General features: G+C 69.5%; 54 protein-coding genes, 1 tRNA gene and 1 pseudogene (2 of these 56 running past the window's edge). 25 read left to right on the top strand and 31 right to left on the bottom strand.

The genetic code is table 11. The features are described 5' to 3' along the window. Positions 1–878, top strand: the 3' portion of a protein-coding gene (locus RF650_RS09215; protein WP_368814735.1) for a protein kinase. 1,051 nt of this gene lie to the left of the window's left edge; the window shows 878 of its 1,929 coding nt (coding positions 1,052–1,929); its start codon lies beyond the left edge, outside the window; it ends in the stop codon at positions 876–878. Positions 879–1,029: 151 nt separating this feature from the next. On the opposite strand, the gene RF650_RS09220 is transcribed toward RF650_RS09215, so the two are convergent. Both RF650_RS09220 and RF650_RS09225 read right to left on the bottom strand, forming a co-directional pair. Further along, complete coding sequence (locus RF650_RS09220) at positions 1,030–2,424, bottom strand: class II 3-deoxy-7-phosphoheptulonate synthase (protein WP_098055245.1); 1,395 nt, start codon at positions 2,422–2,424, stop codon at positions 1,030–1,032. Positions 2,425–2,433: 9 nt separating this feature from the next. Continuing rightward, the gene (locus RF650_RS09225) at positions 2,434–3,279 is read right to left on the bottom strand and encodes a lysophospholipid acyltransferase family protein (protein WP_368814736.1); all 846 of its coding nucleotides are present in this window, start codon (positions 3,277–3,279) and stop codon (positions 2,434–2,436) included. A gap of 150 nt (positions 3,280–3,429) precedes the next feature. Between RF650_RS09225 and RF650_RS09230 the strand changes: the two genes are divergently transcribed. The 3 genes from RF650_RS09230 (at position 3,430) to RF650_RS09240 (ending at position 6,607) form a co-directional block, all read left to right on the top strand. After that, complete coding sequence (locus RF650_RS09230) at positions 3,430–4,221, top strand: carboxylesterase (RefSeq protein ID WP_131333107.1); 792 nt, start codon at positions 3,430–3,432, stop codon at positions 4,219–4,221. Then, positions 4,218–4,631 carry a hypothetical protein gene (locus RF650_RS09235; protein ID WP_368814737.1) on the top strand — a complete coding sequence of 138 codons (414 nt, stop codon included), beginning with the start codon at positions 4,218–4,220 and terminating at the stop codon, positions 4,629–4,631. The genes RF650_RS09230 and RF650_RS09235 overlap by 4 nt, the downstream gene beginning before the upstream one ends. A gap of 167 nt (positions 4,632–4,798) precedes the next feature. After that, on the top strand, positions 4,799–6,607 hold the full coding sequence (locus RF650_RS09240; protein WP_368814738.1) for a long-chain fatty acid--CoA ligase: 1,809 nt from the start codon (positions 4,799–4,801) through the stop codon (positions 6,605–6,607). A 70-nt stretch (positions 6,608–6,677) separates the two neighbouring features. On the opposite strand, the gene RF650_RS09245 is transcribed toward RF650_RS09240, so the two are convergent. Both RF650_RS09245 and RF650_RS09250 read right to left on the bottom strand, forming a co-directional pair. Continuing rightward, complete coding sequence (locus RF650_RS09245; protein WP_368814739.1) at positions 6,678–8,105, bottom strand: mycothione reductase; 1,428 nt, start codon at positions 8,103–8,105, stop codon at positions 6,678–6,680. Between the two features lie 59 nt (positions 8,106–8,164). Further along, a complete protein-coding gene (locus tag RF650_RS09250; RefSeq protein ID WP_368814740.1) occupies positions 8,165–11,614 on the bottom strand; it encodes a pyruvate carboxylase in 3,450 nt (1,149 codons plus the stop codon). Positions 11,615–11,893: 279 nt separating this feature from the next. Between RF650_RS09250 and RF650_RS09255 the strand changes: the two genes are divergently transcribed. Continuing rightward, a complete protein-coding gene (locus RF650_RS09255; protein ID WP_368814741.1) occupies positions 11,894–12,733 on the top strand; it encodes a ParA family protein in 840 nt (279 codons plus the stop codon). A 35-nt stretch (positions 12,734–12,768) separates the two neighbouring features. On the opposite strand, the gene RF650_RS09260 is transcribed toward RF650_RS09255, so the two are convergent. From RF650_RS09260 to gcvH, 5 genes are all read right to left on the bottom strand, one after another. Further along, positions 12,769–13,311 (bottom strand): MerR family transcriptional regulator, encoded by a 543-nt coding sequence (locus RF650_RS09260; protein WP_064845778.1) that lies wholly within the window; start codon positions 13,309–13,311, stop codon positions 12,769–12,771. 236 nt (positions 13,312–13,547) lie between these two features. Beyond that, a complete protein-coding gene (locus RF650_RS09265) occupies positions 13,548–14,060 on the bottom strand; it encodes a bifunctional nuclease family protein (protein WP_193519388.1) in 513 nt (170 codons plus the stop codon). Beyond that, positions 14,057–14,812, bottom strand: a complete 756-nt coding sequence (locus tag RF650_RS09270; protein ID WP_239321144.1) for a MerR family transcriptional regulator — start codon at positions 14,810–14,812, stop codon at positions 14,057–14,059. Before RF650_RS09270 ends, RF650_RS09265 begins: the two co-directional genes overlap by 4 nt. Positions 14,813–14,820: 8 nt before the next feature. After that, entirely contained in the window at positions 14,821–15,264 is a 444-nt protein-coding gene (locus RF650_RS09275) for an FHA domain-containing protein (protein ID WP_064845760.1), read from the bottom strand. A gap of 34 nt (positions 15,265–15,298) precedes the next feature. After that, a complete protein-coding gene (gcvH, locus tag RF650_RS09280; RefSeq protein ID WP_239321147.1) occupies positions 15,299–15,685 on the bottom strand; it encodes a glycine cleavage system protein GcvH in 387 nt (128 codons plus the stop codon). Between the two features lie 149 nt (positions 15,686–15,834). Here gcvH and RF650_RS09285 point away from each other — a divergent pair, with 149 nt between their 5' ends. Together RF650_RS09285 and RF650_RS09290 are read left to right on the top strand one after the other, a co-directional pair. After that, entirely contained in the window at positions 15,835–17,274 is a 1,440-nt protein-coding gene (locus tag RF650_RS09285; protein ID WP_368814742.1) for a TrkH family potassium uptake protein, read from the top strand. Positions 17,275–17,340: 66 nt separating this feature from the next. Next, positions 17,341–18,030, top strand: coding sequence for a TrkA family potassium uptake protein (locus RF650_RS09290; RefSeq protein WP_368814743.1), 690 nt, complete (start codon positions 17,341–17,343; stop codon positions 18,028–18,030). 8 nt (positions 18,031–18,038) lie between these two features. Here RF650_RS09290 and RF650_RS09295 read toward each other — a convergent pair whose 3' ends face one another. Together RF650_RS09295 and RF650_RS09300 are read right to left on the bottom strand one after the other, a co-directional pair. Then, on the bottom strand, positions 18,039–19,043 hold the full coding sequence (locus RF650_RS09295) for a GTP-binding protein (RefSeq protein ID WP_368814744.1): 1,005 nt from the start codon (positions 19,041–19,043) through the stop codon (positions 18,039–18,041). 13 nt (positions 19,044–19,056) lie between these two features. After that, complete coding sequence (locus tag RF650_RS09300; RefSeq protein ID WP_098055229.1) at positions 19,057–20,085, bottom strand: LLM class flavin-dependent oxidoreductase; 1,029 nt, start codon at positions 20,083–20,085, stop codon at positions 19,057–19,059. Between the two features lie 101 nt (positions 20,086–20,186). Here RF650_RS09300 and RF650_RS09305 point away from each other — a divergent pair, with 101 nt between their 5' ends. The 7 genes from RF650_RS09305 (at position 20,187) to RF650_RS09335 (ending at position 26,319) form a co-directional block, all read left to right on the top strand. After that, positions 20,187–20,345, top strand: coding sequence for a hypothetical protein (locus RF650_RS09305; RefSeq protein ID WP_156523370.1), 159 nt, complete (start codon positions 20,187–20,189; stop codon positions 20,343–20,345). A gap of 87 nt (positions 20,346–20,432) precedes the next feature. Next, positions 20,433–23,384, top strand: a complete 2,952-nt coding sequence (locus RF650_RS09310) for a DUF4040 family protein (protein WP_368814745.1) — start codon at positions 20,433–20,435, stop codon at positions 23,382–23,384. Next, on the top strand, positions 23,381–23,710 hold the full coding sequence (locus tag RF650_RS09315) for a cation:proton antiporter subunit C (RefSeq protein ID WP_368814746.1): 330 nt from the start codon (positions 23,381–23,383) through the stop codon (positions 23,708–23,710). Before RF650_RS09310 ends, RF650_RS09315 begins: the two co-directional genes overlap by 4 nt. Continuing rightward, the gene (locus RF650_RS09320) at positions 23,707–25,308 is read left to right on the top strand and encodes a monovalent cation/H+ antiporter subunit D family protein (protein ID WP_368814747.1); all 1,602 of its coding nucleotides are present in this window, start codon (positions 23,707–23,709) and stop codon (positions 25,306–25,308) included. The genes RF650_RS09315 and RF650_RS09320 overlap by 4 nt, the downstream gene beginning before the upstream one ends. Further along, positions 25,305–25,691 (top strand): Na+/H+ antiporter subunit E, encoded by a 387-nt coding sequence (locus tag RF650_RS09325; RefSeq protein WP_064845768.1) that lies wholly within the window; start codon positions 25,305–25,307, stop codon positions 25,689–25,691. Before RF650_RS09320 ends, RF650_RS09325 begins: the two co-directional genes overlap by 4 nt. Beyond that, positions 25,688–25,945, top strand: coding sequence for a monovalent cation/H+ antiporter complex subunit F (locus tag RF650_RS09330; RefSeq protein ID WP_035961140.1), 258 nt, complete (start codon positions 25,688–25,690; stop codon positions 25,943–25,945). The genes RF650_RS09325 and RF650_RS09330 overlap by 4 nt, the downstream gene beginning before the upstream one ends. Then, on the top strand, positions 25,942–26,319 hold the full coding sequence (locus RF650_RS09335; protein ID WP_098055217.1) for a monovalent cation/H(+) antiporter subunit G: 378 nt from the start codon (positions 25,942–25,944) through the stop codon (positions 26,317–26,319). The genes RF650_RS09330 and RF650_RS09335 overlap by 4 nt, the downstream gene beginning before the upstream one ends. A 93-nt stretch (positions 26,320–26,412) precedes the next feature. Here RF650_RS09335 and RF650_RS09340 read toward each other — a convergent pair whose 3' ends face one another. Then, positions 26,413–27,558 (bottom strand): MalY/PatB family protein, encoded by a 1,146-nt coding sequence (locus tag RF650_RS09340; protein ID WP_368814748.1) that lies wholly within the window; start codon positions 27,556–27,558, stop codon positions 26,413–26,415. A 28-nt stretch (positions 27,559–27,586) separates the two neighbouring features. Next, positions 27,587–28,060 (bottom strand): hypothetical protein, encoded by a 474-nt coding sequence (locus RF650_RS09345; RefSeq protein WP_368814749.1) that lies wholly within the window; start codon positions 28,058–28,060, stop codon positions 27,587–27,589. A gap of 281 nt (positions 28,061–28,341) precedes the next feature. Here RF650_RS09345 and RF650_RS09350 point away from each other — a divergent pair, with 281 nt between their 5' ends. After that, the gene (locus RF650_RS09350; RefSeq protein WP_064845772.1) at positions 28,342–29,109 is read left to right on the top strand and encodes a hypothetical protein; all 768 of its coding nucleotides are present in this window, start codon (positions 28,342–28,344) and stop codon (positions 29,107–29,109) included. Between the two features lie 482 nt (positions 29,110–29,591). Here the strand turns inward: RF650_RS09350 and RF650_RS09355 are convergent, their stop codons facing one another. After that, a complete protein-coding gene (locus RF650_RS09355) occupies positions 29,592–29,720 on the bottom strand; it encodes a hypothetical protein (protein ID WP_274606010.1) in 129 nt (42 codons plus the stop codon). Here RF650_RS09355 and RF650_RS09360 point away from each other — a divergent pair. The 3 genes from RF650_RS09360 (at position 29,719) to RF650_RS09370 (ending at position 31,826) form a co-directional block, all read left to right on the top strand. Then, positions 29,719–30,255: a type 1 glutamine amidotransferase domain-containing protein gene (locus tag RF650_RS09360; RefSeq protein WP_368814773.1), complete on the top strand. Its 537-nt coding sequence runs from the start codon at positions 29,719–29,721 to the stop codon at positions 30,253–30,255. The two genes, RF650_RS09355 and RF650_RS09360, sit on opposite strands and share 2 nt — an antisense overlap. Beyond that, a complete protein-coding gene (locus tag RF650_RS09365; protein WP_206478443.1) occupies positions 30,252–30,554 on the top strand; it encodes an antibiotic biosynthesis monooxygenase in 303 nt (100 codons plus the stop codon). The genes RF650_RS09360 and RF650_RS09365 overlap by 4 nt, the downstream gene beginning before the upstream one ends. A 141-nt stretch (positions 30,555–30,695) precedes the next feature. Further along, positions 30,696–31,826, top strand: a complete 1,131-nt coding sequence (locus RF650_RS09370; RefSeq protein ID WP_368814750.1) for an NAD(P)/FAD-dependent oxidoreductase — start codon at positions 30,696–30,698, stop codon at positions 31,824–31,826. A gap of 192 nt (positions 31,827–32,018) precedes the next feature. Here the strand turns inward: RF650_RS09370 and RF650_RS09375 are convergent. The 10 genes and pseudogenes from RF650_RS09375 to RF650_RS09420 form a co-directional block, all read right to left on the bottom strand. After that, positions 32,019–32,510, bottom strand: a pseudogene (locus RF650_RS09375) (transposase); the annotation flags it as partial. A 186-nt stretch (positions 32,511–32,696) separates the two neighbouring features. Beyond that, positions 32,697–32,770 (bottom strand) — tRNA-Pro (locus RF650_RS09380). Positions 32,771–32,905: 135 nt separating this feature from the next. Next, positions 32,906–34,450: a ribosome biogenesis GTPase Der gene (gene der, locus RF650_RS09385; protein WP_098055213.1), complete on the bottom strand. Its 1,545-nt coding sequence runs from the start codon at positions 34,448–34,450 to the stop codon at positions 32,906–32,908. Positions 34,451–34,452: 2 nt separating this feature from the next. Next, on the bottom strand, positions 34,453–35,193 hold the full coding sequence (gene cmk, locus RF650_RS09390) for a (d)CMP kinase (RefSeq protein WP_368814751.1): 741 nt from the start codon (positions 35,191–35,193) through the stop codon (positions 34,453–34,455). Beyond that, on the bottom strand, positions 35,193–36,302 hold the full coding sequence (locus tag RF650_RS09395) for a prephenate dehydrogenase (protein ID WP_368814752.1): 1,110 nt from the start codon (positions 36,300–36,302) through the stop codon (positions 35,193–35,195). Before RF650_RS09395 ends, cmk begins: the two co-directional genes overlap by 1 nt. Then, positions 36,299–37,381 carry a pseudouridine synthase gene (locus RF650_RS09400; protein ID WP_368814753.1) on the bottom strand — a complete coding sequence of 361 codons (1,083 nt, stop codon included), beginning with the start codon at positions 37,379–37,381 and terminating at the stop codon, positions 36,299–36,301. The genes RF650_RS09395 and RF650_RS09400 overlap by 4 nt, the downstream gene beginning before the upstream one ends. 7 nt (positions 37,382–37,388) lie before the next feature. Beyond that, entirely contained in the window at positions 37,389–37,985 is a 597-nt protein-coding gene (locus RF650_RS09405) for an SMC-Scp complex subunit ScpB (protein WP_242670698.1), read from the bottom strand. A 165-nt stretch (positions 37,986–38,150) separates the two neighbouring features. Beyond that, entirely contained in the window at positions 38,151–39,068 is a 918-nt protein-coding gene (locus tag RF650_RS09410; protein WP_368814754.1) for a ScpA family protein, read from the bottom strand. A gap of 13 nt (positions 39,069–39,081) precedes the next feature. Beyond that, complete coding sequence (locus tag RF650_RS09415; RefSeq protein ID WP_064847382.1) at positions 39,082–39,969, bottom strand: ParA family protein; 888 nt, start codon at positions 39,967–39,969, stop codon at positions 39,082–39,084. A gap of 176 nt (positions 39,970–40,145) precedes the next feature. Further along, positions 40,146–41,576, bottom strand: a complete 1,431-nt coding sequence (locus tag RF650_RS09420) for a cation:dicarboxylase symporter family transporter (RefSeq protein WP_144996936.1) — start codon at positions 41,574–41,576, stop codon at positions 40,146–40,148. 172 nt (positions 41,577–41,748) lie between these two features. Between RF650_RS09420 and RF650_RS09425 the strand changes: the two genes are divergently transcribed. Beyond that, entirely contained in the window at positions 41,749–43,467 is a 1,719-nt protein-coding gene (locus tag RF650_RS09425; RefSeq protein WP_368814755.1) for an ATP-binding protein, read from the top strand. Continuing rightward, a complete protein-coding gene (locus RF650_RS09430) occupies positions 43,464–44,162 on the top strand; it encodes a response regulator (protein ID WP_368814756.1) in 699 nt (232 codons plus the stop codon). Before RF650_RS09425 ends, RF650_RS09430 begins: the two co-directional genes overlap by 4 nt. Before the next feature lie 18 nt (positions 44,163–44,180). Here the strand turns inward: RF650_RS09430 and RF650_RS09435 are convergent, their stop codons facing one another. Further along, the gene (locus RF650_RS09435) at positions 44,181–44,588 is read right to left on the bottom strand and encodes a hypothetical protein (RefSeq protein ID WP_368814757.1); all 408 of its coding nucleotides are present in this window, start codon (positions 44,586–44,588) and stop codon (positions 44,181–44,183) included. Positions 44,589–44,813: 225 nt separating this feature from the next. Here RF650_RS09435 and RF650_RS09440 point away from each other — a divergent pair, with 225 nt between their 5' ends. After that, entirely contained in the window at positions 44,814–44,990 is a 177-nt protein-coding gene (locus RF650_RS09440) for a hypothetical protein (protein ID WP_368814758.1), read from the top strand. Here RF650_RS09440 and RF650_RS09445 read toward each other — a convergent pair. Beyond that, positions 44,987–45,187 carry a hypothetical protein gene (locus tag RF650_RS09445; protein WP_368814759.1) on the bottom strand — a complete coding sequence of 67 codons (201 nt, stop codon included), beginning with the start codon at positions 45,185–45,187 and terminating at the stop codon, positions 44,987–44,989. The genes RF650_RS09440 and RF650_RS09445 overlap by 4 nt on opposite strands. 126 nt (positions 45,188–45,313) lie before the next feature. Next, positions 45,314–47,236, bottom strand: a complete 1,923-nt coding sequence (locus RF650_RS09450; protein ID WP_368814760.1) for an AMP-binding protein — start codon at positions 47,234–47,236, stop codon at positions 45,314–45,316. A 178-nt stretch (positions 47,237–47,414) separates the two neighbouring features. On the opposite strand from RF650_RS09450, the gene RF650_RS09455 reads away from it, so the two are divergent. The 4 genes from RF650_RS09455 to RF650_RS09470 all read left to right on the top strand — a co-directional run bounded on the left by RF650_RS09455 (position 47,415) and on the right by RF650_RS09470 (position 51,821). After that, positions 47,415–48,074 (top strand): GntR family transcriptional regulator, encoded by a 660-nt coding sequence (locus RF650_RS09455; protein ID WP_368814761.1) that lies wholly within the window; start codon positions 47,415–47,417, stop codon positions 48,072–48,074. A gap of 77 nt (positions 48,075–48,151) precedes the next feature. Beyond that, positions 48,152–49,684 carry an MmgE/PrpD family protein gene (locus RF650_RS09460; RefSeq protein ID WP_239321723.1) on the top strand — a complete coding sequence of 511 codons (1,533 nt, stop codon included), beginning with the start codon at positions 48,152–48,154 and terminating at the stop codon, positions 49,682–49,684. Between the two features lie 2 nt (positions 49,685–49,686). Next, the gene (gene prpB / locus RF650_RS09465; RefSeq protein ID WP_368814762.1) at positions 49,687–50,598 is read left to right on the top strand and encodes a methylisocitrate lyase; all 912 of its coding nucleotides are present in this window, start codon (positions 49,687–49,689) and stop codon (positions 50,596–50,598) included. An 83-nt stretch (positions 50,599–50,681) separates the two neighbouring features. Next, entirely contained in the window at positions 50,682–51,821 is a 1,140-nt protein-coding gene (locus tag RF650_RS09470) for a bifunctional 2-methylcitrate synthase/citrate synthase (protein ID WP_064845377.1), read from the top strand. Positions 51,822–51,879: 58 nt separating this feature from the next. Here the strand turns inward: RF650_RS09470 and RF650_RS09475 are convergent, their stop codons facing one another. The 4 genes from RF650_RS09475 to RF650_RS09490 all read right to left on the bottom strand — a co-directional run. Continuing rightward, positions 51,880–52,860: a D-alanyl-D-alanine carboxypeptidase family protein gene (locus RF650_RS09475; protein ID WP_368814763.1), complete on the bottom strand. Its 981-nt coding sequence runs from the start codon at positions 52,858–52,860 to the stop codon at positions 51,880–51,882. A gap of 228 nt (positions 52,861–53,088) precedes the next feature. Then, a complete protein-coding gene (locus tag RF650_RS09480; protein WP_368814764.1) occupies positions 53,089–54,162 on the bottom strand; it encodes a site-specific tyrosine recombinase XerD in 1,074 nt (357 codons plus the stop codon). Continuing rightward, entirely contained in the window at positions 54,132–54,788 is a 657-nt protein-coding gene (locus tag RF650_RS09485; protein ID WP_131333146.1) for an NUDIX hydrolase, read from the bottom strand. The genes RF650_RS09480 and RF650_RS09485 overlap by 31 nt, the downstream gene beginning before the upstream one ends. Positions 54,789–54,791: 3 nt before the next feature. Next, positions 54,792–56,457, bottom strand: the 3' portion of a protein-coding gene (locus RF650_RS09490) for a CTP synthase (protein WP_064845380.1). 50 nt of this gene lie beyond the right edge of the window; only the last 1,666 of its 1,716 coding nucleotides appear in the window; the start codon falls outside the window, past its right edge; its stop codon occupies positions 54,792–54,794.

Genomic DNA, 56,457 nt, shown 5'->3' on the forward strand with positions numbered 1-56,457 from the left:
CGGGAGCGGATCCCACCGGGGAGAACGCCACCACCCCGCTCGGTAGTCAGCACACGCATGGAATGGGCCGTCCCGGCGAGCGCGGGGCCGGTGCGCCGATCCTGCCCGCCTTCGAGCCCGATGCGACCGGGACCATCGCCATGACCCAGGTGGGCTCCACCGCCCACCGCTCCCGCGACACACCCCGGGTCCGGCTGAACCCCCAGCCCCTTGCCCTGCACCTGGCCGTGGGCGCCGTGGTCTTCGCGCTGCTGCTCTCGGTGGCCGGATTCCTGGGCTGGTGGCTCGGCTCGGCCCCCGGGACGGCGTCCGCGACCGTCCCTGCCGTCGCAGGTCAGGACACCGCAACCGCGGAACGCGCCCTCAACAGCGCGGGCATCTCCAACGTGGGCGTGCGCTCGACCACGAGCCCCGAGGTCCCGCAGGGCATCGTGATCGCCACGGATCCCGGGGCCTCCACCACCGTGCGCGGTATCGAGCAGGTCAACCTGGTGGTCTCCGAGGGTCCTGCCCGCGTGAGCGTTCCCACCGTGGTCGGTTCAGCGGGCGACGACGCCCGGGCCGCGATCACCGGCGCCGGGCTGCGCGTGGGCGAGATCTCGCGGGAGTACTCCGCGCAGGCCGTGGACACCGTGCTCGGGCAGTCCCCCGCTGCGGGGACGAGCGTGGACGAGGGCACGACCGTGGCCCTGACCCTCGCCGCGGACACCCCGCAGGGTGCACCGCCCAACGTGGTGGGCCAGGACGCGGACTCCGCCCGGCAGAGCCTCGAGGAGCAGGGGTACACGGTGGAGATCAACTCACCCATTGGTTCCCACCTCAACCGGGTCGTGCGCCAGCGTGAGGACGGGAACACGGTGATCCTCACCGTGTTGTGACGGTCGTGCGGACACGACCGCATGAGTGGCGACCGTGCTGTCACGACCACGCCGTGACACCCGCGCCCCGAAGGCGATGACGGCACGGACGCCTTACACACGAAAGATGACCCCGGCACCACCCGTGCCGGGGTCATCGCATGTCACCGGATCAGTTCTGCTGGGAGAGGTACTCCGCGACCAGGAACGCGATCTCCAGGGACTGCATGTGGTTCAACCGGGGGTCGCACAGCGTCTCGTAACGTTCGGCGAACGAGGACTCGTTGACCGGGTCGGACCCGCCCAGGCACTCCGCGACGTCGTCACCGGTCATCTCCACGTGGATGCCGCCCGGGAACGTACCCAGCGCGCGGTGCACCTCGAAGAAGCCGCGGACCTCATCCACGATGTCGTCGAAGTTGCGGGTCTTGTACCCCGAGGGCAGCGAGACCGTGTTGCCGTGCATGGGGTCCGTGACCCACACGGGCTTGGCACCCGACGCCTCCACGGCCTGGATCACCGGGGGCAGCTTCTCGCGGATGTTCTTGGCACCCATGCGGGTGATGAACGTCAGGCGACCCGGCTCGCGCTCGGGGTCCAGGGCATCGATGAGCCGCAGGGCGTCGTCGCCCGTGGTGGACGGGCCGAGCTTGACGCCGATGGGATTGCGCAACCGGGAGAGCAGGTCCACGTGCGCGCCGTCGAGTTCGCGCGTGCGCTCCCCGATCCACAGGAAGTGCGCGGATGTGCCGTACGGCAGGTTCGTGCGGGAGTCGATGCGGGTCAGTGCACGCTCGTAGTCAAGCAGCAGCGCCTCGTGACCCGCGAAGAACTCGGTGGTCTTGAGAGCGTCGAAGTCGGAGCCGCACGCGGCCATGAACTTCACCGCGTGGTCGATCTCGCGCGCCATGGACTCGTAGCGGGCGTATGCCGGGTTGGCCGCAAAGCCCATGTTCCACGCGTGCACGCGGCGCAGGTCCGCGAACCCGCCCTGGGTGAAGGCGCGAATCAGGTTCAGCGTGGACGCGGACGTGTGGTAACCGCGCACCATCCGCTTGGGATCGTGAACGCGGGACTCCTCGGTGAAGTCGAAACCGTTGACCATCTCCCCACGGAACGAGGGCAGGGTCACGCCGTCGCGGGTCTCGTCGTTGGACGAACGCGGCTTGGAGAACTGCCCCGCCATGCGCCCCATCTTGACCACGGGCAGCGACGCGCCGTACGTGAGCACCACGGCCATCTGCAGCAGCGTGCGCACCCGGGCCGAGATCTTGTCCGCGGTGGCACCGGCAAACGTCTCGGCGCAGTCGCCGCCCTGCAGGAAGAACGCCTCACCGTTGGCCACCTGGGCCAGGCGCGCGCGCAGCCGGTCTACCTCCCCCGCGAACACGAGGGGCGGGACGGCGTTGAGCTCCTGCATGCTGCTCGCGAAGTCGGGGTGCTGCGCCCACTGGGGGTGCTGACCGATCGTCTTGTCCCGCCACTCGTCCAGGCCGGGATAGTTCGCCGCGCTCGGGGAGGGGGACGACACGGTTCGGATCTGTTCAGGCAGCGTTATGGAACTCATTCGGACAGTCTAGGCGGATTCCTTGGGACCGCGCTCGTCCGTTCCGTCATGTGAACGTCCCTGCAGCTTGGCGCCCAGGTTGCTCGCCTGCTGGGACACGGCGTCCGTGACCGCGCGTCCCTTGTCCCGGGTGGCCTCGACGACGTCGCGGGCCTGGTCCTTGAGCGCTGCAGTCTTCTCCTCGGCGAGCGCGCGCTTGTGATCAGCAGCGTAGACGTCCGCCATCTCCTGGCCAGAGATCTTCTGGATCGCGGCCATGATCTCGTCCGTCACGCGGCGCATGGTCGCGTGGTCCCCGTGCCGGGACATCAGGTCCGAGAAGTCCATGGGCTCACCGAAGACCGTGGTGACCTTGGCACGACGCGGATCCGGGAACCGTGAGCCCAGGGGCTGCATCTTGTCCGTGCCGAACATCGCCACGGGGATTACGGGGGCCCCGGTCTCCAGCGCGAGGCGGGCCACACCGATCTTCCCCTTGTAGAGCCGACCGTCCGGGGAGCGCGTGCCCTCCGGGTAGATCCCGATCAGCTTGCCCTCGGCGAGTGCCTGACCGCCGGCACTGAGCGATTTGGCGCTGGCCTTGCCACCCCTGCGGTCCATGGGGATCTGGTTGATGGCTTTGAAGAACGCGCCGATCACGCGCCCCTTGAGCCCGGGGGTCGTGAAGTACTCGGACTTGGCCAGGAAATACACCTGGCGCGGCACGGCCACGGGCATAAAGATGGCGTCCGGGACGGACAGGTGGTTGCTCGCGAGGATCGCGGGGCCGTGCTCGGGGACGTTCTCCAGACCCACCACGGTGGGTCGGCACACCAGGTTGACCACGGGGCCCACCACGTAGGTCTTCAAGAACATGTACACCATGAGCGGGAGCCCTTTCGTCATCGCGGGAGTCACCGGATGCCCGCGGTGACCCGGCCGTGCACCAGTGCGCACGCGCGGCACCGTGCCTTTGTTCCGCCACATTCTCTCACGAGTTCTCGCGGCGGCTGGCACAATGGCGCCATGTTCTCCGATCAGCAGCTCCACGGCCCCCTGCACCTTCCCGGCTCCTCCTCCGTGGGGGTCCTCCTACTGCACGGCTTCACGGCCACCACGGCCTCCGTGCGGGATTGGGCGCACGCCGTCCACGAGGCCACCGACGACGCCGGAGCCCACCCGGGCGTGCGCGTCCCCCTGCTGCCCGGGCACGGGACGCAGTGGGAGGAACTGGCCGAACAACCATGGCAGGCCTGGCGGGACGCCGTGGACGAACAGTACTGGGCGTTGCGCCGCGAGCACGACCGCGTGGTCGTGGGCGGGCTGTCCATGGGCGGCGCGCTGGCCCTGCACACCGCAGCCCGGCGGGAGGTCGCCGGGGTGCTGCTCGTGAACCCCGCGCTGTCCCTCGTGAACCGGATGGCGCGGTTCAGTCACCTGCTGAGTCCCGTGGTCGCGTCCCTGCCCGGGATCGGTGGCGACGTCAAGAAGGAGGACGTCCTGGAGTCCACCTACGACCGCACGCCCCTCGCCGCCGTCGCGCAGCTGAACGTGCTGATGCACCGGACCGTGCGCATGCTCCCGGCGATCACCGCGCCCACCGTGGTGTTCCGTTCCGAGGTGGACCACATCGTCTCCGGGGACTCCGCGGACCTGGTGGCCGAGCACAGTTCCGGGGACGTCCGCGTGGTCGATCTGCAGAACAGCTACCACGTGGCCACCCTGGATCACGATGCCCCGCTGCTCGAACGGATCTCCCGGGACGCGGTCCAGCGGTTGTCCCGGGGCGAGCAGTTCCTCCCCGAGGACCCGTCGTGAGTTCACGCCAATCACCGGAGGACCCGTTCGAGCGGATCATCCGCGACAACTCGTGGGACGACGTCCCCCGCGACGACGAGGACCTCGAACCGTGGGCCGAGGACTTCCCGTGGGAGCCCCGCGAGCAACCGGCCGAGGAGATCCCCGTCGAACTGCGGGACACCCGGGAGGACGAACGCTACGAGCCTGATCCCGGGCCCGTTACGAGCGGAATCTCCCCCGCCATGCTGCGCGCCCTCAGCACCGTGCTCGCGGTCATCGTGATCATGGTCGGACTCGCCCTGTTGCCCGGTCCCCTGCCCCCGGTTATGTGGCTGCTGGGCCTCGTGGGTCTGGTCACGGGTCTGTACCTGGTCTTCCGCGCGCTGCCGCAGGACTCCCCCGAGGACGACGACGGCGCCGTCGTCTGACGCGTCCGCGCGGCGCGTTCCAGCGGGTCCGGCTCCCCGGACGCGGGCGCCTCCGCCACAATCCTGCCGGGGTCGCCGTCATGTGGTGGACACGTCCAGTATGTGCCGGGAGTGAGGCGCGACACACAGTAGGCTGAGAGCCGTTCCCATCAGGAAGGTGCCCCTCAATGCGACGCGTCAGCGCCCCGGCCATCGTCGATCCCCTGCCGTACCCCGGCATCGCCCACATCCTTGCCGAACGCGCCGAGCAGAAGCCCGACACGGTGCTGTACACCGTGCTCGCAGAAGGGCGCGAGCGGGACGTCACGGCGCGACAGTTCCGTGACGAGGTCGTGGCCCTGGCCCGCGGGATCGCCGCGAAGGGCATCCGCCCCGGCGAGCGCGTGGGCCTGCTGAGCCGCACGCGCTACGAGTGGACGCTCGTGGACTTCGCCCTGTGGTGGGCCGGCGCAGTGCCGGTGCCCGTCTACGACACGTCCTCCCCCGATCAGATCGCCCACATCATGTCCGATTCGCAGGCCGTGGCGATCTTCGTGGAGACCGACGAACTGGCCGAACGCGTGCAGCGGGCCACCGGGATCACGGAGTTCGCGGCCGCACGGCGGATCTGCGTCTTCGACACCGCCTCCAGCGAAAACTCCCTGGAGGCCATGATCGCGGGCGGCGCGGACCGCACGGATCTGCAGACGCCCTACGACGGCGTGACCCTGGACGACGTCGCGACCCTCATCTACACCTCGGGGACCACGGGTGCGCCCAAGGGCTGCGAACTGACCCACCGCAATTTCGTGTCGTGCTCGCAGAACACCATCCCGGTGGCCGGTGCCGTCATGGCCGGGGGGTCCCGCACCCTCATGTTCCTGCCGCTCGCGCACGTGTTCGCCCGGTTCGTGGAGGTCACGTCCCTGGACGCCGGGATCACCCTGGCCCACACGCCGGATGTCTCCCACCTCATGGAGGACCTCGCCCGGTTCAAGCCCACGTTCATCCTGGCCGTGCCCCGCGTGTTCGAGAAGATTCTGGTGGGCGCGCGGTTCAAGGCCCAGGCCGGTTCGCCGGTGAAGAAGCTGATCTTCGAACGGGCCGTTGCGACCGCCGTCGCGTGGTCACGCGCCGCCGTGAAGGGCCCCGTGCCGCCGCTGCTCGAAGCCCGCCACCGCCTCTACGACAAGCTCGTGTACTCCACGCTGCGCCAGGCCATGGGCGGGGACGTGCGCTACGCCGTCTCCGGGGGTGCGAGTCTGGGCGACTACCTCGCGCACTTCTTCAACGGGATCGGTGTGTACGTGGTCGAGGGCTACGGGCTCACCGAGACGACCGCCCCCATCGCGGCGAACTTCCCGAGCCTCAACCGGCTCGGCACGGTGGGCCACCCGATCCCCGGCAACGAAGTCGCGATCGCCGCGGACGGGGAAATCCTCGTGCGCGGCGCCAACGTGTTCGAGGGCTACCACGGGCTGCCCGATAAGACCGCCGAGGCGTTCTTCGACGGTTGGTTCGCCACCGGGGACCTGGGCCACCTGGACGACGAGGGTCTGCTCACGGTCACGGGGCGCAAGAAGGAGATCATCGTCACCGCGGGCGGCAAGAACGTGACCCCCAACCAACTCGAGGATCCCATCCGCGCCTCCGCGACCGTGGGGCAGATCATGGTCGTCGGGGACGACCGCCCCTTCGTGGCCGCCCTGATCACCCTGGACCCCGAGACGCTGCCCAAGGTGCTGCCCGGACTCGGGCTGGATCCGACCATGAGCGTCGACCGGGCCGCACGCGAGGAGGCCGTCATCGACCACGTCCAGAAGATCGTGGACCACGCCAACGCCAAGGTCTCCCGCGCGGAGGGCATCAAGGCCTTCCGCATCCTGGACCGTGACCTCACGATCGAGGACGGTCACCTCACTCCGTCCATGAAGCTCAAGCGGGCCAAGGTCGCCCAGGACTTCGCGCGCGAGATCGAGGACATCTACGCGCGCTGACAGCCCGCCGACGCCGCGGGGTGCCCGGGCCAGGAACTGCGCTTCGCATACCGGGGTCCGGGGGCTCGGTTCAGTTCTTCGTGCGCTGCCCGGGGACGTCCAGACCCAGCAGCGCGTTCTCCACGACCTCCGCGAGCGCGGGGTGGATCCAATACTGGCCGCGTGCCATTTCGTGGGCCCGCAGCCCGAAGGACATGCCCTGGACGAGCGGCTGGATCAGGTTGGAGGAATCGCGGCCGATGAGGTGTGCCCCCAGCAGCTCGCCGGTGCGGGCGTTCGCGATGAGTTTGCAGATCCCAGCGTGGTCCTCCATGGCCCATCCGTAGGCCACGTCCCCGAAGTCCTGTTCCTTGACCGTGATCCGCTCGTCGTTCCGGGCGGCCCAGTCGCGGGCCTGGACCTCGGTCATGCCCACGGACGCGATCTGCGGTTCGGTGAACACCGCGGACGGCACGTAGCGGTGATCGGTCGCGCGCAGATCCTGCGGGTGCACCACGTTGTGGGAGACCGTGCGGGCCTCGGCGTTGGCCACGTGCTTGAGCTGGTACGGGGAGCACACGTCCCCGAGGGCCCACACACCGGTCACGGGTTCCCCGTCCGAGAGCACACGCTGGTACTCATCCACGGCGAGCAGACCGCCGCCGGTGACGTCCAGGTGGGCGGCTTCCGGGCGCAGCGTGTCCGCATTGGGGACGCGCCCCGTGGCCAGCAGGACGACGTCGGCGGTGCCGTCCCAGTGCTGCCCGGAACCATCGGAGGCCTGCGCCGACACCGTCAGGCGGCCGTCCTCGGCACGCTCGATCCCGGACAGCGTCCACCCGAGTTGCAGGTCCCACTGTTCGGCGGCCTCGCGCGTGAAGCGTTCGACGATCGTGTCGTCGTGTTCGCGCAACAAGCGCTGCGAACGGTTGAGCTGGGTCACGGAGGCGCCCAGTCCGCGGAAAACGTGGCAGAACTCGGCGGCCACGTACCCGCCGCCCACCACGATGACGTCTCGGGGGAACTCGTCCAGGCGCATCACGGTGTCCGAGGTGTGTACCCCGGGCAGGTCGGTACCCAGCACGTCCGGGATGCTGACCCGCGAACCGTTGGCCAGCACGATCTCATCGGCGGTGATCCGCTGCCCGGACTCGGTCTCGAGGACCTTGGGTTCCACGAAGTGCACGTACTCCTGGATCACCGTGACGTTGTCGAGCGACTCGCGGTACTGCAGCCCGTTCTTGGAGATCGCGTCGATCCGGGCGAAGATGCGATCCCGCATGCCGGGCCAGTCCACACCCTCGATCACGGCATCCAGGCCCAGCCGTATGGCGTCCCGCGCTTGGTCCCCCACGGTGGCCGGGTAGGCGTACATCTTGGTGGGGATGCACCCCACGTTGAGGCACGTGCCGCCGAACCGGCCGGGTTCCACGATGGCGACGTCGAGGTCCGCGTGCTCGTCTGTGAGGATGGAGTTGCCGGAGCCGGAGCCCACGATGATCAGGTCGAAAGAACGCATGCGCCCCATCCTAGGCCGCCGCCCCGCGCGTCCGAGGACAGGCGGGGCGGCGGGATCCGTCACTCGGGGTCGATCACCAGCACCAGGTCCCCGCCGCTGACGTGCGCGGTGTCCGCCAGTGCCACGCGGGAAACCGTGCCCGAGACCGGCGCGGTGATGGACGCCTCCATCTTCATGGCCTCGATCGTGGCCACTGAGTCCCCCGCGGCGACCTTTGCCCCCTCGGAGACCGTGACCGTGACCGCACCTGCGAAGGGTGCCGCCACGTGCCCGGGCTTGGAGGTGTCCGCCTTCTCGGTCTCCACGGCCTGGGACTTCACCGACTCGTCGCGGATCTCGAGCAGGCGCAGCTGACCGTTGAGGGTCACCATGACCGTGCGCATCCCCTTCTCGTCCGGTTCGGAGATCGCCTGCAGGGTGACCAGCAGCCGCACCCCCTTGCCGAGCGAGATGACGTGCTCGTGGTCCTGTTTCAGCCCGTACAGGAAGTCGCGGGTGTGCAGGAGGGAGATGTCCCCGTACTTGGTGCGCGAGTTCTGGTAGTCGCGCGTGGGGCCGGGGAAAAGCAGCCGGTTCAGGGCCGCGCGGCGCACCTCGCCCGGCTGGGCGAGCTCCTCGACATCCTGCTCCGAGAGCTCCTCGTCCGCCAGGTGCACGGTGCGTCCCTCCAGCGCCTTGCTGCGGAACGGTTCCGGCCAGCCCGCGGGCGGGGTGCCGAGCTCGCCGGCGAGGAAGTTGATCACGGAGTCCGGGATGTCGAACTTGCGGGGATCGGCCTCGAACTCGGCGGGGTCCACGTCCATGCCCACGAGCTGCAGGGCGAGGTCGCCCACCACCTTGGACGACGGCGTGACCTTGACCAGGTGCCCCAGCATCCGGTCCGCGGCGTGGTACATGTCCTCAATCGCCTCGAACTTCTCCCCGAGCCCCAGCGCGATGGCCTGCTGGCGCAGGTTTGAGAGCTGCCCGCCCGGGATCTCGTGGCGGTACACGCGCCCGGTGGGCCCGGTCAGCCCGGACTCGAAGGGCTTGTAGATGGAGCGCACCACTTCCCAGTAGGGCTCCATGTCGCTCACGGCGTCCAGGTCAAGTCCGGTGTCCCGGTCCGTGTTCTCGAGCGCGGCCACGAGCGCGGAGCCCGAGACCTGGGACGTGGTGCCGGCCATGGACGCGGATGCGGCGTCGACGGCGTCGACCCCGGCCTCCGCAGCGGCGAGCAGCGTGGCGAGCTGCCCGCCCGCGGTGTCGTGGGTGTGCAGGTGCACCGGCAGGTCGAAGCGCTCGCGCAGGGCCGCCACGAGACGCCGCGCGGCCTCCGGGCGCAGCAACCCCGCCATGTCCTTGATCGCCAGGATGTGCGCGCCGGCGTCCACGCACTGCTGAGCGAGGTCCAGGTAGTAGTCGAGCGTGTAGACGTTCTCCTGCGGGTCGAGCAGGTTGCCCGTGTAACACAGGGCCACCTCGGCCACCGCGGTGCCCGTAGCCCGCACCGCCTCGATGGCCGGGCGCATCTGCTCGACGTCGTTGAGCGCGTCGAAGATCCGGAAGATGTCGACGCCGGTCTCGGCCGCCTCCGAGACGAACGCGTTGGTCACCTCCACCGGGTACGGCGTGTACCCCACGGTGTTGCGCCCGCGCAGCAGCATCTGGATGGGGATGTTCGGCATCGCCTCGCGCAGCAGCCGCAGCCGCTCCCACGGGTCCTCCCCCAGGAAGCGCAGCGCGACGTCGTACGTGGCACCGCCCCAGGCCTCGACCGAGAGCAGCCCCGGCAGCAGGTGCGCGTACGCGGGTGCCGCCGCGAGCAGGTCGCGGGTGCGCACACGGGTAGCCAGTAGGGACTGGTGGGCGTCACGGAACGTGGTGGACGTCACTGCGAGCGGTTCGTAGTTCCGCAGGGTACGCGCGAAGCCCTCGGGCCCCTGCTCCTGGAGCACCTCGCGCCAGCCGGAGGGCACCTCGTGGGAGGACGGGCCGTCGAACGGGCTGCGGAAGGGTTCGTCCCGCTTGTCCCCGGGGTAGTGCGGGAGCTTGTCGCGCGGGTCCATGCCGTCGATGCGCTCGCCGTGGGGCTTGTTGACCGTCACCTCCGCGAGATAGTTCAGCGCGCGGGTGCCGCGGTCCGCCGAGCCCTTGCCCTTGAGCAGGTCCGGGTGGTTCTCGATGAAGTCCGTGGCCACGTCCCCGGCCAGGAAGTCCGGATTGTGCAGCACGGCCTGGAGGAACTGGATGTTGGTGGCGATCCCGCGGATGCGAAACTCGGCGAGCGCGCGGCGGGCGCGGTGCACCGCGGTGGTGTAGTCGCGTCCGCGGCACGTGAGCTTCACGAGCATCGAGTCGAAGTGCGGGGAGATCTCCGCGCCCGCGTAGAGCGTGCCGCCGTCCAGGCGCACGCCGGCGCCACCGGCGGAACGGTAGGCCGAGACCTTCCCCACGTCCGGGCGGAAGTCGTTGGCGGGATCCTCCGTGGTGATGCGGCACTGCAGGGCGGCCCCGCGCACGCGCAGCGCGTCCTGCGAGATGCCCAGGTCGTCCAGGCTCTCACCGGCGGCGATGCGCAACTGGGACTGGACCAGGTCCACGTCCGTGATCTCCTCGGTCACGGTGTGCTCCACCTGGATCCGGGGGTTCATCTCGATGAACACGTGCTGCCCCGCGCGTTCCCCCGCGGTGTCCACGAGGAACTCCACGGTGCCCGCGTTGACGTAGCCGAGCTCTTTGGCGAACTTCACCGCGTCCCGGTGCAGGGCGTCACGGATCTCCTCGTCCAGGTGCGGTGCCGGGGCGATCTCGATGACCTTCTGGTGCCGGCGCTGCAATGAGCAGTCCCGTTCGAACAGGTGCACGATGTTGCCCTCATTGTCCGCGAGGATCTGCACCTCGATGTGCCGCGGACGCAACACGGCCTGCTCGATGAACACGGTGGGGTCACCGAACGCGGTGTCCGCCTCGCGCATCGCGGCGTCGAGCGCTTCCGCCAACTGTTCGGGCTTCTCCACGCGCCGCATCCCGCGGCCACCGCCACCGGCGACCGCCTTGACGAACACCGGGAAGCCGATCTTCTCCGCGGCCTTGATCAACGTCTCCTTGTCCGAGGAGGGGTCCGAGGACTCGAGCGTGGGGATGCCCGCGCGCCGCGCGGCCCGCAACGCCTCGACCTTGTTCCCGGCGAGTTCCAGGATCTCGGCGCGCGGACCCACGAACGTGATGCCCTCCGCCTCGGCGGCGCGCGCCAGGTCCGGGTTCTCGGACAGGAAACCGTAGCCCGGGTAGATGGCGTCCGCCCCGGACTCCTTGGCCACGCGCACAATCTCGGCCACGTCCAGGTACGCGCGGACCGGGTGGCCCTCCTCCCCGATGTGGTAGGCCTCGTCCGACTTCTGGCGGTGGATCGAATTGCGGTCCTCGTACGGGAAGACGGCAACGGTCTTGGCGCCGAGTTCGTACGCCGCTCGGAACGCGCGAATGGCAATCTCGCCGCGGTTGGCCACCAGGATCTTGGAGAACATGACTACCGTTTCCGCACGCGGCGCCCTGTGGGGCCCGCGCACTGGGTGAGGAGACGACTACCGGAACAGCTTACGTGAGCCACGCCTCGGCAGGGTAGCCCGGATTTCGTGTCCCCTGTGCCGGTCCAGGCAACATCCGCCGCTCGTGGTGACACCTGCCGCTCATGACGACGACGCCGCGCGGCACCGCCCGGCCCGGCTCGCGACGTGCGGTGATCCACCCACTAGCATGGAACAGGCTGGTGGACAGCCCCATTTCAGGTGACAGAAGGGTGATCCGTGCAGATCGTCAGCATCAGCAGCCTCAAGGGCGGGGTGGGCAAGTCCTCCGTGGTCCTGGGGTTGGCCTCCGCCGCTCTCGAAGCACACGTCCCCACGCTCGTGGTGGACCTGGACCCCCACGGCGACGCCTCCACGGCGCTCGGCGTCCACGCCCGCCCGGGGCACGAGGTGGGCACCGTGCTGCGCCGCCCCCGCAAGGGTGCACTGGCCTCCGTGGCCACGGCGTCCTCGTGGACCAAGCATCCCATCACCCCGCACACCGTGCCCGCGGGCCCGGGCGCGCCTGCCGACAGGTCATCGACCGGGGACGGCGCACGAGCCGTGCTGGACGTGGCACCCGGCTCCGCGGCGTCGTCGCACCTGGACCACGCCGCGTTCCGGACCAAGGACCTCAAGCGTCTCGAGACCGCGCTGCGGGGACTGGCCCGCTACGAGCTCGTGCTGATCGACTGCCCGCCCACCCTGAGCGCGCTGACCCGCATGGCGTGGGCCGCGTCCCACAAGGTGCTCTCCGTGGCCGAGCCGTCCCTGTTCTCCGTGGCGGGTACCAAGCGCACCATGACGGCGCTCGCGCAGTTCGAGACCTCGCGGATCTGGGCCGTCCCGGAGGCCGGGGTGGTGATCAACCGCGTGCGCGACGACTCGGTCGAACAGCGTCACCGCATGCGGGAACTGCAGGAGTTGTTCGGACCGCTCGTGGTGGATCCCGTGCTGCCGGACCTGTCCGTGATGCAGCAGATCCAGGGGGCCGCGTGGCCCGTCCACCGCTGGCCGGGTGCCCCGGCTCAGGATCTCGCGCAGCGCTTCGGCACCATTCTGGCGGGCCTCACGCGCTGATCCCGCAACCCGCGGCGGCGGGGTGCGGTGGCGGGTCAGCCCGCGTTCTTCTTGCGACGGCGTGCGCGCCGGGCGGACAGCTCGTCCTCCGGGAACGGATCCGCGGCGGGGGCCCCGTCCAGGCTCGTGTGTTCGCCCGGCATGGAGGCCAGCGTGCCCTCGACCTCGCGCCACACCCGACCCACAGCGATCCCGAACACGCCCTGACCGCCCTGGACCAGGTCGATGACCTCGTGGGGGGACGTGCATTCGTAGACGCTCGCGCCATCAGACATGAGCGTCAACCGCGTGAGGTCCTCGATGTTGCGCAGCCGCAGCGCGCCCACCGCCGAGCGGATCTGCTGCAGGGAGACACCGGTGTCGAGCAGGCGCTTGACCACCTTGAGCACCAGGATGTCCCGGAAGCTGTAGAGCCGCTGCGACCCGGAGCCCTTGGCGCCGCGCACGGTGGGTTCCACGAGATCGGTCCGGGCCCAGTAGTCGAGCTGGCGGTACGTGATCCCCGCGGCCTTGCACGCGGTGGGACCGCGGAAGCCCACGGTCTCGTCGTAGCCGCCCAGGTTGTCAGTGAACAACATCTCCTGGGTGCCGCCGGCGAGGGAAGATGCGCGCAGCCGTGCCGCGTCCAGCGGCAGCTCCGGATTGCTCAAGCGTCCTCCTCGTGCGTGGGTAGGGGTGTCCGACCCCCGGACACGGGCACCAGCTCGCTGACGCCTCCTCGACGGTAAACCCACGGGTGGAGCGGGTCAAAGACATTGCCCACGGGCGGGCCCGTGTCGTCAGCCTACCCGCACGGGGCCCGGACGGGGTGGAATCAGGACTGGAAATCGTCCGGATCCACGTGGTCCAGGAAATCCCGGAATTCCCGGACCTGGGCCTCGGCCTCCTGCGGCTGGTCCCCCGCCTGTTCCCGCAGCTCCCCGTCCGGGCTGAGCACCAGACCGGCCTCGTCCAGCACGGCCGCGGCGCACAGGATGGGGCACGACGTGCGCGCGGCGATCGCGAGGGCGTCCGAAGCGCGGGCGTCCACCACGGTGCCGTCGTCGAAGGAGATGGCCGCGTGGAACACCGTGTTCTCCACCGTGTGCACCACGACGTCCCGCACGCTGCGCCCGAGCTGGTCCACCACGGAAACCAGGAGGTCGTGCGTAAGGGGGCGCGGGGGCTCGATGCCCTGCAGCGCGAACACGATGGACGTGGCTTCGTTGGTCCCCATCCAGATGGGTAGACGCCGGGCGCCCTGAAGTTCGCGCAGCACGACCACGGGCTGGCCCGTGGGCACGTCCATGCGCACCCCGGCGATCTCCATGCGCACGTTCGGGCTCATTGCGCGCTCCCGTCCGTGTCCGGCGAGGCGAACGGTTGCACCGTCTCCTCCACCTGCGAGGTCACAAGCGCGGTCATCACGGTGAGGCACAGCGAGGCGATCTCTCGAGCCCGCTGCACGGCCCTCCGCCGCGTCTCGGGGTCCCTGCGGTTGCGCAACGGTGAGATGCTGCCCTCGACCAGGGCGATCACGCGCTCCGAGGCGCCCCGCAGCACCCGCAGGTGCCGCGGTTCGATCCCGTACCCGTTGAGCTTGCCCGCAGCCACGGCCACGGTAAGTGCGTGGCCGTCGAACGCGCCGACCCGTTCCACGAGCAGGCCGTGGTTAAGCAGTTCCCGCAGCAGCGGCACGTCCGTGCCCGACCGCGCCGCGAGCTCGCGCAGGGTGTACCGCCGACCGCCGTCCGGAACCGGTGAAGTGGGTTCGGGGTCGATGCCGTCCCCGGAGCGTCCGGTCCCCGGTTCCTGCCGCTCGGTGTCCTGCGCGGGATCCTCGCCCCGGTCCAAGCGGTCACGGATGACCCGCAACGGGAGGTAGCGCTCACGCTGCAGCGTCAACACGGTCTCCAACCGGGCGACGTCCTCGTGCGAGTACTTGCGGTACCCCGAGGCGCTCCGCAACGGGTGCACGAGTCCCTGGTCCTCAAGGAAGCGCACCTTGGACGCGGTCAGTTCAGGGAACTGCGGCTGCAATCGGCGCAGTAACGCCCCGATACCCACCCGCGGGATCTGCGGTCGTTCGGAATCAGGCATGGAGCGCGTCAGGAACCGTTCTGCACGGAGTGGTAGTACGTAAACCGGAACTTGCCGATCTGGACCTGGTCGCCGTTCTCCAGCACCTTGGTGGCGACGCGGTCACCGTTGACGTAGGTGCCGTTGAGGGAGGACTGGTCCACTGCCTCGAACGTACCGCTGCGTCGGATGAACTCCACATGACGGCGGGACACCGTAACGTCGTCCAGGAACACCGAGCACGCCGGATGACGACCCGCGACGATCTCGTCCCGGTCCAGCAGGAACCGGGCACCGGTCAACCCGCCGTTCGTCTCCAGCAGCAGCGCGGAGCCCGGGGGCAGGGAGGCCACCGCGTTCTGCTCACTCTCGGAGAGTTTGTGGTGAGCGGCATGGGCCAGCACATCCCCCACGATCTGGATGGATGTGGTCTCCGGACCCGCCTGGGTACCGGATTTCTCATGGTTCGACATCAGGGTTCCCTCACCTCACGTGAAGTTGGCGTATTCAGTCCAGCAACTGCTGGTAAGCATCGGCATCCAATAGCTGCCCGGCGGCATCCGAGGAGTCCACACGCACGGTGAACAGCCAGCCGGATCCGTACGGGGACTCGTTGAGCGCGCCGGGGTTGTCCACGAGGTCGTCGTTGACGCTCACGATCTCGCCGCTGACGGGCGCGAAGAGGTCGCTCACGGACTTGGTGGACTCGACCTCCCCCACCACGTCCCCGGCGGAGACGGTGTCCCCGACCTCTGGTAGTTGGACGAACACGACCTCGCCCAGTTCGTTCTGTGCGTGGTCCGTGATGCCCACGCGGAAAGTGTTGTCCTCGTGGAGGTCCTCGACCCACTCGTGTTCTTCGGTGTACGCGAGTTCCGCGGGAATGTTGGTCATGTCGGTCAGTTTAGGGCACGACTCACGCAGTCGGGTTCATCACACGTGCGCGTGTGCAGCGCGCCGGTGTCAGCTGAACGGCCTACGAGGTTCAGGCGCGCTCACGCGGCGCTTAGCCGGTACTGCCCCGGCGGGTGTACTTTGACCCCGTGCCCATCACCGAGGCCCTCCGCCAGGCCGCGATCCGCGCGCGCACGCACGGGTCCAGGATCCCCCGCGCCGTCCCCCTGAGCCGACGACGCCGCGATCCGCTGCACCTGCACGAGCTCACCCCCGCCCGGTCCGCACGGATCATCGTCACGGCCTTCCTGGTGGCGGTGCTCACGGGCACCGGGCTACTCATGCTGCCCCCAGCCACCACGGCTCCCGGGGGCACGGACGTGCTCACGGCGGCGTTCACCGCGACCTCCGCGTTGTGCGTGACCGGCCTGGTCACGGTGGACACCGCGACCTATTGGACGCCATTCGGTCAGGTGGTCATCATCTGTCTGATCCAGGTGGGTGGCCTGGGTGTCATGACGTTCACGACCATGCTGGGGATCCTGCTGGCCCGTAAATTCGGCCTGTCCTCCCGGTTGCTCGCCAACGTGGAGACGAAATCCCGCGGCGGAGCGCGCAAGGTGGTCGCACGCATCGTGGCGACCACCGCCGTGATCGAGAGCATCGCGGCGCTCATCCTGTTCCTGCGGTTCTGGGGCCACTACCACTACCCGCCGGGCACCGCCCTGGCCCACGCGGGGTTCCACGCCGCGTCCGCGTTCAACAACGCGGGATTCGCGCTGTACACGCTCAACGTCATGGACTTCGCGGGCGACGCCTGGATCCTGCTCACGCTCGCGGCGTGCGTGATCCTGGGCGGGCTAGGCTTCCCGGTGCTCTACGAACTGCGCCGCCACATCCGGGTGCCCCGGCGCTGGAGCATGAACACCCGGCTCGTGCTGCTCGTGACCCCCGTGCTGCTCGCAGGAGGCACGCTGTTCCTGCTGGTGCTCGAGTGGAACAACCCGAGCACCCTGGGCGGCCAACCGCCAGCGGTCAAGCTGCTCAACGCGTTCTTCCAGTCCACGATCTCCCGCACCGCGGGCTTCAACAGCATCGACATCGGTCACATGCACCCGGTGTCGTGGCTCGGGATGGACATCCTGATGTTCATCGGCGGCGGCCCCGCGGGCACGGCCGGCGGTCTCAAGGTCACGACGTTCGGGGTGCTGTTCTTCGTGGCCCTCACCGAAATCCGGGGTGGCGCCGCGGTACCCGTGCTCGGCAAGCAGCTCTCCCGCTCCGTCCAGCGCGAGGCCATCACGGTCGTGGTGCTCGCGACCGTGGCGGTGATCGGTGGCACGATGCTCATCATGCTCACGGACACCGGCCTGGGCCTGGACCGTGTCCTGTTCGAGTCCGTCTCCGCTTTCGCGACCGTAGGACTGAGCACGGGGATCACCCCCACGCTCGCCCCGTTCGCGCAGTGGGTGTTGATCGCCCTGATGTTCACGGGCAGACTCGGCCCGGTCACCGTGGCCGCGGCCATCGCATTCGGCCGCCGCCCACCCCGTTACGAACTGCCCAAGGAACGACCGCTCATCGGATGAGCCCGGGCCCGCCCGCGCCACCCGTGGACCCGGTGCTCGACGACCACGACCCACGAAGGAAGCCCCATGTTCGGATCCCACCCCGCCGCGTCATCCCGCAACGCCATGGCCAACGCCGTGGTCGTGATCGGGCTGGGCCGCTTCGGCGGTGCCCTGGCCACGGAACTGATGCGCAACGGCACGGACGTGCTGGGCGTGGACATGGACGAGACGGTGGTCCAGCGCTTCAACGGCAAGCTCACGTCCGTGGTGCGCGCGGACGCCACGGACCAGGACGTGCTGCGGGAGCTGTCCGTGGACGAGTTCGACCGCGCCGTCGTGGGCATCGGTTCGGACATCCAGGCGAGCATTCTCGCGGCGTCCCGGCTCGTGAAGTTCGGGTGCCCCGCGATCTGGGCCAAGGCCATCACTGAGCCCCACGCGGAGATCCTGACCCAGATCGGCGTGCAGCACGTGGTCAACCCCGAGAGCGACATGGGCACGCGTGCCGCGCACCTGATCCAGCACCGGATCCTGGACTTCGTGCCCATCGACGCGGACTACGCCCTGGTGCGGTGCACCCCGCCGGAACCCATCCAGCAACGACCCATGGACCTGCTCAACGTGCGGCGTCGGTTGGGGGTCTCGGTGGTGGCCGTATGCCGCCCGGGCGGTCAGTGGGAGCCCATCGAACCCGGCACCATGCTCTACGACGACGACCAGATCCTCGTGACCGGGCCCACCGCCAAGGTAGAGCACTTCTCGAACCTGACCTGAGGGTGTTCCTATAGGAACCGAGTCAGTCGGCGCAGCTCACGCGCCGTGGCCGCGGGAGCGCCGTCGGGGCGCACGAGGGCGTCGAGGCGGCGGCGCAGTGCGGCGTCGTCGCACTCCAGGCCGATGGCCACGACCCGGGACCGCGCGGGCTCGTCGGAGGGCCGTGACACCCGGTCCACCGAGACGTATCCCGCCACGGAGTGCGCCACGAACCGGCGGATCCCCCGACCCGCGGCGACATCCACGATCGCCTTGATCCGGTGGACGGACGCGGGCGGGTCCTCGAGCAGCTCGGCGAACGCCGCGGGGTCCACGACCGAGGGCGCGTCCAGGGCCGTGGCGCGGTGGTGGACGTGGTGGTTGTGGTCGGGGGCCCGGCCGAACTCCCACAGCGCGAGCTGGCCGCCCTCGGGTACGGGGTGCTCGGCGGCGTCGAAGAACAACCGGGGATCGGCCGCCCCGTGGGGCGCGTCGATGACGAGCGCATGCGGATTGGCGTGCGCGATCCGTTCGCGCACCGCGGCGGTCTCCCGGGGATCGGCGAGGTCGGTCGTGGTCAGCAGCACGACCGCCGCGGCCTTGACGTGCTGCGCGAGGTCCCAGCCGCTGGCCTCCGCGAGCGCCACGCGGGCCACGGCGATCACCTCGACGAGCCCGCCGAAGCGTACGTCGCGCACCTCGCTGCCCAGGACCATGTGGATGAGCCCCGGGGGCTCGGCGATCCCGGAGCCCTCGATCACGACCGCGTCGAGCTCGAGGGAGGGCCGGGACAGCGCACGCAGGGCGTCGTCGAGCTGGCGGGGGTCTTCGATGCAGCACAGGCACCCGCCCGCGATCGACACGGGTTCGGCAACGTGCCCCGCCACGAGCGCGGCATCGACATTCACGTCCCCGAAGTCGTTGATGATCACACCGATCCGCGCGCCGCCGGTCGCGAGGAAGTGGTTGAGCACCGTGGTCTTGCCGGAACCCAAGTAGCCGGTGAGGATCAGGACGGGAAGCGAGCTCGGCATGGGTCCATGATTATCAGTCCGCGAGCATGTCCCGCACGAGGGGCGCAACACGCGTGCCGTAGAGCTCGATGCTACGCATGAGCTTGCCGTGGGACAGCGGGCCCGTGGAGATCTTCAGGTCGAAGCGCGAGGCACCCAGGGCCCGCACGCCCGCGGCGATCTTACGGGCCACGGTCTCGGGAGATCCCACGGCCATGGACCCGTGCTCCACCTCCTCCAGGAAGGACTCCTCGGTGGGTGCGGGCCACCCGCGCTCGGCTCCGATGCGCTCGGTGGAGATCGTGTAGGGGCGGAAGAACTCCTCGCGGGCCTGCTCGTCGGTGTCGGCGACGTACCCGTAGGAGTGGTAGGCCACGGGGTTGTCGGAATGGCCGAACTCGGCGAGCGCGCGGCGGTAGAGGTCGCTGAACGGCGAGAACCGCTCCACGGGCCCGCCGATGATCGCGAGCATGAGCGGGAGGTCGTAGTGCGCGGCCCGCACAACCGATTGCGGGGAACCACCCACCGCGATCCACGTGGGCAGCGGTCCATTCTCGAGCGGCGGGTAGAGGCTCACGTCCCGCAGGTCCTGGGTCAGCGTGCCCTTCCACGTCACCGGCTGACTCGTACGCAGCGCCGCGAACAGCGCGAGCTTCTCCTCGAACAGTGCCTCGTAGTCCTGCAGGTCGTATCCGAACAGCGGAAAGGACTCGGTGAACGAGCCGCGGCCCAGCACGACCTCAGCCCGCCCATGGGACAGCGCGTCCAGCGTGGCGAAGCGTTCGTACACGCGCACCGGGTCGTCCGAGCTGAGCACCGTCACGGCCGTGCCCAGGCGCAACCGCTCGGTGCGCGTGGCGATCCCGGCGAGCACGACGTCCGGGGCGGAGATCGCGAAGTCGTCCCGGTGGTGCTCCCCGATCCCGATCGAGTGCAGCCCCACCTGATCCGCGAGCACCGCTTGCTCCACCACGTTGCGGACGGTCTGCGCGTGCGAGACGGGGCGGTCGTCGTCGTCCCACGTGACGTCCCCGAAGGTGTCGATTCCCAGTTCAACGGCCATGCCACGCACAACATTGTGGACACGTCAGCTATTCCGGTGGCGGCCCATGCGGGTGGCCGGTCGCTTCCCCACCCCGCGGGCTCTTGCTAGGCTCGATCGCGATGCCCACGTTCCCGATCGCCACTGCCGCGCGCCCGCACGCCGTCCCTCGCGGCAGCGTGTCTCCGGGTCTGCTCGTCCGATCCGTGGGTACGAACGGCCAGGTGTCCTCGTGGGGCGCCAACCAGGCCGGCGCACCGCCGTCGGCCTCCGTCCACTGACCCCGGAGCCGTTGCCGGCGCTCGTGAGCGCCCACACCGTCCTCCGGCCCGCTCTGACCTCATGTCACCCCGGACCTAGGTGGACCCTTGCTACTTGCCTGCCTCGCGGGCGCACTCCTCACGTGCGCGCTCGCCCCTCTATTGACCCGCGCGATCGGCCGCAACGTCGGATGGCTGCTCGCGGTGCCCCTGCTCGGCGCCGCGGCGCTGATCGCGCTGGGGTACGACGACGCCGCGCACTCCCCCGCCGAGCCCACCCCCGCGGTGGTCGAGTCGCTGCCGTGGATCCCGTCCCTGGACGTGGGGCTCGACGTGCGCCTGGACGGGCTCTCGCTGGTCTTCTCCCTCCTGGTCCTGGTGATCGGGGCCGCGGTGCTGTGTTACGCCACGCGCTACCTCGAGCGCACGGACCGGGCCGATCGCGGGAAGCACGCGGGGTTCTATGCGCTCATGACGGGCTTCGCCGCGGCCATGCTGGCCCTCGTGCTCGCCGACGACCTGGTGGTGTTCTACGTCGCGTGGGAGGCCACCACCCTGTGTTCGTTCCTGCTCATCGCACGCTCGGGGGACGGCGCACGGGAACCCGCGATCCGCACGCTTCTCGTGACCGTGGCCGGCGGACTCGTGCTGCTCGCGGCCGTCACCGTCATGATCGTGGCCACCGGCACGACCCGGATCAGCGCCGTCCTGACGCACGACGTGTGGGGTGCGCAGTCCGGGCTGACCACGCTCGTGGCCGTCCTCGTGGCGGTCGCCGCGTTCACCAAGTCCGCGCAGTTCCCGTTCCAGGCGTGGTTGCCGGACTCTATGGTCGCGATCACCCCGGTCTCCGCGTACCTGCACGCCGCGGCCATGGTCAAAGCCGGCATCTACCTTCTCTTGCGCTTCTCCCCCGTCTTCTCCGGAGTTCCCGCGTGGACCGTCCTGCTCGTCACGGCAGGACTCGTCACCGCGATGTTCGGTGCCGTGGCCGCGCTGCGCCGCTACGACCTCAAGGAACTGCTGGCCTACTCAACCATGAGCCAGCTGGGTCTGTTAACCGCGATGATCGGGGTGGGCACCACGGCCGCACTGTCCGCCGCGGTGGTGCACACGATCGCGCACGCGCTGTTCAAGTCCGCCCTGTTCATGGGCGTGGGCGTGATCGATCACAGCGCCCACACCCGGGATCTGCGCGAGCTGGCCCGGATGAACCCGCGGATGCCCGTGACCGCCACCCTCATGGTGCTGGCCGCCGCCTCCATGGCGGGGATCCCGCTGTTGCTCGGTTTCGTGAGCAAAGAGTCCATGCTCGCGGCCTTCCTCGAGGCTCCCGGTCCCGCGTGGGCCCCGTGGCTGCTCACCGCCACGGCCGCCCTCGCCTCGGTCTTCACGGTCGCCTACGCTGCGCGCCTCGTGCTGGGCGCGCTCGGTGGCCGCAACGGCACCGTGGTGCGCGAGGCCCCGGTGTCCTTCTGGGCCGCGCCCGCCTCGGGTGCCCTCGCGGGGCTCGTCCTGGGTCTCGTGCCGTTCCTGCTGGACGGACTCGCCTCCGCGGGTGCGAGCGCGGCCGCCGGGTCCACCGTGGAGAAGCACCTCGCGGTGTGGCACGGCCCGGTCCCCGAACTGTTCGTCTCCCTCGCCGTGCTCGCCTCGGGTGCCGCACTCGTCCTCACCCGACGCCGCGTGCACGCCGTCCTGGCCCCGCGCGCCTTCCCGTTCTCCGCCCTGGACGGCGCGGACCGGGCGCGCGAGGGGACCATCCGGCTCGGCGGCGTCGTGGGCTCGTGGACGAACAGCCCCGCCCCCGCGCGGCACCTGTCGATCCCCGCGGTGTGCCTGAGCATCGTCGCGCTGCTCGCCGTGTGGAGCACGACCGAGTTGCCGCCGGTGCGGATCGCGGCGAGCGAGCCCTTCGACTGGCTGCTCGCGCTGCTGATCGCGTGCGGTGTGGCGGCCATGATGAACGCGCGCAGCCTGATCTCCGCGATCGTGGTGACCGGGGTGGTGGGCTTCTCGATCACCGTGTGGTTCTTCGACCTGGGCGCCACGGACGTGGCCATGACCCAGCTGCTCGTGGAGATTCTCACGGTGTGCGTCATGGTCCTATTGCTGCGCCGCCTGCCCGCGCGCTTCTCCTCTCCCGGCGCACGACGCCGCGTGGTCGCGCTGCTCGTGGCGGGCGCCGCGGGGCTGGCGACCACCGCGGGCGTGTGGATGCTGACCGGACGGCGCGAGGCCTCACCCGCGTCCGAGTACTACCTGACCCACGGCTACAACGAGACCGGCGGGTCCAACCTGGTCAACACGATCCTCGTGGACTTCCGCGCCCTGGATACCCTGGGCGAACTGACGGTGCTGGGTGTCGCCGGGCTCACGATCGCCGCCCTGCTGCACGGGCGCCGCCCCGCCGCGGACGACCCCGCCCCGATCGACGAGCAATCGCCCGTGAGCGACCCGGAGACCAACACCGTGTTCGTGCGCACCGCCGCGCGCCTGCTCGGGCCCGTGATCGTGGCGATGTCCGTGATACTGCTGCTGCGCGGACACCACGAACCCGGCGGCGGCTTCATCTCCGCGCTCGTGGGCGGAGCCGGCTTCACCCTGAGCTACCTGGCCGCGCCGTCCGACGAACGCGCCCGCGTGCGCCTGCCGTACCTGTGGTTGATCGGGGCCGGCGTGGCCGTGGGAACCGTCACGGGCCTACTGGGGTACCTGGACGGGTCCTTCCTGCGGCCCCTGCACCCGCGCATCCTCGGATTCGAGATCACCACCGCGCTCGTGTTCGACGGGGGCGTGTACCTCGCGGTGATCGGCGTGATCCTGGCCGCGTTCAACCTGCTGGGGCGGCCGCCGTCGGACATCACCAAGGTGCTGTCCCGCGAACCCGAACCCGGTGCCGCGGGACCGGACGACCAGCCCGGTTCCGGCGCGTCCCCGGGCGCGCGCGCCGGGGCCGGCGAGCGCCGTCGTGCCGCCCGGAGCGGTACCGCCGCGAGTCCCGCGACGACCCGTTCGTCACACACGACCCACGAGACCGGAGAGGTGACCCCCCGATGAGCGCAGCCGTGATCGCCGGACTCCTCGTGTTCGGTGCCGTGTACCTGCTCATGCAGCGCGAGATGCTGCGCGTGATCCTGGGCTTCGTGCTCCTGGGCCACGCGGGCAACGTGGTGCTCATGGCCGCGGGCGGCAGCGCGCGGCGCTACGAGCCCTTCGGTGCCCCCGAGGACCTGTCCACCGTGGCGGATCCCCTGCCCCAGGCGTTCGTGCTCACGGCGATCGTGATTGCGTTCTCGATCACGATCGTGATGCTCGTGCTGGCCGTGACCGGCCGGGACGATGACGACGACACCGAGGCGAAGCTCGAGGAGGTGCGCTCATGAGCGGCGCCCTCCTCCCCCTGTTCGTCGCACTTCCCCTGCTCGTGTCCGCGATGTTGTTGATCGTGGGCGACCGCCGCGTGCTGCACGCCGTGGGTCTCCTCGGGACCCTGTTGCTCGTGATCGCCGGAGGCGTGTGGCTCGCGACCGATTTCGCCGGCAGCGGCGGGGCCGTGGCCCACGGTGTGGCGCAGTGGCCCGTGGGGATCTCCATCCCGTTCGTTGCGGACATGTTCGCCGCGCTCATGCTCACGGTCACCGGGGTGCTGACTCTGGTGTGCTCGTGGTTCGCTTACGCCTCCGGCCGGGCGGCCACCGTGTACTTCGCCCCGCTCGTGCTCGTGCTCACGGCGGGCGTGAACGGCGCGCTGCTGACCGTGGACCTGTTCAACCTGTTCGTGTTCGTCGAGGTCATGCTGCTGCCGTCCTACGGGCTGTTCGTCCTCGCGGCGCGGCACCGGGGCACCGAGCGGCAGGTCATGGGTGCACGGTTGTACGTGACCCTGAACCTGCTCACCTCCACGATCTTCCTCATGGGCGTGGGCTTCATCTATGGCACCGCGGGCACCGTGAACATGGCCGAACTGGCCGGCCGCGCCGCGACCGACGGCACCGTGGCGATCTCGACCGCCGTGTGCTTGTTCGCCCTGGCGATCAAGGCCGCGGTGGTCCCCATCCACGGGTGGCTCGCGGTCGCCTATCCGGCCACCTCCCCCGCGATCACCGCACTGTTCTCCGGACTGCACACCAAGGTGGCCAGCTACGCGATCTACCGGATCTACGCCGTGGTCTTCGACGGCGACGCCCATTGGCTGTGGATCGGCGTGGCACTGTGCTGCCTCACGATGGTCGCAGGCGTGCTGGGCGCCGTGGGCGAGAAGACCACACGCTCGATCCTGGCGTTCCACATGATCAGCCAGATCGGGTACATCCTGCTGGGGGTCGCACTGTTCACCCTGGCCGGGCTCGCGGCGGGCATCTTCTACCTGCTTCACCACATGATCGTGAAGGCGTCCCTGTTCCTGTCCACCGGCGCGATCGAGGTGCGCTACATGACCGGGAGGATCGGCGCGCTGTCCGGGATGGCGACGCGCGAACCGGTCATCGCGGTCGCGTTCTTCGTGGCCGCGCTGTCCCTGGCCGGGCTGCCGCCGTTCTCCGGGTTCGTGGCCAAGTTCTCGCTCATCCTCGCGGCGGTCGACACCGGTCACGTGATCGCGGTGATCGTGATGCTCGCGGTCAGTCTCGTCACGCTGCTGTCGATGCTCAAGATCTGGAACGGCGTGTTCTGGGGCTCCGCGCGCGAGTCGTCGCTCGAGAACGGGGGCGGTTCCGGGGCCGGTGGTGGTCCCGCCGCCCGCACTGGCGGTTCCGGTGCGGGGACCGTGCCGGAACCTGCCCCGGCCGCCCTTGACGACGGCGCCGTGGCCACCGTGAGCGGGCGACGCATCTCCGCGGCCCTGGCGGGGCCCGCCGTCGTCACCGCGTGCCTGACGCTCGCGCTGGGCCTCGGCGCGGAAGTGCTCATGGGCGTATCCACGACCGCCGCGGAGGGCCTGCTGGACACCTCGACCTACGTGAAAGCGGTGATGGACTCATGAGTTGGCTCACCTGGCCTGTCCGGGTCGTGGGGTTCCTGGTGTGGTACGCCGGGCAGATCATCTCCTCGAGCACCGCGGTGCTGCGGGACAACCTCACCCCGGGACAGAACTCGACTCCCGGTGTGGCCCGCGTGCGGACGCGCTGCCGCTCGGACCTGGAGGTGACCCTGCTGGCCGCCCTCATCACGCTCACCCCCGGCACGCTCACGCTGGGGATGCACGACGCACCCGTGGCGGCGCAGCGCCGTCGTGACGAGGACGAGATCCGCACGCTGTACGTCCACTCGCTGTACTCGGGTAACGCCGACAGCGTGCGGGTCGAGGTCCGGGAACTTGAGACACGACTGCTGCGCGCGGTGCGCCGCACGGGAGGGACGTCATGATCGGTGTGACCGTGGGGATCGTGATCCTCGCCGTGGCCTGCCTCGCGGCGGCCTTCCGGATCCTGCGCGGGCCCACGGAGGCGGACCGCGCGGTCGCGGGTGACCTGTTGCTGTTCGGGTTCGTCGGTCTGATCGCGTTGTTCGGTGTGCGCGTGGCCAACGAGTACACCTTCGACATCGTGCTCGTGGCCGCGCTCGTGGGATTCCTCAGCGCGCTGTCCCTGGCACGGGCTCTGACCAGGGGGAAGCGATGAACGAAATCCTGACCGTGCTGGGCAACGTCCTGATCGTGGCCGGGGCCCTCGTGTTCGCGACCGCCGCCCTGGGGGTGGCTCGTTTCCGGGACGCGTACATGCGGGTCTCGGCCGTGGGGACCGCGGGCGGGCTCGGCATCGTGTTCGTGGTGACGGGGGCGCTGTTGCTGCAGCCGTCCGTGTCCAACGTGGTCAAGGTCGTGCTCATCATCACGATCCACCTGATCACGTCCGCGGTGGGGACCATGGCGATCGCGCGATCTGCATATCTCACGGGGACTCCCCTGGAGCGGTACGCGTTCGACGAGCTGGCCGCGGATTCGCCCGGCACGGAGCGGGACCCGGAACCCGCACGGAAGCCTGCCGTGGACTGAGGACCGCACGTCCCGCCCCCCGGCACCGGGTGTGGACCGCGGTCCCTCGTGGCGTACGGCTGGCGCTTCAGCGCCCGGAACGGCCACCCGGGGTCAGTGTGCGGCCCCGCTGAGCCGGTCTACCGCCTCCACGACGGTCTCGGGCGCGCACGCGAGGTTCATCCGGGCGAAGCCCTTGCCCGCGCCACCGAACATGGGTCCATTGGACAGTGCCACCCCGGCGTGCTCGAGTGCGTAGGCGGCGGGATCATCGCCCCATCCCAGGGCGCGCATGTCGAGCCACGCGAGATAGGTCGCGTGACCTCGGCGCACGACGACGCCCGGGAGCTTCTCGCTCACTTCGCGCTCGAGCAGCTCGGTATTGTCCTGGATCGCGGTGATCGTCTCGTCCAGCCAGTCGAGGCTGTTGCGGAAACCCTCCCGCGTGGCGAGCAGGCCGAAGCTGCCGGTGCGGTAGGACACCTCGTCCGGCAACTGCTCGAGCCACCGCATCATGGGTTCGGAATCCACCACGAACATGGCAGTCTTCAAACCGGCCAGGTTGAACGCCTTGCTCCCCGATTCCGCGGCCACGCCGTGCGCGCGCGCGGCATCGGACACCGAAAGGTATGGCGTGAACTTGGTCCCGTGATGCGTGAGCGGGGCATGGATCTCGTCGCTGACCACGAATCCGTCGTGCTCGGCCACGATCTCGGAGAGCCGTTCGAGCTCCTCGCGGGAATGTACGATCCCCACGGGGTTGTGGGGATTGCACAGCAGCTCGCCGCGGGCACCCGCGCGCAGGGCGGCGTCGATGCCGGGCAGATCAAGACGGTAGCTCGCGGCGTCGTCGAGCAGCGGGACCTCCACGACCCGCCCGCCGGCCTCGAGCACGAGGTCGAAGAACGGCGGGTAGACGGGCGGGGTGATGATCACGCCGTCGCCGGGCGCCATGAGACGGCGCAGCGACTCCACGATCACCACGCTCACGTCCGTGGTGTAGGAGATCCGCGCCGGGTCCGGGCGCCACCCCCACCGCTGCGCGGCGAAGTCCGCGAACGCCTCCGCGGCGCCGCGGTCGGTCGGGGTGGCGTACCCGGTGTCGCTGTTCTCGATCGCATTCTGTAGCGCCGCCTTGATGGCCGGCGGCGTGGGGAAGTCCATTTCCGCGACGAACATGGGCAACACGTCCCGCGGGTACGTGCGCCACTTGGCGCTCGTACGACGTCGCAGGGCGGGCATGTCATCGGCGGTCGTCATGGTCCCTCCTCCCGTTACTGTCTGGTCCTCAGGACTCCGTGAGTTTCTTGGCCTGGCCCAGACGCAGCGACTCGAGGGTCTTCTCCTGCTCCTGCGCGCGCTCGTAGAGGTTCTGCAACAGCTCCTTGTCCAACCGCTCGTCCGGGACCTCCAGGAGCAGCCGCCAGCCGAGGCCCTTGGCGTGCACGGCGGCCACGAGACCCTCGAGTTCCTCGATGTCCGACAGCGGCGAACGTTCCTTGATCCGCTCGTTCGGCTTGAGGCGTGCGAGCTTCTCCCCCGCCTTCGCAGGGAGATCCTTGTGCAGGGCAGGCTTGGCCCCGACCATGGACATGATGTCCTCCAGGGACTTCTGATCGCGGGCGATCTCCGGGACCAGTCGCTCGACCTGTTCCCGCACCTCCGGGTCCCCGTGGCCTTCGGCCACACGGCGGAACACATCCACCCCCGCGGCCGATCCGGCGTGGTGGTCCTGCAGGTACGTGGTGATCACGTTGCTCATGGGATACCCCTTTCGTCGTGTCCCTCCACCTAAGCATGCTGAGCGCCGGACGGTCACACCCGGGTGGGTACATGACGTGCGCATTTGCCCGATGACTCGCGCCACCCCGCCTGCCACACCCGCGTTCTAATGGAGCAAAAGCAGCTTCGGTGCACCGAATCACGCCTTAGCTCAATAAAGGCGAAGGGGTGCGGCGTCGTCGTCCGGGGTGCGGGCGCGGCATACTGGACGGGTACGCGCCGTGCCGGGGGAATCGGGGCGGATCATCTCAGGGGGGGACAGTGGCACCGGAAACTTTCGTGGACTTCACCGCGCCGAACGGACTGAGCTCGTGGTACCACGTGTGGGACTCGGGCACCGCGGGTATCATGTACTACTTCGACGGCGACTACTGGGACCTGGACGACACGTCCATCAACTGGCCGGACGAGGGCGATCTGGCCCGGCTCGCGGTGGCAGCACGGGCCCGGGACCTCATGTTCGTGGCCGTGAACACGCCGGACGAGGACGGCTCCGGCGACGGCTACACGTGGTGGGAGGACTGCAAGGCGAACGGCAAGTACTTCCGGGCGCTGCACGAGCACATCGTCGAGCGGAACCCGCAGGTGGACGCGAGCAACATCTGGCTCCTGGGGTACAGCGGCGGCGCCGAGTTCATCACCTACGAACTGCTGGACCGGGGTATTCCCGGGATGACGCACGGCGGCGCGGTGATCATCGGCGGCGGCGGAGCGAACGCGCCGGTGGCCACCAAGAAGAAGGCCCGGCCGTGCATCGGCAACACGGCCATGCACTGGTGGGTGGGCGATCAGGACGTGGACGGTGCCACGAACCCGCCCGAGTGGAGCGCGCTGGGCGCCGCCGAGGAGGGCGTCGCCGCGTTCCAGGCCGCGGGCTTCGACACGAACCTGCACGTCCTGCCGGGCGTGGACCACTCCGGGTACGACGCCGTGGCATGCCTTTCGCACGCACTGCCCGCGGTCTCGCGCAAGGCGGGCCTGCGCGCTGCGCTGTCCGACGGATGGGTGCGGCTCACGCGGGACACCTGATGAGTGACGAGGAACGGCCGAGTGGCGGGTCATGATTTCTAGTGAAGTTAAAACAGCTTCGCCGCACCGAAATGTGCTCTAACGCCACTAGAAATTCGGGTGGTAGCCATGAGCGGGACCGTGCACCAAAAACCGGCTCCGGCCAAGGATTTCTGCCTGGCCGGAGCCGGTTCACTCGGTCGGGATGACAGGATTTGAACCTGCGACCCCTTGACCCCCAGACGTCCAGACTGCTCCGGCCAGACCGGATTCTGCGTGATTCCTGGCGTCAGATCATGCAGAACACGTCACGAGATGCATGGAGTGCATGATTCTGGTCCCCTTCTGGTCCCCCTCGTGGGCAAGCTCACTTCGCGGCCAGAACCGTGAGAGGCGCTACGGCGGCGTGGAACCTGTTGCCCACGAGCAGCACGACGATCTTGTGGCTGGCGCTGCCTTGCTGCGGTTCTCCGGGTGGTGATGTCGGGGGCGGACGGGCCAGCTCAGGCCGGTTGCGGGATGGCGGCGATGTTCGCGAAGACCGCGACGATCGCGGCTGCCCAGGGCCACGTCTCCGGGATCTTCAGGCGAGTTGATATGTCCGAGACGCTATAGGGCAGGAGAGTCGCCATCCTCGCCGCCGACGGGGTCGAGCGAGTCGAGCTCGAACAGCCCCGCGAGGCACTGGAGCGGGCCGGCGCACAGACCGAGGTGCTGTCGATCCATGACGGTGAGATTCGGGCGCGTGAGAACGATCTGGATGCAGCAGGCACGTTCACCGTTGACGGGTTGGTCGCGGACGCCTCTGTCACCCACTATGACGCCCTGCTTCTCCCGGGCGGCACGGTGAATCCCGACCATTTCCGGGTTGACCCCGACGCGGTCTCCTTCGTCCGCGAGTTCGTCGAAAGCGGCAAGCCCGTTGCGGCAATCTGTCACGGGCCGTGGACGCTGATCGAGGCCGGTGTGGTCGAAGGCCGCACCTTGACGTCCTTCCCGAGCATCCGCACGGTCCTGCGCAACGCCGGTGCTGACGTCGTCGACCAGGACGTCGTGGTGGACGGGAACCTGATCACCAGCCGCTCGCCCGATGACCTGCCTGTGTTCTGCGATACAATCGTGGTGAAATTTGCGAGCAATTCGGCCCAGGAAGAGGTGATGTCATGAGCGTCACGAAGGGACTGCTTGTCAGGCTGGAGGCCCTGCCCGGCAAGGAAGACGAGGTCCAGGAATTCCTCGGCATCGGGCGAGGGCTCGTCGAGGAGGAACCGGCCACCGTCGCGTGGTTCGCGATCCGTCTCGGCCCGTCCTCCTTCGGGATCTTCGACGTGTTCCCCGATGACGTCGGCCGCGACGCGCACCTGTCCGGCGCAGTTGCGACCGCTCTCGGCGAGCAGACCGGCAAACTGTTCAGCGAGCCCACGATCGAGAAGTTGGACGTCCTGGGCTCCAAACTTCCCGCCTGACACCACAGACCGGCAGTACTGGCCCAGAGAGGAGGGGTCGTTGCGCGCGGTGACTTCGGGCTTACACAGCCCGCTGACGTCGTGGCAGCGGCCCCTTCTCTTGTGGCCTATCGCTCATCACCAACAGATCGAGGAACCGCGATGACAGGAACTGACAACGGCGTTACCACGACGCGTTCACCCGAGGTAGCAGTGATCGGGGGCGGGATCGTCGGTCTGTCGACGGCGTACGCGCTGCAGGAGCAGGGCGTGCCGGTGCGCTTGTACGAGGCTGGTCTGCCCGGGACGGGTCAGTCCGCAGGCGAGTCGCGGATCTTCCGGCATGCCCACGACGACCCGCGACTCGTCGCTTTCGCGCGCGAAAGCCGCGGCGTATGGGATGAGTGGGCCGAACGCTTCGACGTCGAGCTGGTCTCATCAGACGGTGTCCTGGCGATCGGAGACAGCGCCCTGGCGCGGCTGCGGGTGCTCGACCAGGTCGGCGGCGTGGAAGCGCACGAGATCGACGCGGCCGAGGTCGCCCAGCGGATGCCGCTGCTCGCTGGGTACTCGGGGCCAGCGGTGCTCGACGAGTCGGGCGGCGCGATCCGCACCCGCGCCGCGATCACGGCACTCACGGGTGCCCTCGCAGATGCGGTCACCACCGGTGAGGTCATCTCCATCGATCCCCGCGCCGACGGGACGGTCGAGGTGCGCAGCGTCACCGACCGGGCTGTCTACTCCAAGGTGGTCGTGTGCGCCGGCCGCGAAACCGCCCGCCTGGCACGCAGCGTGGGCCTGTCGCTGCCGGTTCGTCTCGCCGCACACGTACGGCTGACCTTCGACGTGAAAGCCGCCGCCCCGACACGAGTCGCGTGCCTGCAGGACAGCAGCGGCGTCTTCGGCGAAGTCGGCGTCTACGCGACGCCGCTACCGGGCAACAGCAGCTATTCGGTCGGACTCAGCGACACCGTCGGCGTCCGCGACGACGGAACTTTCATCGACCCGGCGGCGATTCGATCGCTGGACGAACGCGCACGCGAATACGTGACACGGGCGCTGCCCGGTCTCCACCCAGAGCCGCGCGACTTCCTCCACTGCTGGGTGACCGACCTCCCGTGGAGTGAGGACGGCGTGGCCGTGTGGGAGGCAGGCCCTGTCTTCTTCGTGGCCGGTCACAATTTGTTCAAGCAGGCACCTGCGCTGGGTCGCGCTCTTGCGCGGGCTGCGACCGGCGGCGGTCTCCGCGCCGAGCTCACGCCCGAAGCGCGCCTCGGCGAGGCCCAGGGCTAGCCCCGGTCTTTCATGACGGCGGTCGGGATCGTGTCGGAGCCGTGTCATCGAGTGCGCCCGTGTGCGGAGTGACTGCGGGTACGACGACGGGTCGGCTGGCGCTGCCTTGCTGCGGTTCTCCGGGTGGTGATGTCGGCGTGCGCTGTGAGCGAGTCGGGTGGGCACGTGGAGGAATCGGTAGCGCAGCGCCTTCGGCTCGCAGGTTGCCAACGTGGCGGCGGAGCCGATGCAGCCGAGCAGGCGGGTCCACGCGGTTAGGTCGGCCGCGATCTGGGTGATCATCAGCCAGGTCCGGTTGATGTTGAACTCCCGCGACGGAAACCGTCCCAGGCCGCTGTCCTTGGCGTGGCGGATGCGGTCCTCGACCCGTGCATGGGCCCGATGCCGGGCCTCGAGAAAGGCGAGCTGGCCGGCCGTGGTGTTGGTGACGAAGGCTTCGTAGCGCCAGCCGTCGCGTTCCTCGAACAGAGACAGTTGCGCGCCGGGGTGGGGGCGTTCGCGGCGCACGATGACCCGCATCCCGGCTGGCCACTTGGCGAGAACCTTCGGGTCGATGAGGCCGGTCAGCTCGGCGACGTCGCCGCCCTCACGAACGCCGCCGTCGGCATCGAGTGCTGGGGTCCAGACCTTCTTCGGGACCAGATCGATGGCATCGCGGAGCTTCCCGGTGATCGTGAATCCCACGCTGTACTCGACGCTGCGGCCGCGGACCGTGCCCTGTTCGGTGCAGGAAGGGGGTTCAAGGCGCTCCGTTCGGCCACAGGTGACCGCCGGCGAGAGCGCCGGGGGGACCAGAAGGGGACCACGAAAAACGACCGCCGGACATGATGAAGCCCAGGTGAGAAACCTGCTCTCACCTGGGCTTTTCTGTCGGGATGACAGGATTTGAACCTGCGACCCCTTGACCCCCAGTCAAGTGCGCTACCAAGCTGCGCCACATCCCGCGACCGTGTTCGACACCGTTTCCGGCCCCGAACACCCGAGTTACATTACCCCAACCCTGCCCGAATTTCACATCGGCGCGAGCGACTCGCGAGCCGCCCGCGCCGAATGGAAACCGAGCCAGTAGGGGCAACCACTCAGCGCTTGCGCTGCCGCTTCTCCCGCACCCGCATGGTGACCTCCAGCGGGGTGCCCTCGAAACCGAAGGTCTCACGGATCCGACGCTGGATGAACCGGCGGTAACCGGGGTCCAGGAACCCGGTGGTGAACAGCACGAACTTGGGCGGCCGGGAGGCCACCTGCGTCCCGAAGAGGATCCGGGGCTGCTTGCCGCCGCGCACGGGGTGCGGGTGGGCCGCCACGATCTCGCCCAGGAACGCGTTGAGCCGCCCGGTGGGGATGCGGCGGTCCCAGGAGTCCAGGGAGGTGTGCAGCGCCGGGACCAGCTTGTCCTTGTGCCACCCGGTCTTGGCCGAGAGGTTCACCCGGGGAGCCCAGGACACGTGGGCCAGATCCCGTTCGATCTCGCGTTCCAGGTAGAACCGGCGCTCGTCGTCTAGGGTGTCCCACTTGTTGAACGCGAGCACCAGCGCGCGGCCCGAGTCCACGGCCATTTGCAGGATGCGCACGTCCTGTTCGGAGAGCACCTCGTCCACGGCGAGCAGCACCACGGCCACCTCGGCGCGTTCTAGAGCGGTCTGGGTGCGCAGCGACGCGTAGAAGTCCGCCCCCTGCTGCAGGTGCACGCGGCGGCGGATGCCGGCGGTGTCGATGAAACGCCACGGTTCCCCGCCGAGCATCACGATCTCGTCCACGGGGTCACGCGTGGTGCCGGCGGTCTCGTCCACGACCACGCGCTCGGAACCGGCGAGCTTGTTCAGCAGGGAGGACTTGCCCACGTTGGGCCGCCCGATCAGGGCCACGCGGCGCGGTCCACCCTCGAGCTCGGCCTCGGCCACCTCCGAGTACTCGGGCAGCGCCGCCACGAGGGCATCCAGCGCGTCGCCAGAGCCCTTGCCATGCAGCGCGGAGACCGGGAACGGCTCCCCCATGCCCAGGGACCACAGCGCGGTGGCCTCGATCTCGAGCTGCGGGGAATCCGCCTTGTTGGCCACCACGATGATCGGCTTGGTCACGCGCCGCAGCATGGACACCACGGCCTCGTCGGTCGCGGTGACCCCCACGGTCACGTCCAGCACGAGCAGCACGGCGTCCGCGTTCTCCACGGCCAGCTCCGCCTGATCGGCCACGCGCTTGTGGATGCCCTTGGCGTCCTGCTCCCACCCGCCGGTGTCCACCAGGGTGAAGTTCTTCCCGTTCCACTCCGCCTTGTAGGACACGCGGTCGCGCGTGACGCCCGGGGTGTCCTCGACCACGGCCTCGCGGCGCCCGATCACGCGGTTGACCAGTGTGGACTTGCCCACGTTGGGCCGGCCGACCACGGCCACCACGGGGTCGGGGCGGCGGGCGTCCCGCTCGTCGTCGCCGTCGACCCAGTCCGCGAGCAGCGCGGCGTCCTCGTCGTCCAGCTCGTAGTCGGCCAGCCCTTCGCGCAGGGCCTGCGCACGGGCCTCGGCCTCGGCGTCGTCGATCGCGGCCAGGCGCTGGGAGATGTCCTCGTTGCCCCCGCCCAGGACTGACTGTTCGTAGGAGTCCACCGTGGGCTCGTCCGATGCGCTCATGGTTACCTCGCTTCCTCGGGGGCGTTGGCGCCCGTGTCGTGAGGCGCGGCGAGCGCCCCGTCGTGTGTGGTGGTGCGGATGATCAGGTCGATCACGCCTTGCACCGTTTGTTCCATGGTCAGTTCGGAGGAGTCGAGCAGGTGCACACCGTCCTGCGCCGTAGTGAAGTTCACCACGGTGGAGTCCTTGGCGTCCCTGCCCACCACACGGGCCTCCAGGTCCGACGACGCCGCTGCGCCCACCTGTTTGCCCCGCCGCGCCATCCGCGCGGCCTCCGAGGCGGTCAGCAGGATCCGCACCTGGGCGTCCGGGGCCACGACCGTGGTGATGTCCCGGCCCTCGGCCACGATCCGGTACCCGCTGTCCCGGATGATGTCCTGCTGCATGCGCACCAGGACCTCGCGGGCGGGGATGGTCGTGGAGACCGCAGAGACGTGGTCCGTGACCCGGTTACCGCGGATCGCCGTGCGCACGTTCTGCCCGGCCACCGTGATCCGCTCCTCGTGGGGATCGGTGCCCATCTCCAGGGGGACGGTCTCGGTTGCGGCCGTGATGGCTTGCGGATCGGTGAGATCCACCCCGGATTCGAGGCACCACCAGGTCACCGCGCGGTACATGGCTCCCGTGTCCAGGTAGGCCAGGTCGAAGCGGCGGGCCACCTCCTTGGACACCGAGGACTTCCCGGAGCCCGAGGGCCCGTCGATCGCGACCACGAGTCGCGCGTTCGTGTCCCATGCGTTCATCACTGCACCACCTTCCAGCCGCGTTCCTGCAGCTCGTCCACGAGGCCTTCCCGGCGGTTGGGATCCACCGAGGCCACGACCAGGCCCACCGGTTGCCCGGGTGAGTGCTCCAGGCGCAGGTCCTCCAGATTGACCCCGATCTCCCCGATCTCCGTGAGCAACTTGGCAATGGTCCCGGGGGTGTCGTCCACGGCCACGGTGAAGGTCGCGAAGGCCCGCGGTGCCCCGCCGTGCTTGCCGGGGATTCGCGCCTGGCCCGCATTGCCCTCGGCCATGAGTTGGGCGATGTCCAATCGCGCGCCGTCCGCCGCCGGGTCCTCCAGCGTGGCGATGAGCCGTTCGATGTCCTCGCGCACCTCGTACAGCGAGCGCACCACGGGCCGGGCGTTCGCGGAGAGGATCTGCACCCACAGACCGGGGTCCGAGCCCGCGATCCGGGTGGTGTCCCGCAACCCCTGCCCGGCGAGGGACAGGTGGTGCAGCGGGGTGTCCTGCAACCGGGAGGCCAGCAGGGAGGACATCACCTGCGGTACGTGGGAGATCAGCGCGACGGTCTCGTCGTGTTCGGTGGGGTCCAACACCGTGATCGTGGCGCCGAGGTCCACCGCGAGGTTCTTCGCCGCCGTGATGGCGCCCGCACCGGTCTCAGGACCGGGGCAGATCACCCACGGCATGGATGTGAACAACTCCCCGCGCGCGGCCACGGGCCCGGACTTCTCCCGCCCGGTCATGGGGTGGGTCCCCACGTACCGGGTGAGGTCCGCACCGGACGCCGTGACGGCGGCCAGGATGGGGGCCTTGACGGAGGCGATGTCCAGCACCGTGGCACTCGGGTGATCGGTCAGTGCCTGCACCACGAGCTCGGCCACGACGTCCGGAGGGGCCGCGACCACCACGAGCACGGGCTCGGGCACGTCCCCGCCCGCGGCGCGCACGCTGCGCCCCGCGCCGATGTCCTGGGCCACGGCCTCCGTGGTGGGCGAGGAGTCCCGCAGGTACACGCTCACACCCAGGTGCCGCAGGCCCAGGCCGATGCTCGCCCCGAGCAGACCGGAACCGATGACCAGCACCGGTCCGGTCGTGGATGCTGTCACGGGAACCACGATCACATCCCCACGGACGCGAGGAGGTTGCCCACCTCGGTGTGCGAGAGCTTGCGCACGGTGCCCTGGCGCTGGTCCCCGATCGCAATGGGGCCCACGTGGGTGCGCGCGAGCTTCTCCACGGGGTGGTTCACGGCGTCGAACATGCGGCGCACGATCCGGTTGCGCCCGGAGTGCAGCACCACCTCGATGAGCACGTGCCCGGGGGTGGAATCCACGAGGCGGAAGTCGTCCACCTTCGCATCGCCGTCCTCGAGCCGGATGCCCTGCTTCATCTGATTGCCCACGCCCTTCTCCACGGGCCCGTGCACCTGGACCAGGTACGTCTTGGGGACCTCGTAGGAGGGGTGGGTCAGGCGGTTGGTGAGTTCGCCGTCGTTGGTGAGCAGCAGCAGACCCTCGGTCTCCACGTCCAAGCGGCCCACGTGGAACACGCGTTCGTGCTTGCGCGGGTCCAGGAAGTCGCTCACGCAGCGCCGGCCGTCCGGGTCCTCCATGGTGGAGACCACACCGGCGGGCTTGTTGAACGCGTAGTAGACGAGCTTCTCGTCGGTCTGGATGCGCATCCCGTCCACGTGCACGGCCTGCAGCACAGGATCCACGCGCACGCCCAGCTCGGTGACGATCTCACAGTCCACGGACACGCGCCCGTCCTGGATCATCTCCTCGCACACGCGCCGGCTCGCCACACCCGCCTGGGCCATGAGCTTCTGCAGCCGCACGCCGTTCTCGTCGTGCACCTCCAGCCGGTCCACGGGCGGGTTCTTGGGACGACGACGCCGGTGCGGGCCGTGCTCCTTGATCGCCGCCGCGCGGCGCTCGTACTTGTCCACGCCCGAGAACGCGCGGGGCTTCTGGGGTCCCTTGCGGGACGCCGCGGCCTTGGGCTTGCCCGCCGCCTTGCCGCGCCCGGCACCCGGGCCCTTGGAGTAGCCGCGCCCGGCTGCGTCGCCCGAGCGGGATCCGGAGGCCTTACCGGGACCCGAGCGGAAGCCGGCCTTGGGCCCGGATTTGGAGCCCTTGCCGCGACCCTGAGGGCCGCGGGCTCCCCCGCCGCGGGATGGGTTGTTGCGTGATTGTGCCATGCGTCGATCAGTCCTCTATGTCGTCAAGTTGGTCGGTTCCCGGCAGCAGGGGTGCGATGTCCGGGAGCTCGTCCAGCGAGCCGAGACCGAGTTTTTCCAGGAAGAGCGGGGTGGTGGAGTACAGGACGGAGCCCGTGGCCTCCTCGCGCTCGTGGGCCGTAAGCAGCCCGCGCTGCACCAGGGTGCGTACCACGCCGTCCACGTTCACGCCGCGGATCGCCGAGACGCGGGAACGGGAGACCGGTTGCAGGTAGGCCACCACGGCCAGGGTCTCCAGGGCGGCCTGCGACAACCGCGAGCTGCTGCCCTCCACCACGAAGTCCGTGACGAGCTGCGCATGCTTGCTGCGGGAGTAGATTCGCCACCCGCCGGCCACTTCGCGCAGTTCGAAACCACGCACGCGGGCGGCGGGCACGGCGTCGTCGCGGGAGGCCGACCGTCCATCATATCCGGCGGCGCCGTCCCGTGGTGAGTGCGCCGGGGTGTTTCCGATCACGCCGTCGTAGTCGGCCTTGAGGTGTTCCAAGGCGCTGCGTACCCGGTGCACGGGCTCGCCCGTGACGCGCGCGAACTCCTCGAGCTGCACGGGGGCCGCGGCCACCATGAGCACGGCCTCCAGGGCCGAATACAACTGCGCGTCGTCGAGCCCTGTGGGCTGTTCCGAGTCGTGGGTGTCGACGATGTCGACAATGGGGGGTCGTGCGGGGCTGGGTTCCGCCACGCGCTCATCATCTCCTTCGGTACGGTTCACACCGATCCTGTGCGGGAATCATTCTCCCAGGTTTTGCTCCCCGGCGCTCGCCGCCGGATCCGCCTCCGCGCCCGTGTACTCGCTGCTCAGGGACTCGGCGGTCCAGTCGTCGGAGCCGTCCCAGCGCACGAGCAGGGGTCCGAGCACCTCGTCCTGGCGCATGCGCACCACCCGGTCTCGGTACATCTCGAGCAGGGCCAGGAACCTCACGACGATCACGAGCGTGGACGTCGCGTCCGCGATCAGTGACCGGAACGTGTGTTCCTCGCCGTCCCGCAGCGCCTCGGCGATCGTCTCGGCCTCGTCCGCGACCCGTACCCGCGCGCCGTGGAGGTGAGCGACGTCGACCTCTTCCGGGACGTGCCGCTCCGGGTCCAGCGCCACGACGGCCAGGTGCGCGAGCTGATCGGGTGTGAGCGTCCACATGAGCGGCGGCAGGGCCGTGACGACCGCGGGGTCCAGGTCCACGTGGCGCGGGATCCGCACGGACTCCGCGGCGAAGCGCGCGTTGAGCTGCCCCGCGACCTCCTTGAACGCCTTGTACTGCAGCAGGCGTGCGAACAGCAGGTCACGCGCTTCGAGCAGTTCGACGTCATACTCGTCCTCGACCTCGCCGCGCGGCAACAAGCGCGCCGCCTTGAGATCCAACAGGGTGGCCGCGACCACGAGGAACTCGCTCGCCTCGTCGAGCGCCTTGGGCGAGGCGATCTCCTGCAACTCTCGCACGTACTGGATGAACTCGTCCGTGACCGCGGACAGGGACACCTGGGTGATGTCCATCTCGTGCTTGGCGATCAGGGACAACAGGACGTCGAACGGACCCTGGAAGTTCTCGAGCGCCACGGTGAAACCCGCGGCCGCCCCGGACGGCGCGTCCGACGGCTCGCCGGAGGACCCACCCGACGCCGCATTCGCCTCGAGCTCGACGGTGCTCACGAGTGCGTGGGGATCACGGCGCCCCGCCGCGCGAGATCAGCTCGCGCGCGAGCTGACGGTAGGACTCGGCACCGGGGTGGTTGCTCGCGAAGTTGAGGATCGGCTCCGCGGCGACGGTGGCGTCCGGGAACTTCACGGTGCGCTTGATGACGGTGTCGAAGACCTTGTCCCCGAACGCGTCCACGATGCGCGCGATGACCTCGCGCGAGTGCAGGGTGCGGGAGTCGAACATGGTGGCCAGCACGCCGTCGATCTGCAGCTTGGGGTTGATCCGCTCCTGGACCTTGGAGATCGAATCCACGAGCAGTGCGACCGCGCGCAGCGCGAAGAACTCGCAGATCAGCGGGATGATCACGCCGTGGGAGGCCGTGAGCGCGTTGACCGTGAGCAGCCCCAGGGACGGCTGGCAGTCGATCAGGATGACGTCGTAGTAGTCCTCGACCTTGCGCAGCGCGGACGCGAGCACCTGCTCGCGGGCCACCTCGGTCACGAGCTGGACCTCCGCGGCGGAGAGGTCGATGTTGGCGGGCAACAGGTCCACGTTCTCCACATGGGTCTGCTGCACCACGTCCCACACGTCCACGGAACGGTCCATCATGACGTTGTAGATGGTCAGGTCCAGCTCGTGGGGGTTGGACCCGAAGCCCGCGGACAGCGCGCCCTGCGGGTCGAAGTCCACGAGCAGCACCTTGCGCCCCAGCTCGGCGAGCGCGGCCCCCAGGTTGATCGTGGACGTGGTCTTACCCACCCCGCCCTTCTGGTTGACCATCGCGATGATGCGGGCGGGGCCGTGTTCCGTGAGCTCGGGCGGGTCCGGGAAGGTCCGCACGGGGCGGCCGGTGGGGCCTACGGCGTCCGACGCCGGGTTCTGCTGGGGCGTCTCATCACTGGCGTTGCTCACGTGCGACAGCCTTCCTTCCTGGGCGTCCGTTCAAGTCTCAACGCCCTACCCTACCGCCCGGGGGTGCACCCGGCCGGTACCAGCTGCGCTCCCCCGCACGAACGTGGACATGCACCGGGCCCCACCGCGGTGACGGCGGGGCCCGGTGCGGGGGCTCGGCGGCGTGACCTGGGGAGTCAGTGCTCCCTCGGGGTCACGGGCCGGGATTCCGGATGTCCCTCCAGGGCCTGCTCCGGGGCGGTCGGGGAGCCGTGCGGGTCCACCGTGAGGGATTCCTCGTCGAAGGGCTCGGCACCCGAGAGCACCCGGCGCACCCGGTCCTTGTCCACCTGCTTGACCCACGTGCCCAGCACCAGGGTGGCCACCGCGTTACCGGAGAAGTTGGTCAGGGCGCGGGCCTCGGACATGAAGCGGTCGATCCCCACGATCAACCCCACGCCGTCCACGAGGTCCGGGCGGTGGGACTGCAGGCCGGCGGCCAGTGTGGCGATGCCCGCGCCGGAGACACCGGCCGCACCCTTGGACGCGATGATCATGAACAGCAGCAGCGTGATCTGCTCCCCCAGCGCCAGCGGCTTGCCCATGGCGTCCGCGACGAACAGCGCGCCCATGGTCAGGTAGATCGCGGTGCCGTCCAGGTTGAACGAGTAACCCGTGGGCACCACCACACCCACGACCGGCTTGGACACACCCAGGTGCTCCATCTTGGCGATCAACCGCGGCAGGGCCGCCTCGGAGGAGGACGTGGAGAAGATCAGCAGGTACTCGCGGGCCAGGTACCTCATGAGCGAGAAGATGTTGACCCCGGAGACGAGCTTGAGGATCAACCCCAGGACCACCACGATGAACAAGATGCACGTGACGTAGAACGCGAGCATGAGCCCAATCATGGACACGATGGCTTTCATGCCGGTGGCACCGACCACCGCGGCGATCGCCCCGAGCGCACCGATGGGTGCGAGCCACATGACCATCATGAGCAGCCGGAACACGACCGCCTGGATGTAGGTCACGGCCTTGAGCACGGGCTTGCCGGACTCCCCCATGGCCTGCAGTGCGAAGCCCACGAGCAGCGCGACCAGCAGGGTCTGCAGGATGTTCCCGGAGGTCAGGGCGGAGAACAGCGTGGTGGGGACGATGCCCAGCACGAAGCCCACGGCACCGCCCTCGGCCGAGTGGTCTCCCCCGGAGGCCAGCCCCGAGGAGTCGTAGTGCGCGTTGGCCAGGTCCAGTCCGGATCCGGGCTGGACGATGTTGCCGACCACCAGACCGATCGCGAGCGCGAACGTGGACATCACGATGAAGTAGGTCAGCGCGAGCCCACCCACCTTGCCCACCGTGGCGGCGTGGGCGATGGACCCCACCCCGAGCACGATCGTGCAGAAGATCACTGGCGCGATCATCATCTTAATCAGGGCGATGAACCCCGTGCCGAGCGGCTTCAGCGCCACACCGACGTCCGGGAACAACAACCCGATCAGCGCGCCGAGCACCACGCCGGCGATCACGAAGATGTAGAGGTAGTGGGTGCGGTCCTTCTTCCGCGGACCGGCGCCCGCGGCGCGGGCTCCCCCGGGGACGCTGCCCCGGACGCGCGTGTCTGACATGGTGTCTCCTGACGGATCGGAGGTGGTTCGGTGGTGGAATGGTGATCAGCCTCACGCACCATCCGCGCCCGCGTCGCGTTGTGGTCATATCGTTCATGACCGGGATCACAGTGCCCGCCGCGGACCTCCCGCTGCCCGCCCGTACGACCCGCCCCATTCGCTCGGAGCCGCCATGTCCCTCGCCCGCCGTTTCCTCGCCCTGCAGTTGGGGCTCGTGGTGGTCATCTCGCTCGTGGTGGCCGGTGTGATGGTGTGGCAGACCCACACCCGGGTCACGGAGCAGGCCCAGGCGGTCACGCGGGTGGCCACGGGAACACTCGTGGACGATCCGTTCGTGCGGGACGTACTGCTCTCCTCCGACCCCCACCCGAGGCTGCAGGAGCTGACGAGCACCCTCGAACGGGACACCGCGGTGGACTTCATCACGATCATGACCCCGGACGGCACCCGGATCACCCATCACGACGAGGGCCTCGTGGGTCAGCAGTACCTGGGCGACCGTTCGCAGGCGCTACGCGGCGAGGTGCACACCGCGACCGAGGTGGGTCGGCTGGGTCCCTCCGTGCGCACGATCGCGCCCGTGCGGGACCGGGACGGGACCATCATCGGACTCGTGTCCTCGGGGGTGCTCGTGAACCGGATCGCCGCGGAGAGCCGCCACGAGCTGCCAGGACTCGCCCTGATCGTGGGTGCGCTGCTCGCGGCGGCCTCGGTGGTCTGCGTTCTGGTGGCGCGCTACCTCAACCGCGTCACGGACGGGCGCTCCCCCGAATCCCTCGTGCGCGGTCTCGCGCTCAACCGCGCGGTGCTGTCCCGCGCACGGGAGGGGCTCGTGCTGCTGGACCCCGCCGACCGCCCGGTGCTGAGCAACACGCGCGCCGGTGAGCTGCTCGGCGTCACCCCCGGCGAGCAGCGCGGCTCATCGCCGGAGGACGCCCGCTTCGAGCCGTACGACAACGCCCGCTCCGGCCCCGGGAGCCCACGACGCGGTCGCGGTCTCTCGGGTTCACGCGGGATCGCCCGACGACGACGCCGCCCCGCCGCCGAGCCCGTGCCCCCGGCCGTGGCCGAGCTGCTCGCCCGGGCGGGCACGTTCGCGGACGAACGCTGCACCGTGGCAGGACGCACCCTGGTGGCCTCGTGCACCCGGGTCTCGGAGGACTCCGGGCTGCGTGTGCTGATGGTCCAGGACCAGACGGAGCTGAGCAGGATGTCCGGCGAGCTGGACACCGTGCGCACGATGGCCGCCGGGCTGCGCGCCCAGACCCACGAGCACGCCAACCGGATGCACACCGTGGTCTCGCTGCTCGAACTCGAGCGCTACCCGCAGGCCCGGGACTTCGCGGCCTCGACCCTCGAGGGCTCAGTGCGATTGGGTGTGACCGCCCGGGAGATCGAGGACCCGTACGTCGCGGCATTGCTCGCGGGTAAGACCGCCACGGCCCACGAACGCGGCGTGGAACTCGTGGTCGTGACCCACGAGCGGGTGCCACCGCTCGCCGTGGACCCCTCCGAGCTCGTGAGCGTCCTCGGCAACCTCGTCGACAATGCCGTGGATGCGGTCAGCGATGTCGAACGGGACGAACGTCCGGACGACGAACCGCCCACCGTGGAGGTGGAACTCGTCCCGTCCCGAGACGGGCGGTTCGTGCACCTCACGGTCGCCGACAACGGGCCCGGCATCCGAGCGGACGTGCGGGAGCGGCTCTTCGACCCCGGGGTCACCACCAAGCCCGCCACGGACGCACCCCGCGGGGTGGGCCTGGACGTCGTGCGCCGGGCGGTGGAGGGCTGGGGTACCGAACTCACGGTGTCCCACGAGGCGGGCGCCGTGTTCTCGGTGGACATCCCCGCGCAGCACCCCGCCCTCGATCGGAAGGAGAACCGATGATCCGCGTGCTCGTGGTGGACGACGAAGCCCTGACGGCGTCCGCGCACGCCGAGTACGTGGCCCGCTGCGCGGGATTCGAGGTGGCAGGGGTCGCGCGCAACGGCACGGCGGCCGTGCGCGCGGTGCGGGAGCGGGCGGCGTCGTCGGCCCCGGTGGACCTCGTACTGCTGGACCTCACGCTCCCGGACATCTCCGGGCTCGAGGTGGCCCGGGCCCTGCGAGCACAGCGCGCGGCCGTGGACCTGCTGATCGTCACCGCACACCGGGACGTGGCCACGGTGCGGGACGCCACCGCGGTGGGGGTGGTGGGCTACCTCGTGAAACCGTTCACCTTCGACGAGCTGCGGCGCAAGCTCGAGGCCTACGCCGCCTACCACCGGGTGCTCGCGGCGGCCACGCCGGACGACGCCGCGATCGAGCAAGCGGAGCTCGACCGGATCTTCGCCGCCCTGGTTGCTCACCCCGCTCCCACGCCGCCCAAGGGTCTCGCTCCCGACACCCTCGAAGCGGTCGCGGGATTCCTGCGGGAGGCCTCCGACTACCACTCCGCGGGTGAGCTCGCCCGTGAACTGGGGTTGTCCCGTGTCACGGCACGGCGCTACCTCGAGCACCTGTGCGCGGCGGGGTCCGTGGAGCGGCGGGCGCGACACGGCACCCCCGGGCGCCCCGAACTGGAATACGGGTGGCGCCGCTGAACCCAGCGGCGCCACCCGTCACGTGGTCGATCGGTCGTGGGGGGGGGGGACTACTCGGAGGTCACGGCGCTGCTTTCCGCGCGGGCACGACGGCGCTCCCGGCGCCGTCGTGCGAGCGGGACGTGGACCCTGGCCACGAGCCCGCGGTGCGCGCGGTGCCTCAGCATCTTCATGGGCCCCGGTGCGGGTACGGCGCGCGTAGAACGCGGCCACCAGCCCGAGCACGCCGAAGGGCACCAAGGACGAGGTCCCGTAACGGGACAGGGAGCTCGTGGTTTCCGCCCACAGGGTGCGGCACGCGATGTCCAGGGGCAGGCCCACCAGGAACCCCAAGGCGCCCACGAGGAACAGGCCCAGACCCATCGTGAACATGATGGGGATCTCGAAGCGCACGGCCACGAAGGTCCCCAGGCCTTCCGCGACCATCCCCCGTACGACTCGGTGTTGCGCAGCCCACCGCCGCCGTTGCCGACGGCGCCCAGGAACTGCTGGACCTCCTCCGGGGAGAGCCCGTGCTGGATGGCGAGCGCCTGCACCTGCTCGGGAGAGGCAGCGGAGGGTAAGCGTTCGAGGTCCGCGAAGAACTGCTGGGAGATCTCCTGGGACCCGGAGGCTCCGTCCGCGGGAGCGCCCTCCATCAGGGCGCCCTTCATGGGCACGCCGCTCGGGGGCGCGGTGGCCCCGTTGACCGGGGCGGGTGCGTTGACTTTCGCGGCGGCGTCGCTGGCGCCAATGGAAGAACGGCTCGAGGACTGGCCGGGCAGCAGGGTGAGCACCGTGATCATCACGGCGTGCAGCGCCAGGCCGATCCAGAGCCAGATCTTCTAGGCCTGGGGACTCGTGGCCAGCACCGCCGCGACCACCAGGGCCGCGAGACTGCTTACGGACGAGCTCGACAAGAGCCAGATGTTGGTCAACAGGGTGCCCAGGATCGCCAGGCCGCGCAGGACGTCCAGGGCCACGAGCCGTCTGCTCATACTCAGGGCGAGGGCCTGGATCCCCGTCCACCGCACCTGCCGAGTCACCGGACGGCGGGTGGCAACACCCCGCGAGCGGTCCCTGACCGCGCGGGCGGGGAGTGTTTGTGCGGAGTCAGAGTGTCTACGCGACTGCCGAGTGCCCGCGCGGATCCTGTCGGTCCGCGCGAGCCGCTACCCCTGCTCGCGCGGTGCCAGCACGGCGTGCAGCGCCTCAAGTACGGAATCGTCCTCGATGGTCGAGGGCACCGTGTACTTCTCCCCGTCCGCCATCTGACGCATGGTCTTGCGCAGGATCTTCCCCGAGCGGGTCTTGGGCAGGGCGTCCACCACGGCCACGTCCTTGAAGTCCGCCACGGGCCCTATCTGCGAACGCACCATGCCCACGAGGTCCTCGCGCAGCTTCTGGGGTTCGATGTCCGATCCGGTCTTGAGCACCACATACCCGCTGGGGCGCTGACCCTTGAGGGGATCGTTCACACCGATCACCGCGCACTCGGCCACGTCCGGGTGGGTCGCCACGACCTGCTCCATGTGCCCCGTGGACAACCGGTGCCCGGAGACGTTGATGACGTCGTCGGTGCGGCCCATCACGAACACGTACCCGTTCTCATCGATGTAGCCCGAGTCCCCCGTGGCGTAGTATCCCGGGAACGCCGAGAGGTAGGAGGACACGAACCGCTCGTCGTTGCGCCACAGGGTCACCAGGGTGCCCGGCGGCAGGGGCAGCCGCACCGCGATGTTGCCCTCTTCCCCCGGACCCAGCGGCTCACCCACGGGGTCGAGGATCTCCACGTTGAACCCGGGCACGGGGACCGTGGGCGAGCCCGACACTATTGGCAGCTTCTCGATCCCGAAGGGGTTGGCGCAGATGGCCCACCCGGTCTCGGTCTGCCACCAGTGGTCCACCACGGGCACCCCGAGCACGTCCGAGGACCAGCGGTGGGTCTCCGGGTCCAGTCGCTCACCGGCCACGAACAGCGCCTGCAGCGAGGAGATGTCGTATTCGCGCACGAGGTCCCCCTGCGGATCGGCCTTGCGGATCGCGCGCAGCGCCGTGGGGGCGGTGAACAGCACCTTGACCCCATGCTCGGCCACGCGCTTCCAGAAGGCCCCGGCGTCCGGGGTGCCCACGGGCTTGCCCTCGTAGACCACGGTGGTCGCGCCGGCCAACAGGGGCCCGTAGACGATGTAGGAATGGCCCACGACCCATCCCACGTCCGAGGCGGTCCACATCACGTCCCCGGCGCCGATGTCGTAGATGTTGCGCATGGACCAGCTCAGGGCCACCGCGTGCCCGCCGTTGTCCCGCACCACGCCCTTGGGTGTGCCCGTGGTGCCGGAGGTGTAGAGGATGTAGAGCGGGTCGGTGGCCTTGACCGTCACGGGCTCCGCGGGCGTCACGCCGTCCTGCGCCTCGGTCCACGACAGCCACGCGGGCCCGCCGTCGCCGGCCCGCTCGCGCGCCTGGGCCACGGTCGTGACGAAACCGTCCCGTTCGTGCACGAGCACCGCCGACGGCGCGTGGTCGCTCAACTGCAGGGCCTCCTCGATCGCGGGCAGGTACTCGATCCGGCGCTTGGGCTCCACGCCACCGGACGCGGTGACGACGACCACCGGGGCGGAGTCGTCCATCCGGCTCGCCAGTTCCTTGGGGGCGAAACCCCCGAACACGACGGAGTGCACCGCACCCAGTCGCGCGCACGCGAGCATCGCGATCAGGGACTCCGCCATCATGGGCATGTAGAGCAGTACCCGGTCCCCCTTGGCCACACCCTGGGCGGCGAGCGCACCGGCGAAGCGGGCCACGCGCTCCTGCAACTGCGCGTACGTGATGTGTTCCTGGGTGTCCAGCACGGCGGAGTCGTAGATCACTGCCGTGCGTTCCCCGTGCCCCGCGGCCACGTGACGGTCCACGGCGTTGACGCACGTGTTGAGCTCCCCGTCCGGGAACCACCGGTAGAGGGGCGCGGCGGAGTCGTCGAGTGCGCGGGTGGGTGGGCTCACCCAGTCCACGGCGTCGGCGGCGTCGAGCCAGAACCGCTCGGGGTCCTCCACACTGGAACGGTAGACGGATGCGTACGTGGCCTCGGACATGGCTTCCTCCGCGGGTGGTCGTGGTGAGGATCGGTGCCACCAGGATAGTGTCCCTGATCACACAAAACAAGAGCTTTGTATACACATGACGCCTAACCTCCTCTTAGTTCGGGAAAACTCTTGGATCATGACGGGCTCGTGTATACACTGAAGGAACTTTCGATCTTCAGGAGGAGCCATGCGAGCGGGTGAGCGTGCCTACCGCGAACTGCGCGCGGACATCGTGTCGTGGCGCCTGGTCCCCGGGCAGGTCCTGGGCGAAGTGGACCTCTCCGAACGGCTCGGCATCTCCCGCACCCCCGTGCGCGAAGCGCTGTCCCGGCTCACCGCGGACGGGCTCACCGAGCCGCACAACGGCCGCGGCGTCGTCGTCAGCGCCCTATCCGCGGACGACGTGCGCGCCCTCTACGAACTGCGCGACACGCTCGACTGCCGGGCCGCCGAACTCGCCGCCCAGCGCGGCGACCCCGAGACGTTCCGAGCGCTCGCGGACGGACTGTCCCACGCGGCGGAGCGGCTCTCGGACGACCCCGACCACCATGCGTACTACGAGCTCGTGGACCGCATGGACGAACAGATCGACGCCGCCGCGGGCAACCCCTACCTGCAACAGGCTCTCGAGAACGTGCGTCTGCACCTCGCCCGCGTGCGCCGGCTCGCCACCTCCGATCCGCAGCGGCTGGCCGCCGCGGCCGCCGAACACGAGGCGATCGCCCGCGCGATCGCGCACGGGGACGCACCCCTGGCCGTCGCGACCACGCGCGTGCACCTGAAGAACGCCCTGAGCAAGGCCCTCGGCTCACCCGCGCTCGCCGTGGCCCGCCCGGAGGCCTCCTGACCGGGGCGTACGCCCCACGAACCATCCGCAAACCCGCGGAGACATCCCAGAGACACCCCGCAGCGAAAGGAACGCCCGTGACCGTCGAACACACCGTGCGCACGTACTCGTCCAAGGAGGAACTGCCCCGCGAGGAGCAGCTCGCCCACAAGCTCGCGAGCGTCGCGACCGACCCGGTGGCCGTGGAGCCCGAGGTCGTGGACATGGTCATCAACCGGATCATCGACAACGCGTCCGTGGCCGTGGCCTCCCTCAACCGCGGGCCCATCGTCTCCGCGCGCTCGCAGGCCCTGTGCCACCGGGTCGTCGACGGCGGCGGCTTCTCGGGCACCGGCGCGCTGCTCTACGGCGCCCCGGACGACGACGCCGCGGTCTCCCCCGAGTGGGCCGCGTGGGCCAACGGCGTGGCCGTGCGCGAGCTGGACTACCACGACACGTTCCTGGCCGCGGAGTACTCCCACCCCGGGGACAACATCCCGCCCATCCTGGCCGTCGCGCAGCACGTGGGCAGCTCGGGCGAGGACCTCGTGCGCGCGATCGCCACCGGGTACGAGATCCAGGTGGACCTGGTCAAGGGCATGTGCCTGCACGAGCACAAGATCGACCACATTGCGCACATCGGTCCGTCCGCCGCCGCGGGCATCGGCACGCTGCTCGGCCTGGACACCGAGACCATCTTCCAGGCGATCGGTCAGGCACTGCACACGACCACCCAGACCCGGCAGTCCCGCAAGGGCGAGATCTCCACGTGGAAAGCCCACGCGCCCGCGTTCGCCGGGAAGATGGCGGTCGAGGCCGTGGACCGCGCAATGCGCGGGCAGACCTCCCCGACCCCCATCTACGAGGGCGAGGACGGCGTGATCGCGTGGCTGCTCTCGGGCCCGGAGGCCCGCTACACGGTGCCCCTGCCGGCCCCGGGTGAGCCCAAGCGCGCGATCCTGGACACGTACACCAAGGAGCACTCGGCGGAGTACCAGGCCCAGGCGTGGATCGACCTGGCGCGCAAGCTGCACCGCGAGCACCCGGAGGTCACCGACCCCGCCAACGTGGCCTCGGTGCTCATCAAGTCCTCCCACCACACCCACTACGTGATCGGTTCCGGGGCCAACGACCCCCAGAAGTACGATCCCACGGCGTCGCGTGAGACCCTTGACCACTCGATCCCGTACATCTTCACCGTGGCCCTGCAGGACGGCGCGTGGCACCACGTGGACTCCTACGCCCCCGAGCGTGCGGCCCGCCAGGACACCGTGGAGCTGTGGCACAAGGTCACCACGCAGGAGGACCCGGAGTGGACCCGCCGGTACCACTCCCTGGACATCTCCGAAAAGGCGTTCGGCGGTTCCGTGGAGATCACCCTCACGGACGGCACCGTGATCACGGACCAGATCGCCGTGGCGGACGCCCACCCGCTCGGTGCCCGCCCGTTCGCGCGGGAACAGTACATCACCAAGTTCCGCACCCTGGCCGAGGGCATCGTGGCCCCGGAGGAGATCGAGCGGTTCCTGGACGCGGTCCAGCGCATCCCCGAACTGGGTGCCGGGGAGCTCGGGCAGCTGAACATCACGGCCGCCGTGGAGCTGGAGACCTCAGCGAAGGGAATCTTCTGATCATGCTGTACACCACCGTGACCCCGGCCGAGAAGCGCGAACGGTTCCGCGAACTGCTCGCGGCCCCGGAGATCGCCCGTTTCCCCGGAGCGTTCACGCCCCTGTCCACCAAGCTCATCCAAGAGCAGGGCTTCGAGGGCGTCTACATCTCCGGCGGCGTGCTCGCCAACGAACTGGGCCTGCCGGACATCGGTCTCACGACCCTGACCGAGGTGGCCACGCGCGCCGGTCAGATCGCGCGCAGCACGGACCTGCCGTGCCTCGTGGACGCGGACACCGGATTCGGTGAGCCCATGAACGTTGCCCGCACCGTCCAGGAACTCGAGGACGCCGGCCTGGCCGGCTGCCACATCGAGGACCAGTTCAATCCCAAGCGCTGCGGCCACCTGGACGGGAAGAACGTGGTGGACACCGCCACGGCCACCAAGCGGATCAAGGCCGCCGTGGAAGCCCGCCGGGACCCGAACTTCGTGGTGATGGCCCGCACGGACCTGCGCGGTGTGGACGGACTGGATGCCGCGATCGACCGGGCCAAGGCCCTCGCCGACGCCGGCGCGGACGTGATCTTCCCCGAGGCCATGGCGGACCTCTTGGAGTTCGAGCGCATGGCTGAGGCCCTGGACGTGCCGATCTTGGCCAACATGACCGAATTCGGCAAGTCCCAGCTGTTCACCACGCAGCAACTGCACGGTGCAGGGGTGTCCATGATCATCTACCCCGTGTCCCTGCAGCGCCAGGCCCTCGGCGCCATGGAACGCCTGCTCACCACCATCCGGGAGGACGGCACCCAGCAGGCGCAGGTAGAGAACATGCTCACCCGTAAGCGGCTGTACGAACTCGTGGACTACAACGGGTACAACCAGTTCGATTCCGGGGTGTTCAATTTCGAGGTCCCCGAGACCCCGGACGCCTGAACCCCTCTGTTCCCACCACGCCAAGTGTGGTGTGGTGGGAACACTCAGTCCGTGCACGAGCCCGATCGTCGAAGGAGATCACCGTGGCCGATACCGAGATCCACAAAGGACTCGCCGGGGTGGTGGCTGACACCACCGCCGTGTCCAAGGTCAATGCAGAGACCAACTCGCTGCTCTACCGGGGCTACCCGGTGCAGGAACTCGCGCAGAACTGTTCCGCGGAACAGGTGGCGCTGCTGTTGTGGAACGGCGAGCTGCCGTCCGAGGACGAGCTCACCGCGTTCCAAAAGCTCGAGCGTTCCCACCGCGCGCTGACGCCCGAGCTCAAGCGCGTCATCGACGAGCTGCCCACCACGTGCCACCCCATGGACGTGTGCCGCACCGCCGCCTCGGTGATCGGCGCGCAGCACCCGCAGGCAGAGGACAACTCCCCCGAGGCGGAGCTGCGCAAGGCCCAGGAACTGTTCGCCGTCATGCCCGCCGTGGTGTGCTACGACCAGCGCCGCCGTCACGGCCAGGACCTCGTGGATCCCCGCGAGGACCTCGATTACTCCCAGAACTTCCTGTGGATGGCCTTCGGCGAGGAACCCGCCCCGGAGGTCGTGGACGCGTTCCGGGTGTCGATCATCCTGTACGCGGAACACTCGTTCAACGCTTCCACCTTCACGGCGCGCGTGATCACCTCCACGCTCGCGGACCTGCACTCGGCAGTGACCGGGGCCATCGGCGCCCTCAAGGGCCCCCTGCACGGCGGTGCCAACGAGGCCGTGATGCACACGTTCGAGGAGCTCGGGATCCGCAAGGACGAATCCGCCGAGGAAGCGGAGAAGCGCGCCAAGGAGTGGATGGACCAGGCGCTCGCGGAGAAGAAGAAGGTCATGGGCTTCGGCCACCGCGTGTACAAGCACGGTGACTCGCGCGTGCCCACCATGCAGGACGCCCTGTTCCGCATGCTCGAGCACTACGACCGGCCCGAGGTCCTTGGGCTCTACAACGGTCTGGCCAAGTCCATGGACGAGGCCAAGTCCATCAAGCCCAACCTGGACTACCCCGCGGGCCCCACGTACTGGCTCATGGGGTTCGATATCCCCGCGTTCACGCCCATCTTCGTGGCCGCGCGGATCGTGGGCTGGACCGCGCACATCATGGAGCAGCGCGCAAACAACTCGCTGATCCGCCCGCTCTCGGACTACAGCGGTCCGGACGAGCGTCACCTGTCCTGAGCTTGGGACACCACGACGGCCCGCCGCCCCTTCACACGTGAGAGGTGGCGGGCCGTCGTCAGTACTTCGGGGCCCGCGGCAGACCCATGTAGGACTCCACCGTCGCGGACCCGCTGTTCTTCACACTCGTGGCCGTGGCGGTGCCCACGTAGCGCAGGTGCCACGGTTCGTAGGCGTACCCGGTGGTTGCGGTGTGCCCGTTGGGGTAGCGCACCACGAACCCGTAGGTGTGCCCGTTCGCGGCGATCCACTTCCCCTGTGGGGTGTTGCCGAAGCACGGGAGCAGACCGCAGGTGGCCCCGGGGGCGCCCACGTCGATCGCGAGGCCGGTCTGATGTTCGGAGTGACCGGCCCGCGCGGAAATGGTGTCGGCGGTGGCCTGTCCGTACAGGGCCGTGTACTCGCGGTAGAGGCGCGCTTGGGTGCCGTAGTCGCGGTACCCGCTCACCGGGACCAGCGTGACCCCCTGTGCGGCCGCGGCACGGCTCATGCGCTGGTAGGCTGCTGCGGCGTCGTCCCGTAGCAGGACTCCCCCGCCCACCGAACGTAACGGAGCCGGGGCGTAGGTGCGCGGGGACAGCGGGCGTTTCTTGTTCACGACCACGGACACGCTGCGGGCATCGTCGATGTCCCGGTACACCCGCGCTCCTCCCTGGGCGGTCCAGGTGATGCGGCCGCGCTGGTAGCGGACCTCGCACGTGCCACCCGTGCAGGTCTCACGCGTCACGGGGTACCCCAGGGCCCCGTGCTCGGAGCCCTCCGCGCGCCACTTCGCCAGAATCCCGCCGCGCTGGGCACGCGCACCGGTCGTGGACGTCCAGTGGATCGTGCCCTTCTGGTACTGCCGATAGCAGCCGCGGTCCCGCAGGCCACAGCGTTCGGCGGACGTGGGCTTGCCCAACCATGCGCCGGGATTCGGCAGGGCGCGGTACTCGTTGTCGATCCCCGCCCCGGCGTGGGCCGGTACCATGCCGCCCACGAGCAGCAGCGCGGCCAACAGGGCGGTGAGCAGGGCCGGACGACGCATGACGGTTCGCATGAGGCCACGATAGATGCTGCGCGTGACGCGCGGTCGGCCTATGGGCGAACAGCCGACGACGCCGCTCCCCGCCCTTCGCGGGCCCGGCGCCCACGCGCGGGAGGTCCCGGGCTCCGGGTGGTGCGGCGGGCGACGTCGCCGGCTCGGTGTGCGGGCGGAACGTCACCCACTCCGTGTGCTGCGGCTCCCGACGTGGTCGGCTCAGTGCGCGGCCCCGACGCTGCCGGCTCAGCGCGCTCGCGGGTGGGACGTCGCGTAGACCTCGCGCAGGGACTCCACGGACACGCGCGTGTAGATCTGGGTCGTGGCCAGGGAGGCGTGACCCAGCAGTTCCTGCACGACCCGCAGGTCCGCGCCGCCCTCGAGCAGGTGCGTGGCGAACGAGTGGCGCAGCGTGTGCGGCGTGATCCGCTCCTCCTGGTGGATCGTGCGCGCGGCGTCCTTGACCATGTTCCACGCCGTCTGCCGCGAGATCCGCGTGCCGCGAGCATTGAGGAACACCGCCGGGCTCCCCCGACCGTGCCGCGCCAACTCGGGGCGGGCCCGGACAAGGTAGCGGTCCAGGGCCGCCCCGGCGAACGATCCCACGGGCACGAGCCGTTGCTTGGCACCCTTGCCCGTCACACGGATCAGGGCGAGGTCCTCGTCGTGCAGACCGGCGAGGTCGTCCACGTCCAGTGCGACGGCCTCGGAGATACGCGCACCCGTGGCGTACAGCAGTTCCAGGAACGCCCGGGCTCGCAGTCCCGCGGGTGTATCCGGGTCCGGGGCGGCCAGGAGGTTCTCGACCTCCGTGACGCCGATGGCCCTGGGCAGCCGCTGCGGCGGCATGGGCGGGCTCACGCGGGACGCGACGTCCGTGTCCACGCTCGACTCCGTGACCCAGAACGCGTGGGCCCCCCGCACCGCCGCGAGCACCCGCGCACTGCTGCGCGCGGACAGCGCCGGGTGGGCGGCATCGCCCTCGCGGATGCTCCGCACGAACGCTCGCACGTGATCGGCCGTGATGTCCCTGGGCACACGCACGTGCGCGGCGGTCGCCGTGAGGTGCTGCAGGTAGCGCGCGAGGTCCCGGCGGTACGCACTCACGGTGTTCGCTGCGAGTCCGCGCTCGACCACGAGGTGGTCCAGGTAACGCGCCACGGCCCGCCGCAGTTCCGGTGCAGCCTCCGCCTCGGTCGTCGAGTCCGACGGCGCCGCACCTGCCCTCGGTCCCCCATCCACGATCGGCAGTGGTTCGGTGATGGGACCGTGCGACTCGAGGGAGTCGTTCACCCCTCGTGCCGCGGCCGCGAGGTCCATTCGGCGTCCGGTGCGCGCAGCGTGGCCCAGTCCCGGGACCGCGCAATGTGCGTGGCGAGGATGCCGAGCGTGGCCGCAGGGGACGTGATCCGCCCGGCCATGACCGCGGCCACGGCGTCGTCGAGGTCCGCGAAACCAGCCACGATCTCCGCCTCCTCGCCCTCGCGTTCGAACCGCTCGGACTCGGGGACCTCGCTCAGGTCACGGGCCAAGAAGATCCGGTTGGCCTCCGCCGAGGAGCCTGGCGAGTTGTCGAAGTCCGCGAGCGTGTGCCAGGTCCGGGCCGTGAGATCCGCTTCCTCGCCCAGCTCGCGCTGGGCCGCCTGCAGCGCGGGTTCCCCGGACACATCGAGCAGCCCCGCTGGGATCTCCCACATCCGCTTGCGCACGGGGTGGCGGTACTGGTTGATGAGCAGGATCCGTTCCTTCTCGTCCAGCACGACCACGGACACCGCCCCCGGGTGCGTGATGAACTCCCGGGTCAGCGGTTCCTCCTGGCCCGCCATCCGGAAGGACTCACTGCACACGTCCCAGATGGCACCGTCGTAGACGGTCCGCGAATCCATGACGGTGTGCGGATCCGGGCGATCCGTCAGCTGCTCGGCGGTGATGCTCGTGTACTCCACGGCTCAGCCCTTGGCCTGGACGCCCCGGCGCTCGAGAGCGGCCTTGACGAGACCGTCGAACAGCGGATGCGGACGGGTCGGGCGGGAGGCCAGCTCGGGGTGTGCCTGCGTGGCCACGTAGTAGGGGTGCTCCTCACGGGGCAGCTCCACGAATTCCACGAGCGTGCCCTCCGGGGACGTTCCCGAGATCCGCAGCCCGGCCTCCGAGAGGGCGTCGCGGTACGCGTTGTTGACCTCGTAACGGTGGCGGTGACGCTCGGAGACCTCCGTGGCACCGTAGGCCTCGGCCACCACGGAACCCTCGGCCAGCGCGGCGGGGTACAGGCCCAGACGCATGGTGCCGCCCAGGTCACCGGCGCCCTCCACGAACTGCTTCTGCTCCTCCATGGTCGCGATCACGGGAGTGTCCGTGTCCGGGTCGAACTCGGTGGAGGAGGCGTTGGGCAGGCCCACGACGTCGCGCGCGTACTCGATGACCATGCACTGCAACCCGAGGCACAGCCCCAGGGTGGGCACCTTGTGCTCACGGGACCAGCGCAGGGCGCCGAGCTTGCCCTCGAGCCCACGGATGCCGAAGCCCCCGGGGATCAGGACGGCGTCCACGTCACCGAGTTCGCGCTGGGCGCCCTCTGGGGTGTCGCACAGGTCGGAGGCGACCCACTTGATGTGCACGCGGGCGTTGTTCGCGAATCCACCGGCCCGTAGCGCCTCGGACACGGACAGGTACGCGTCCGGGAGGTCAATGTACTTGCCCACGAGCGCGACCGTCACGTGGTGCTCGGGCTCGTGCACCGCGGTGAGCAGCCGGGACCACTGCCGTAGATCGGCGTCCTGGTAGTCCAGACCCAGGTAGTCCAGGATGTAGGTGTCCAGACCCTGGCTGTGCAGGGTGTTGGGAATGTCGTAGATGCTGGGGGCGTCCGCGCACGAGATCACGGCGTCCAGGTCCACGTCGCACGCGGCACCGATCTTGCGCAGCATCGCGTCCGGGACGTCCCGGTCGCAACGCAGCACGAGGGCGTCGGGCTGGATGCCCAGACCGCGCAGCGAGGCCACGGAGTGCTGGGTGGGCTTGGTCTTGAGCTCACCGGACGGGCCGATGAACGGGATCAGGGACACGTGCAGGTAGAACACATTGCGCCGACCCACGTCCTGGCGCACCTGGCGCGCGGCCTCGATGAAGGGCTGGGACTCGATGTCACCGACCGTGCCGCCGATCTCGGTGATGATGATGTCCGGGGCGTTCTCGTCCTCGGCGCGGCGGCGCATCCGGCGCTTGAGCTCGTCCGTGATGTGCGGGATGACCTGCACGGTGTCACCCAGGTACTCGCCGCGGCGTTCCTTGGCGATCACCGTGGAGTACACCTGACCGGTGGTCACGTTCGCGGAGGCGTCCAGGTTCTCGTCCAGGAAGCGCTCGTAGTGACCGATGTCCAGGTCCGTCTCGGCGCCGTCGTCCGTGACGAAGACCTCACCGTGCTGGAAGGGGTTCATGGTTCCGGGATCCACGTTGAGGTACGGATCCAATTTCTGCATGGTCACGGACAGGCCGCGCGAACGCAGAAGCATCCCGAGTGAGGACGCGGTGAGCCCCTTGCCGAGGGACGAGGCCACACCTCCCGTGACGAAGATCTGCCGGGTCACCTTGCCGTCGTTCTTTTCTGTGCCT

Origin of the sequence: Kocuria sp. CPCC 205297 (assembly GCF_040981035.1) — a bacterium.
Taxonomy (GTDB): Bacteria; Actinomycetota; Actinomycetes; order Actinomycetales; family Micrococcaceae; genus Kocuria; species Kocuria marina.

Excerpts from the sequence above, each read along its gene's own strand:
- RF650_RS09220 (WP_098055245.1), bottom strand. The coding sequence starts at position 2,424 with ATGAGTTCCATAACGCTGCCTGAACAGATCCGAACCGTGTCGTCCCCC.
- RF650_RS09225 (WP_368814736.1), bottom strand. The coding sequence starts at position 3,279 with ATGTTCTTGAAGACCTACGTGGTGGGCCCCGTGGTCAACCTGGTGTGC.
- RF650_RS09230 (WP_131333107.1), top strand. The coding sequence starts at position 3,430 with ATGTTCTCCGATCAGCAGCTCCACGGCCCCCTGCACCTTCCCGGCTCC.
- RF650_RS09240 (WP_368814738.1), top strand. The coding sequence starts at position 4,799 with ATGCGACGCGTCAGCGCCCCGGCCATCGTCGATCCCCTGCCGTACCCC.
- RF650_RS09245 (WP_368814739.1), bottom strand. The coding sequence starts at position 8,105 with ATGCGTTCTTTCGACCTGATCATCGTGGGCTCCGGCTCCGGCAACTCC.
- RF650_RS09250 (WP_368814740.1), bottom strand. The coding sequence starts at position 11,614 with ATGTTCTCCAAGATCCTGGTGGCCAACCGCGGCGAGATTGCCATTCGC.
- RF650_RS09260 (WP_064845778.1), bottom strand. The coding sequence starts at position 13,311 with ATGTTGTTCACTGACAACCTGGGCGGCTACGACGAGACCGTGGGCTTC.
- RF650_RS09265 (WP_193519388.1), bottom strand. The coding sequence starts at position 14,060 with ATGAGCCCGAACGTGCGCATGGAGATCGCCGGGGTGCGCATGGACGTG.
- RF650_RS09270 (WP_239321144.1), bottom strand. The coding sequence starts at position 14,812 with ATGCCTGATTCCGAACGACCGCAGATCCCGCGGGTGGGTATCGGGGCG.
- RF650_RS09275 (WP_064845760.1), bottom strand. The coding sequence starts at position 15,264 with ATGTCGAACCATGAGAAATCCGGTACCCAGGCGGGTCCGGAGACCACA.
- gcvH (WP_239321147.1), bottom strand. The coding sequence starts at position 15,685 with ATGACCAACATTCCCGCGGAACTCGCGTACACCGAAGAACACGAGTGG.
- RF650_RS09290 (WP_368814743.1), top strand. The coding sequence starts at position 17,341 with ATGTTCGGATCCCACCCCGCCGCGTCATCCCGCAACGCCATGGCCAAC.
- RF650_RS09295 (WP_368814744.1), bottom strand. The coding sequence starts at position 19,043 with ATGCCGAGCTCGCTTCCCGTCCTGATCCTCACCGGCTACTTGGGTTCC.
- RF650_RS09300 (WP_098055229.1), bottom strand. The coding sequence starts at position 20,085 with ATGGCCGTTGAACTGGGAATCGACACCTTCGGGGACGTCACGTGGGAC.
- RF650_RS09305 (WP_156523370.1), top strand. The coding sequence starts at position 20,187 with ATGCCCACGTTCCCGATCGCCACTGCCGCGCGCCCGCACGCCGTCCCT.
- RF650_RS09315 (WP_368814746.1), top strand. The coding sequence starts at position 23,381 with ATGAGCGCAGCCGTGATCGCCGGACTCCTCGTGTTCGGTGCCGTGTAC.
- RF650_RS09320 (WP_368814747.1), top strand. The coding sequence starts at position 23,707 with ATGAGCGGCGCCCTCCTCCCCCTGTTCGTCGCACTTCCCCTGCTCGTG.
- RF650_RS09325 (WP_064845768.1), top strand. The coding sequence starts at position 25,305 with ATGAGTTGGCTCACCTGGCCTGTCCGGGTCGTGGGGTTCCTGGTGTGG.
- RF650_RS09330 (WP_035961140.1), top strand. The coding sequence starts at position 25,688 with ATGATCGGTGTGACCGTGGGGATCGTGATCCTCGCCGTGGCCTGCCTC.
- RF650_RS09335 (WP_098055217.1), top strand. The coding sequence starts at position 25,942 with ATGAACGAAATCCTGACCGTGCTGGGCAACGTCCTGATCGTGGCCGGG.
- RF650_RS09340 (WP_368814748.1), bottom strand. The coding sequence starts at position 27,558 with ATGACGACCGCCGATGACATGCCCGCCCTGCGACGTCGTACGAGCGCC.
- RF650_RS09345 (WP_368814749.1), bottom strand. The coding sequence starts at position 28,060 with ATGAGCAACGTGATCACCACGTACCTGCAGGACCACCACGCCGGATCG.
- RF650_RS09355 (WP_274606010.1), bottom strand. The coding sequence starts at position 29,720 with ATGGCGACTCTCCTGCCCTATAGCGTCTCGGACATATCAACTCGCCTG.
- RF650_RS09365 (WP_206478443.1), top strand. The coding sequence starts at position 30,252 with ATGAGCGTCACGAAGGGACTGCTTGTCAGGCTGGAGGCCCTGCCCGGC.
- RF650_RS09370 (WP_368814750.1), top strand. The coding sequence starts at position 30,696 with ATGACAGGAACTGACAACGGCGTTACCACGACGCGTTCACCCGAGGTA.
- der (WP_098055213.1), bottom strand. The coding sequence starts at position 34,450 with ATGAGCGCATCGGACGAGCCCACGGTGGACTCCTACGAACAGTCAGTC.
- cmk (WP_368814751.1), bottom strand. The coding sequence starts at position 35,193 with ATGAACGCATGGGACACGAACGCGCGACTCGTGGTCGCGATCGACGGG.
- RF650_RS09400 (WP_368814753.1), bottom strand. The coding sequence starts at position 37,381 with ATGGCACAATCACGCAACAACCCATCCCGCGGCGGGGGAGCCCGCGGC.
- RF650_RS09405 (WP_242670698.1), bottom strand. The coding sequence starts at position 37,985 with ATGGTGGCCGCGGCCCCCGTGCAGCTCGAGGAGTTCGCGCGCGTCACG.
- RF650_RS09420 (WP_144996936.1), bottom strand. The coding sequence starts at position 41,576 with ATGTCAGACACGCGCGTCCGGGGCAGCGTCCCCGGGGGAGCCCGCGCC.
- RF650_RS09425 (WP_368814755.1), top strand. The coding sequence starts at position 41,749 with ATGTCCCTCGCCCGCCGTTTCCTCGCCCTGCAGTTGGGGCTCGTGGTG.
- RF650_RS09430 (WP_368814756.1), top strand. The coding sequence starts at position 43,464 with ATGATCCGCGTGCTCGTGGTGGACGACGAAGCCCTGACGGCGTCCGCG.
- RF650_RS09435 (WP_368814757.1), bottom strand. The coding sequence starts at position 44,588 with ATGGTCGCGGAAGGCCTGGGGACCTTCGTGGCCGTGCGCTTCGAGATC.
- RF650_RS09440 (WP_368814758.1), top strand. The coding sequence starts at position 44,814 with ATGGGCACGCCGCTCGGGGGCGCGGTGGCCCCGTTGACCGGGGCGGGT.
- RF650_RS09450 (WP_368814760.1), bottom strand. The coding sequence starts at position 47,236 with ATGTCCGAGGCCACGTACGCATCCGTCTACCGTTCCAGTGTGGAGGAC.
- RF650_RS09455 (WP_368814761.1), top strand. The coding sequence starts at position 47,415 with ATGCGAGCGGGTGAGCGTGCCTACCGCGAACTGCGCGCGGACATCGTG.
- prpB (WP_368814762.1), top strand. The coding sequence starts at position 49,687 with ATGCTGTACACCACCGTGACCCCGGCCGAGAAGCGCGAACGGTTCCGC.
- RF650_RS09475 (WP_368814763.1), bottom strand. The coding sequence starts at position 52,860 with ATGCGAACCGTCATGCGTCGTCCGGCCCTGCTCACCGCCCTGTTGGCC.
- RF650_RS09480 (WP_368814764.1), bottom strand. The coding sequence starts at position 54,162 with ATGGACCTCGCGGCCGCGGCACGAGGGGTGAACGACTCCCTCGAGTCG.